The sequence below is a fragment of the Portibacter lacus genome (assembly GCF_021533215.1).
GTDB lineage: Bacteria > Bacteroidota > Bacteroidia > Chitinophagales > Saprospiraceae > Portibacter > Portibacter lacus.
The window spans coordinates 1-57671 of sequence record NZ_JAJNKA010000004.1 but is presented as its reverse complement, the minus strand read 5'-3'; the positions used below and the strand labels follow the sequence as shown (position 1 = coordinate 57671).

Annotated in this window: 42 protein-coding genes (1 of these 42 running past the window's edge); 24 read left to right on the top strand and 18 right to left on the bottom strand. The window is 36.4% G+C overall.

All coding sequences use genetic code 11. The features are described from left to right. Positions 1-621, bottom strand: partial view of an alpha/beta fold hydrolase gene (locus L2586_RS07875; protein ID WP_235292321.1) — the 5' portion only. Its footprint begins 201 nt before the window's first position; only the first 621 of its 822 coding nucleotides appear in the window; the start codon lies at positions 619-621; the stop codon falls past the left edge of the window. 789 nt (positions 622-1410) lie between these two features. On the opposite strand from L2586_RS07875, the gene L2586_RS07870 reads away from it, so the two are divergent. The 3 genes from L2586_RS07870 to L2586_RS07860 all read left to right on the top strand — a co-directional run bounded on the left by L2586_RS07870 (position 1411) and on the right by L2586_RS07860 (position 5026). Next, positions 1411-3222 (top strand): DEAD/DEAH box helicase, encoded by a 1812-nt coding sequence (locus tag L2586_RS07870; protein WP_235292320.1) that lies wholly within the window; start codon positions 1411-1413, stop codon positions 3220-3222. Between the two features lie 154 nt (positions 3223-3376). Continuing rightward, positions 3377-4228, top strand: a complete 852-nt coding sequence (locus tag L2586_RS07865) for a DMT family transporter (RefSeq protein ID WP_235292319.1) — start codon at positions 3377-3379, stop codon at positions 4226-4228. Between the two features lie 117 nt (positions 4229-4345). Then, complete coding sequence (locus L2586_RS07860; RefSeq protein WP_235292318.1) at positions 4346-5026, top strand: VOC family protein; 681 nt, start codon at positions 4346-4348, stop codon at positions 5024-5026. Positions 5027-5080: 54 nt separating this feature from the next. Here L2586_RS07860 and L2586_RS07855 read toward each other — a convergent pair whose 3' ends face one another. After that, positions 5081-6640, bottom strand: coding sequence for an L-serine ammonia-lyase, iron-sulfur-dependent, subunit alpha (locus L2586_RS07855; protein ID WP_235292317.1), 1560 nt, complete (start codon positions 6638-6640; stop codon positions 5081-5083). Positions 6641-6940: 300 nt separating this feature from the next. Here L2586_RS07855 and L2586_RS07850 point away from each other — a divergent pair, with 300 nt between their 5' ends. From L2586_RS07850 to L2586_RS07780, 15 genes are all read left to right on the top strand, one after another. Further along, positions 6941-8488 (top strand): SDR family NAD(P)-dependent oxidoreductase, encoded by a 1548-nt coding sequence (locus L2586_RS07850; protein WP_235292316.1) that lies wholly within the window; start codon positions 6941-6943, stop codon positions 8486-8488. 1346 nt (positions 8489-9834) lie between these two features. Continuing rightward, positions 9835-10707 carry a hypothetical protein gene (locus tag L2586_RS07845; protein WP_235292315.1) on the top strand — a complete coding sequence of 291 codons (873 nt, stop codon included), beginning with the start codon at positions 9835-9837 and terminating at the stop codon, positions 10705-10707. 2 nt (positions 10708-10709) lie between these two features. Continuing rightward, positions 10710-11726: a S66 peptidase family protein gene (locus tag L2586_RS07840; protein ID WP_235292314.1), complete on the top strand. Its 1017-nt coding sequence runs from the start codon at positions 10710-10712 to the stop codon at positions 11724-11726. Further along, a complete protein-coding gene (locus L2586_RS07835; RefSeq protein ID WP_235292313.1) occupies positions 11723-12604 on the top strand; it encodes a DUF2279 domain-containing protein in 882 nt (293 codons plus the stop codon). The genes L2586_RS07840 and L2586_RS07835 overlap by 4 nt, the downstream gene beginning before the upstream one ends. Before the next feature lie 42 nt (positions 12605-12646). Beyond that, positions 12647-13417 carry a universal stress protein gene (locus tag L2586_RS07830; RefSeq protein ID WP_235292312.1) on the top strand — a complete coding sequence of 257 codons (771 nt, stop codon included), beginning with the start codon at positions 12647-12649 and terminating at the stop codon, positions 13415-13417. Between the two features lie 32 nt (positions 13418-13449). Next, on the top strand, positions 13450-15030 hold the full coding sequence (locus L2586_RS07825) for a gliding motility-associated C-terminal domain-containing protein (protein WP_235292311.1): 1581 nt from the start codon (positions 13450-13452) through the stop codon (positions 15028-15030). Positions 15031-15180: 150 nt separating this feature from the next. Next, positions 15181-16782, top strand: coding sequence for a T9SS type B sorting domain-containing protein (locus tag L2586_RS07820; protein WP_235292310.1), 1602 nt, complete (start codon positions 15181-15183; stop codon positions 16780-16782). A gap of 305 nt (positions 16783-17087) precedes the next feature. Then, a complete protein-coding gene (locus tag L2586_RS07815; protein ID WP_235292309.1) occupies positions 17088-17798 on the top strand; it encodes a DUF2490 domain-containing protein in 711 nt (236 codons plus the stop codon). Continuing rightward, a complete protein-coding gene (locus tag L2586_RS07810; RefSeq protein WP_235292308.1) occupies positions 17798-19147 on the top strand; it encodes a CotH kinase family protein in 1350 nt (449 codons plus the stop codon). The genes L2586_RS07815 and L2586_RS07810 overlap by 1 nt, the downstream gene beginning before the upstream one ends. Before the next feature lie 127 nt (positions 19148-19274). Continuing rightward, complete coding sequence (locus L2586_RS07805; protein ID WP_235292307.1) at positions 19275-20033, top strand: polyphosphate polymerase domain-containing protein; 759 nt, start codon at positions 19275-19277, stop codon at positions 20031-20033. Between the two features lies 1 nt (position 20034). Beyond that, the gene (locus L2586_RS07800; protein WP_235292306.1) at positions 20035-20649 is read left to right on the top strand and encodes a DUF4956 domain-containing protein; all 615 of its coding nucleotides are present in this window, start codon (positions 20035-20037) and stop codon (positions 20647-20649) included. Between the two features lie 173 nt (positions 20650-20822). Continuing rightward, positions 20823-21260, top strand: a complete 438-nt coding sequence (locus L2586_RS07795) for a DUF1499 domain-containing protein (RefSeq protein ID WP_235292305.1) — start codon at positions 20823-20825, stop codon at positions 21258-21260. A gap of 171 nt (positions 21261-21431) precedes the next feature. Next, positions 21432-23087: an aryl-sulfate sulfotransferase gene (locus L2586_RS07790; protein ID WP_235292304.1), complete on the top strand. Its 1656-nt coding sequence runs from the start codon at positions 21432-21434 to the stop codon at positions 23085-23087. 326 nt (positions 23088-23413) lie between these two features. Beyond that, the gene (locus L2586_RS07785) at positions 23414-25060 is read left to right on the top strand and encodes a transcriptional regulator (protein WP_235292303.1); all 1647 of its coding nucleotides are present in this window, start codon (positions 23414-23416) and stop codon (positions 25058-25060) included. Between the two features lie 137 nt (positions 25061-25197). Continuing rightward, a complete protein-coding gene (locus tag L2586_RS07780) occupies positions 25198-28347 on the top strand; it encodes a tail fiber domain-containing protein (protein WP_235292302.1) in 3150 nt (1049 codons plus the stop codon). Between the two features lie 1713 nt (positions 28348-30060). Here L2586_RS07780 and L2586_RS07775 read toward each other — a convergent pair. The 4 genes from L2586_RS07775 to trxA form a co-directional block, all read right to left on the bottom strand. Then, entirely contained in the window at positions 30061-30450 is a 390-nt protein-coding gene (locus L2586_RS07775; protein ID WP_235292301.1) for an RNA-binding S4 domain-containing protein, read from the bottom strand. Then, positions 30437-31183 (bottom strand): PPK2 family polyphosphate kinase, encoded by a 747-nt coding sequence (locus tag L2586_RS07770; RefSeq protein WP_235292300.1) that lies wholly within the window; start codon positions 31181-31183, stop codon positions 30437-30439. Before L2586_RS07770 ends, L2586_RS07775 begins: the two co-directional genes overlap by 14 nt. Further along, on the bottom strand, positions 31183-32100 hold the full coding sequence (locus L2586_RS07765) for a DUF58 domain-containing protein (RefSeq protein WP_235292299.1): 918 nt from the start codon (positions 32098-32100) through the stop codon (positions 31183-31185). Before L2586_RS07765 ends, L2586_RS07770 begins: the two co-directional genes overlap by 1 nt. 91 nt (positions 32101-32191) lie before the next feature. Next, a complete protein-coding gene (gene trxA / locus L2586_RS07760; protein WP_235292298.1) occupies positions 32192-32509 on the bottom strand; it encodes a thioredoxin in 318 nt (105 codons plus the stop codon). A 160-nt stretch (positions 32510-32669) separates the two neighbouring features. Here trxA and L2586_RS07755 point away from each other — a divergent pair, with 160 nt between their 5' ends. Continuing rightward, positions 32670-33746 carry a DUF3810 family protein gene (locus tag L2586_RS07755; protein ID WP_235292297.1) on the top strand — a complete coding sequence of 359 codons (1077 nt, stop codon included), beginning with the start codon at positions 32670-32672 and terminating at the stop codon, positions 33744-33746. An 11-nt stretch (positions 33747-33757) separates the two neighbouring features. On the opposite strand, the gene L2586_RS07750 is transcribed toward L2586_RS07755, so the two are convergent. Together L2586_RS07750 and L2586_RS07745 are read right to left on the bottom strand one after the other, a co-directional pair. Next, entirely contained in the window at positions 33758-34453 is a 696-nt protein-coding gene (locus tag L2586_RS07750) for a nucleoside phosphorylase-I family protein (protein ID WP_235292296.1), read from the bottom strand. Beyond that, positions 34450-35262 carry a hypothetical protein gene (locus tag L2586_RS07745; RefSeq protein WP_235292295.1) on the bottom strand — a complete coding sequence of 271 codons (813 nt, stop codon included), beginning with the start codon at positions 35260-35262 and terminating at the stop codon, positions 34450-34452. The genes L2586_RS07750 and L2586_RS07745 overlap by 4 nt, the downstream gene beginning before the upstream one ends. A gap of 41 nt (positions 35263-35303) precedes the next feature. Between L2586_RS07745 and L2586_RS07740 the strand changes: the two genes are divergently transcribed. After that, the gene (locus tag L2586_RS07740) at positions 35304-36197 is read left to right on the top strand and encodes a DNA/RNA non-specific endonuclease (RefSeq protein WP_235292294.1); all 894 of its coding nucleotides are present in this window, start codon (positions 35304-35306) and stop codon (positions 36195-36197) included. 158 nt (positions 36198-36355) lie between these two features. Here L2586_RS07740 and L2586_RS07735 read toward each other — a convergent pair whose 3' ends face one another. From L2586_RS07735 to glmM, 4 genes are all read right to left on the bottom strand, one after another. Beyond that, positions 36356-36886 (bottom strand): thioredoxin family protein, encoded by a 531-nt coding sequence (locus L2586_RS07735; protein ID WP_235292293.1) that lies wholly within the window; start codon positions 36884-36886, stop codon positions 36356-36358. Between the two features lie 114 nt (positions 36887-37000). Continuing rightward, complete coding sequence (ribD, locus tag L2586_RS07730) at positions 37001-38032, bottom strand: bifunctional diaminohydroxyphosphoribosylaminopyrimidine deaminase/5-amino-6-(5-phosphoribosylamino)uracil reductase RibD (protein WP_284283271.1); 1032 nt, start codon at positions 38030-38032, stop codon at positions 37001-37003. Beyond that, entirely contained in the window at positions 38029-39159 is a 1131-nt protein-coding gene (locus L2586_RS07725) for a cysteine desulfurase family protein (protein WP_235292291.1), read from the bottom strand. Before L2586_RS07725 ends, ribD begins: the two co-directional genes overlap by 4 nt. Further along, positions 39156-40538: a phosphoglucosamine mutase gene (gene glmM, locus L2586_RS07720; protein WP_235292290.1), complete on the bottom strand. Its 1383-nt coding sequence runs from the start codon at positions 40536-40538 to the stop codon at positions 39156-39158. Before glmM ends, L2586_RS07725 begins: the two co-directional genes overlap by 4 nt. A gap of 82 nt (positions 40539-40620) precedes the next feature. Here glmM and L2586_RS24415 point away from each other — a divergent pair, with 82 nt between their 5' ends. Continuing rightward, positions 40621-41193, top strand: a complete 573-nt coding sequence (locus L2586_RS24415) for a phosphatase PAP2 family protein (protein WP_262914128.1) — start codon at positions 40621-40623, stop codon at positions 41191-41193. Continuing rightward, positions 41190-41936 carry a ZIP family metal transporter gene (locus L2586_RS07710; RefSeq protein ID WP_235292289.1) on the top strand — a complete coding sequence of 249 codons (747 nt, stop codon included), beginning with the start codon at positions 41190-41192 and terminating at the stop codon, positions 41934-41936. Before L2586_RS24415 ends, L2586_RS07710 begins: the two co-directional genes overlap by 4 nt. Before the next feature lie 10 nt (positions 41937-41946). Here L2586_RS07710 and L2586_RS07705 read toward each other — a convergent pair whose 3' ends face one another. From L2586_RS07705 to L2586_RS07680, 6 genes are all read right to left on the bottom strand, one after another. Beyond that, on the bottom strand, positions 41947-42783 hold the full coding sequence (locus tag L2586_RS07705; RefSeq protein ID WP_235292288.1) for an endonuclease/exonuclease/phosphatase family protein: 837 nt from the start codon (positions 42781-42783) through the stop codon (positions 41947-41949). A gap of 3 nt (positions 42784-42786) precedes the next feature. Next, positions 42787-44349: a family 16 glycosylhydrolase gene (locus tag L2586_RS07700; protein WP_235292287.1), complete on the bottom strand. Its 1563-nt coding sequence runs from the start codon at positions 44347-44349 to the stop codon at positions 42787-42789. 111 nt (positions 44350-44460) lie between these two features. Continuing rightward, positions 44461-46059, bottom strand: a complete 1599-nt coding sequence (locus L2586_RS07695) for a RagB/SusD family nutrient uptake outer membrane protein (protein ID WP_235292286.1) — start codon at positions 46057-46059, stop codon at positions 44461-44463. Between the two features lie 17 nt (positions 46060-46076). Continuing rightward, positions 46077-49142, bottom strand: a complete 3066-nt coding sequence (locus L2586_RS07690; protein ID WP_235292285.1) for a SusC/RagA family TonB-linked outer membrane protein — start codon at positions 49140-49142, stop codon at positions 46077-46079. Between the two features lie 376 nt (positions 49143-49518). Beyond that, on the bottom strand, positions 49519-52302 hold the full coding sequence (locus L2586_RS07685) for a helix-turn-helix and ligand-binding sensor domain-containing protein (RefSeq protein WP_235292284.1): 2784 nt from the start codon (positions 52300-52302) through the stop codon (positions 49519-49521). Between the two features lie 201 nt (positions 52303-52503). Further along, positions 52504-53904, bottom strand: coding sequence for a sulfatase family protein (locus L2586_RS07680; RefSeq protein ID WP_235292283.1), 1401 nt, complete (start codon positions 53902-53904; stop codon positions 52504-52506). Positions 53905-54196: 292 nt separating this feature from the next. On the opposite strand from L2586_RS07680, the gene L2586_RS07675 reads away from it, so the two are divergent. Both L2586_RS07675 and L2586_RS07670 read left to right on the top strand, forming a co-directional pair. Further along, a complete protein-coding gene (locus L2586_RS07675; RefSeq protein ID WP_235292282.1) occupies positions 54197-54655 on the top strand; it encodes a (2Fe-2S)-binding protein in 459 nt (152 codons plus the stop codon). A gap of 53 nt (positions 54656-54708) precedes the next feature. Then, on the top strand, positions 54709-56964 hold the full coding sequence (locus tag L2586_RS07670; RefSeq protein ID WP_235292281.1) for a xanthine dehydrogenase family protein molybdopterin-binding subunit: 2256 nt from the start codon (positions 54709-54711) through the stop codon (positions 56962-56964). Positions 56965-57671 lie beyond the last annotated feature (707 nt).

Here is a 57671-nt window from a genome sequence, read left to right as displayed (position 1 = left end):
GTAAGGATTTTCAATGGTGCAGTAAATTTTAGACTCCCAATACTTAGAAAAAGTAAGTCTGTAATCGCCATTTTCATCTTCTTCTAAGCCATATTCTACATATGCTTTCAATGTCTCATCATCCCATTGACTAAAAATATTCTTTTTCCTCAGCAGATCAAATGCTTCTTGCTTTGACGCCCATTTGTGTCTTCGTTTTAACGCAATTTTTGATGGAGGAACTAAGTTTTTTGCTAGGCTGTAAGGCATTACTGAAAGCAACGTGAAAAAGATCTGAGGAACACAAGGTGGTTCAATTATGACCAACTTGCTAAATAAATCAGGACGTTCTACGGCGGCCATCATGGTAACTGTAGACCCAAGTGAATGTCCAACTCCAATAATATTTTTCCAGCCTTTTTGATCAGCCAGTTGGATAAAATCATCTCTCAGTCCATCCCAATTGGAAATGTCATTCGGATCGGCATTTTCGTGAAATGGACGCAATAAAAAAGAATGGACTTCGAATTCTTTCTTCAGCTCTTCGATCAACAACTTATAAACTCCTGGATGAAAAGAATTCGCATGTGCTAAGTGCAGTACTGGCCCTTCACCTCCCCAATTTATTACCTTATCCTCCATTTTTCTTAGTATTTCTCATTCATGTTTCAAAACCGATTTTAATAAGAATTACAAAATCGATTTGTCAATTTGTGTTATAGATTACATTATAAAAACAAGAAATCTCTGTTTAAGTTTCGTTTGTTGAGCTATTAAATCTCAGAGTGATTTCACATTGTATTCTTGTCTTTCGATATAATGTTAAGCGAAATTAGACTCATAGCTATGACTTCATTATGGTTTCAAATATAGGATCATCATTTTGCTTGGCAATATATCCACTAGAGATTTAGAGGATGTGTTTATAATTTTTGATTTATGTCAATTTTAGAGCTGAGCAATTTGCATTGGAAAGAAACGAACAAAAATGAGTTATTCATGAGAATTTGCGTGTTTAAAACCAGGCTATCAGATATAGCATTCACATTTTACTAGTTAACTTAAGTGCTCCAGCGGTCTGAAAAGCATCAGGAAGTGTCATCTTACAGTAAAGACTTATTGATTTTGTCAATAAATAAAAATGGATCGCATTTCTGCATTTACACATCAAGTAGATACTTAAAAGTACTACAGTGAAATTAGAATTTATATGATACTCAGGAAGACTCATGTCCCAGCGCCTTTATGCTTCTGCAAGTTCAGAGAATCAAAATAAAAGAAGCCACCATCGGACTGACACCTAAAATTCAACCCACATATACCAAATTTATTACTCTTTTCTCGCTAATTAATTGTAATTCAGCCCTGAAACTCCATACTTAACGTAATGTTTAAAATATAAATGCTAACTTTGCGGCAAAATAAAGATATTTGAAAAATTTTGAAGAAATAGGGCTGATTCCAGCCCTAGAAAGAGTCCTCAAGGAAAGAGGATTCACCGAACCATCTGCGATTCAATCCGGTTCAATTCCAGTTTTATTAGAGAAAGATACAGATTTTATAGGTCTTGCTCAAACAGGTACTGGTAAAACAGCTGCTTTTGGCTTGCCACTTTTGCAAAAAATAGATGTTGCAAAAAGAGTGACACAAGGTATTATCCTTTGTCCAACTAGAGAACTTGCTATTCAAACATTTAAGGAGTTAAATACTTTTGGGAAGTACCTTAAAGGAATAGGCATGGAGAATGTATACGGAGGAACTCCTGTACACGCACAAGCGAAAAGAATCCAGAAGAATGCACCACATATTATTGTGGGTACACCTGGTAGAGTAATTGACTTACTAAAAAGAAAGTCAATCATTCTTGAAGATGTTAGATTTTTTATCCTCGATGAAGCGGATGAAATGCTGAACATGGGATTCGAGCAAGAGATTAAAAAGATTTTAGAATTTGCATCTGATGATGCGAATACTTGGCTTTTCTCTGCAACGATGCCTAAGTCCATCCGAGGGATGGTGAAGAAATACATGAACGACCCAGTGGAGGTCGCGGTTAACAAGGAAAATAAAGTCAACAAAAACATCAAACATTACTTCACTTTCGTGAATAGGGAGAATAAGTTTGATAAATTGACCTACATCATAGATAAGGCAGACGACTTATACGGTGTGATTTTCTGTCGTATGAAAAGTGAAACTGAACAACTCGCGAAAGACTTAAACAGAGCGGGCTACAGTGCAGAAGCCATTAACGGTGATCTTACGCAGTCAAAGCGGGAGCACGTTATTAAGAGGTTTAGAAGTAAAAAAGCGAATATACTTGTGGCATCAGATGTTGCGGCGAGAGGATTAGATATCAAGAATCTAACTCACGTAATACACTATGCGTTACCTGATACTTTCGAGTATTATACACACAGAAGTGGACGTACAGGACGTGCAGGTGAGGACGGAATCTCTATCGCTTTCATCGGAAAAGCTGAAGTTGGGAAAGTTCGACGTATGGAAAAAGCGTTGAAAATTTCTATCGAAGAATATAAAGTTGATTTGAAACCACCGACTCCAGAAGAAAAAGTAGAGAAGTGGTTTGCTGATAATGGAGAAAACAAAATTGCATCTAATCCACAAATATATGAGGCGCTTGCTGAAAAGTTAGAGGATTGGACGAAAGAAGAGCTAATGGCTTTAATCTCGAATACGCAATTAGGTCCTACGAAGCAAGAATTACGATATAAAGAGTTAGACGAAAGACGTCGTGATGGTCGATCGGATGATAGAGATAGAGGCGGACGAGGTCGTGATAGAGATAGAGGTGGTAGAGGAAGAGATAGAGACAGAGGACGTGACCGAGATGATAGAGGCGGACGAAGCCGTGATAAAGATCGTAGAAAAGATTCTCGTTTTGATAGAGATGGAAAGGGTAGAAGAGATGACGACAAGTCATACAGTAAGAAGGACAAGCGGAAAGTGAAGGAAACTAAAAAAGACAGAAAGAGTCATCCTGATTTCACTGATATATTTATCAATATTGGATATTCAGATGGTTTCGGAGATGTTGCATTAGAAGATTTTATTTCTAAAAACACAGGAATTTCTAAAGCTAAGATCGGATCTTTTGAGGTGAATAAACGATATAGTTTATTCGGTCTAGATAAGGGCGTGGCTAAGCAAGTCGATGCACTTTTCAAAGATGTAGATCTTAAAGGTAGAAGAATCGTAGCAAAAGTGGACAAGGATAATTAATTATCAAGTCTTTATGATAAAACATTCAATGAATCACTTCAAGTGGTCCGTTGAATGTTTTTCTCTTAGAGCAATAAATGAGGATGGTTTTGAGCTTTATTAGCAAAATTCATCTCACCCATATCAATAGAAGCACAAACACGAAATCGATTTTATGAATACGTGGAAGGCGTTACAATTCATGGTTATAAGTACCGCCTCATTTACTTGCATGAATTCGATTATCAAATACCTGGATTCTTTCCATGCATTTGAACTAGTTTTCTTTCGATGTATCGGATCACTTATCATCTGCATCACTTATCTTAAAGTGAAGAAGATTCCCATGTTAGGTAATCAGCGTAAATTGATGATTGGAAGAGGAATCGCTGGGGTACTTTCTATGGCATTGTTTTTCTCAGCTTTAAAATTGATTCCATTTGGAACGACGATTTCATTGCGATATCTAGCTCCAGTTTTTGCAGCTGTTTTTTCGATATTCCTGCTGAAGGAAAAAGTATTTCCTGTTCAATGGATATTTTTCGGACTTTCTTTTCTTGGAATTGTCTTTCTCAAAGGTTTTGACTTGAGAGTAAGTACTTTAGGTCTCGTTTTGGTCTTATCATCTGCTTTTTTTAGCGGACTCGTTTACATCTTTCTTCGGGCAATCGGCCCCAGAGACCATCCTGTTGTGGTCGTAAACTATTTCATGATTATAGCAACTTTTGTTGGTTTGATAGGAAGTATCAATGTTTGGATTCAGCCCACTGGTTACCAATGGCTACTGCTTGGTAGTCTAGGTTTTTTCGGATATCTAGGGCAGTTATACATGACGAAAGCCTTCCAAATAGCAGAGGCGAATAAGGTTGCACCGATGAAATATATCGAAGCAATCTTTGCGATTATTGTAGGGTGGATCTGGTTCCATGAAAGTTATACATGGCTAGGACTGTTAGGGATCGTCCTGATTATTACTGGAATGTTGCTGAATGTAATGGTGGGGAGGAAGAAAGCATCTAATCCTTAGATAGATGAAAACCAGCCGTAAGAATTTAAGACTGTTTTCTATTTCTTTCTGTAAATTAAATGATATAATGTGCTAGAATCCAGAATGTCAATAGAAATGGATCAATAATCATCGAGCATGAAGTTTAAAAAACTAAAACTCTATACGAATCAACTTGAATCAGAATTGAAATTCTATTCAGAAACGATGGGTTTCCCTGTACTACACAAGAGTATTAATACATTTACCGTTAAAGTAGGATGGAGTGAATTAACATTTGAAAAATCAGATGATTCTCATAAATATCACTATTGCTTCCTAATTCCTGCTAATCAATTAATTCAGGCTCTGCAGTGGATGGAAATGAGAACGGAAGTCATTGAAATCGAAAGTGGCAGAAAAACTCAACACTTTGAATCTTGGAATGCAGATTCTTTTTATTTCTATGATGGTAGTGGCAATGTAGCAGAATTCATCGTCCGGTATGATCTAAAAAATAATGCTGATTCACCTTTTGACATTTCTAAAGTTTTAAGTATCAATGAAATGGGAATGCCCTCCAATAAGGTGAGCAAAATTAATGAGCAGTTGGAAAATGAACTGCAAACAAAATTTTGGAAAGGAGACTTGGATCGATTTGCTACGAATGGCACTCAAGAAGGGATTTGGTTAATACCTAACTATGAATTAAAAGATATTTGGTTTCCTACTTCTTTAAAAATCACACCTGAGCCATTAGAGGCAATTATTGAGCATGACGGAAAGCAATACCAAGTTGAGTATAAGGATGAGCAGTTGTTAACGACAGAAATTGCTTAGGTGCTTAGGTTTTTTTGTTCCTACTTATTTACCAAATGATGAATTAGTATTGCTTTACTTCGCTTGATTCAATTTCTCCTTTAAAGCAATCGCCGCAGGCGTAATCGCTAATCCGCCCAATCCAGTACATTTCACACAAGTAGGCATATCTGCGCTCACTCGGACAACGGTTTCTAGTACTTGGTCCAATGGAATCAGATGAGCAAATCCTGCAACTGCCATGGTAGCTGAAGAAAGAGCATTGACCGCAGCACTCGTATTCTTTCCTAAGCACGGTGCTTCTACTCGGTCTGCAATCGGATCGCAAACCAGTCCGATCATATTCTGAATTGCCATCGATCCTGCTCCCAGTGCCTGTTCTGCTGTTCCACCAAAGAAATCAACAATCCCAGCTGCTGCCATGCCTGCGGACGCTCCACATTCCACTTGGCATCCATGTTCTTCCGCTGAAAAACCTGGACCCATGGCAAAATAAGCTCCGACCAATCCAGCTGCATAGTAAGCCATGATTTTATCTTCCATCGTTGCTCCGATATCATCAGCTACCGCTTTCATAGCAGCGCCTACCGTTCCGCATGATCCTGCTGTTGGATTCGCAACTATCACTTCGAGGGCACTCTTCGCCTCCATGATCGCCGCCACATTTTTGACAATGCTATTGATAATAGAGTTTTGTAAAATCTTTTTTGATTTTTCTGCTTTTTCAATCAAATGCGATTGCTGGGGTAGTATTCTGTCTTCGTGACTGGTACCGCGAAGCCCAATGGCAATGCTTCCTTCGATCAGTTCAATGATGTTTTGCATTTTATCTTTCAGTTCTTGCTCCGAAAGGCCACTTCGATGTTGCTCATACATCAAACCTAATTCCCCGAGAGAAAGATTTGAATTCTTACTATACTCAACTAAACTCTCTATTGTTGAGAAAGGAGGATTCGATTGGCGACCGGCTGTAATGGGCATGATTGGTTTAACATTGGCCACCTTTTCTACTTCTGATAATGAGTCAATATGCTGAATTAAAACATGATCAAAGGACTTGAAACTTTCATAGATATATAGGTATTTACCGCTTTTTTCATTGATCGAAAGGGTAGTGTGATCGGGCAAAATATCATTGATTTCTTTGCTGATATCTTGATTAGACCACATGAATAACTCATGGTAATCTCCTTTCATATTTACGGGGAAACCATCTACTTCTTGAAGCTCGAATGATCCACCACCAAGAGAAGCCGCAAGAATTTTAACCTTACCACCTTTCTTTCCGGTCAATGTGATCTGCATGCTATTCGCATGTGTATTAGGAAAAGTACTGATTTTGTAATCAATTATAATTCCACGTTGCTCAGCGATTTCGTCAGTCCGTTTCATACGATCATCTGCCATGTCAATTTCTAGTAAACCACCATCCATGCCAAGCACGGTTCCTTGATCCTTGTAATTCGTCACCCAAGCTCCATCTTTGTCAAACTCAATTAAAGCTTGAGTTAATTCATCGTTAAGAATTTGAATAGCCATTTTTCCAGCACGCCACGATGCTGCAGTATGTGAACTAGAAGGACCTCTCATGATGGGGCCAATGACATCGTTAAAAATACTAGGAAGAATTTTCATGATCGAGATTTATTGGTATTAGAGATTGAAGCAATTAAAATAGTCAATAAATATGGAAGTTGTAAGCTTAAGGAAGTTTCTTTTTGGGATGATTTCTATGAATAGCATTTGATTAATAAAATAGGTTGATTATATCACTTAAAGACTGATGGCTTAGGTTTTAATTGATATTCTAAACCATCTTAAATAAAAGTGGTGAGAAAAACATTAGCTTTGCAGAAATCTGAACGGCTAGCATCACAGCGGTAGAAATAGAGATATTTATTTCTGAATAGTAGGTTCTGAATACGAAGTAAATACATGGAAAGTAAGAAAGTGAATGAGCCATTAAGTAAGGAGCAAATTGATCAATGTATCCATTTGTTAGAAACGTTAAATGGCGATTCTAGCCAAATATTGGAGATTCCGGAAGAGCAAAGAATTAGACTTCTTATGCAAGCTGGAATGATTTCAAGACCACACCGGAATGAGCTGAAAAAGCGACGGAAGAATGCTAAGAAAGCTGCAAAAAGAAAAGCCGCTGAAAAGGATAAGCATGCTCGGAATGCAACAGGTATTAGGAGCGCGCGGGAGGCATCTGTTTTTATAGCACCTAAAATGATAGGGCCTGAATCAATAGAAGAATCAAATGAAGAGGTTTCTGTTGCTCCAAGGAATTGCTACGTATGTAAGGCCGTTTTCACAAAACTCCACCATTTTTATGATACGATGTGTGAGACATGTGGTGATTTTAACTATGCTAAGCGTTTCCAGACCGCGGATCTTACAGGTCAAGTTGCTTTAGTGACGGGTTCTCGTTTGAAAATAGGTTACCATATTACTGTGATGATGCTTCGAGCTGGCGCAACGGTGATAGCAACGACAAGATTTCCAGTAGATTCTGCATTGCGGTATGCAAAAGAAGAGGATTTTGAAGAATGGAGACATCGTTTGAAGATTCATGGTTTAGACCTTAGGCATATTCCGAGCGTAGAAATATTCTGTAATTTTATAGAACAGCAACACGATCGTTTAGACATATTGATCAATAATGCAGCTCAAACAGTTAGGCGACCTGCTGGATTCTATCAACATTTACTTACTACTGAGGAAACAGAATTTACAGATTTGGAGCCTAAAGTCCGAAACTTGTTATCTGATCATGAGACCTGTCTGAGAGCTTTAGGAGTTATTAGTTCGGAAGTAGAAGGCCAGAATAAAAACATGCCGGTAACTTGGCATGGAAAGCAAGTTGGAATTGGATTAAGTGCATCTGCTAAGTTGTCACAAATTGCATATTCAGCGGATCACTCGCTCTTGGCAGAAGAAGTTTTTCCATCTGGTAAAATGGATGCAGATTTGCAACAAGTTGATCTAAGAAAGACGAATAGTTGGAGATTGAAATTGGGCGAAATTCAAACGTATGAAATGCTTGAGGTGCAACTCGTTAATTCGGTGGCTCCCTTTGTGTTATGTAATCGATTGGTTCACTTGATGAAGAAGGAGAATACGGGAAAGAAGCACATCATTAATGTTTCTGCTATGGAAGGGAAGTTTCATAAGTTTCGTAAGGAGTCTAGGCATCCGCATACGAATATGGCGAAAGCTGCATTGAATATGATGACGCTCACTTCTTCTGCTGATTTTGCTAAATATGGAATCTACACGAATGCGGTAGATACGGGATGGGTTACGGATGAAGATCCTGTAGAATTGGCTAAACGAAAAGAGGAGGTGCATGATTTTCAGCCACCATTGGACATTGTAGATGGTGCAGCAAGAGTATTAGATCCGTTGTTTGATGGAATTAATACGGGAAAACATTGGTGTGGTAAATTTCTAAAGGACTATAGACCGATCAGCTGGTAAGGTATAATATGACATCTTTAATATTGCTTGTTACTTCAATATGACATCTTTAAGGATGCCTAGAGCGAGGACGAAAAATGTTATATTTAACTAAGATCAAACTTGCAAGGAAAATGGCTCAGCAGTCACAACCGCGAGTCACCGCTTTCTTCTCAAGAAATATTCTATCCTATTAAAAGTTTAAACTCGCCGACGATGCTTTTAGTTGTGCTTACTGGTCCAATAGCTCAGCATTTATATCTTCAATATGACATCTTTAAGGATGCCTAGAGCGAGGACGAAAGATGTTATATTTACTATAGTCAAAATTGCAAGAAAAAATGGCTCAGCAGTCACAACCGTGAGTCTACGTTTTCTTCTCAAGAAATATTCTATCCTATTAAAAGTTTAGACTAGTCGACGATGCATATAGTTGTGCTTACTGGTTCAATGGCTCAGTATTTATATCATCAATATGACATCTTTAGGGATGCCTAGTGCTTGGACGAAAGATGTTATATTTGTTGTTATGATCAAACTTGCAAGAAAAAATGGCTCAGCAGTCACAACTGGGAGTCACCGCTTTCTGCTCAAGAAAATATCTATCCTATTAATAGTTTATACTAGCCGCCGATGCTTATAGTTGTGCTTACTGGTCCAATAGCTCAGCATTTATATCATCAATATGACATCATTAAGGATGCCTGTCGCGAGGACGAAAGATGTTATATTTGCCATGATCAAACTTGCAAGAAAAATGGCTCAGCAGTCACAACCGCGAGTCACCGCTTTCTTCTCAAGAAATTTTCTATTCTATTAAAAGTTTAGACTAGCCGATGATGCATATAGTTGTGCTTACTGGTCCAATAGCTCAGCATTTAATTCATCAATATGACATCTTTAAGGATGCCTGTCGCGAGGACGAAAGATGTTATATTTACTATAGTCAAACTTGCAAGAAAAATGGCTCAGCAGTCACAACCGCGAGTCACCGCTTTCTGCTCAAGAAAATATCTATCCTATTAAAAACTTATACTAGCCGAAGATGCTTATAGTTGTGCTTACTGGTCCACTAGCTCAGCATTTAATTCATCAATATGACATCTTTAAGGATGCCAGTCGCGAGGACGAAAGATGTTATATTTGCTAAGATCAGACTTGCAAGGAAAATGGCTCAGCAGTCACAACCGCGAGTCACCGCTTTCTTCTCAAGAAATATGCTATCCTATTAAAAGTTCATTCTAGCCGTGCTTACTATTACATTTACACCCAAGAAACAATTGCTATTTTTACTCAAAAGAATACGTGTTTTACTCATAATCCTTAACACAATGCCTACATTGACAATTAACTAACATCGACTGCTAATGACAATACCCATCGAAATAAGAAATATTAGTTACCTATTCGGAATCTTACTGATTACTAGTTGTTTTAGAATTCCATCCTCAGCCCCTGAGGGAATGAATCTGTCTATTCAGAAATTTGCAAAGATGCCAACTGAATTAGGAGAATGCTCAGGATTGATTTATCTGAACGAAAAATTGATCATTAACAACGATGGTGGAGGAGGGCCATATTTGCATCTAATCGATCCTTCAACTAAAGATACACTTGGAAGAAAACTCATATCTGGAGCTATGAATAGAGATTGGGAAGCAATCACCTATTACAAGAAAAAGAATGAAATTCTGATCGGAGATATTGGTAATAATCTAGGACAGCGTAAGGATCTCAATATATACCACGTGGACGCTTCCACATTTCAGTTAAACAAAACCGTTTCCGTTGTATACCCAGATCAGACTAGTTTTGATGTCAAAAAGCATAATTTCGATTGCGAAGCCATGATTGTCAAAAATGACAACTACCTATTATTTACGAAAAATCGTGGCAATAAAAATACGAATATCTATACCGCTCCGATCTACACTTCTGAATTTGTATTCCTCGATTCGATCCCTTTAGAAGGCATGGTAACGGATGCATATTACCATGAAGAAAGTGATCAGGTTTTGCTTTTGTGCTATCAATTTGTTTTTGGAGGTTTTAAAAACTCACTTGTAATTCTGAAACCAACTTCGGAAGAAAACTTCAAAGTAAGAAGTATTTTTAATATCAAACCAGCAGAACAAATAGAATCCATCACCCACTTTAAGGATAATAAATTTTTAATTGGCTCTGAAACTGGATTTGGAAATGGGAGACATTTGTATATTGTGACCATAGAAGGCTTTTAGACATGAATAGACGAAATTTTAACGCATCGATTTTAGCAGCTGCGGCAGCTTACAAGTTTATAACCGTAGACGATTTTGGAAAGAAGAAGATTCTGCCTCCAAGATTGAATCCTGGAGATTTGATTGGAATAATTTCTCCAGCTGGCGTGCTTACCGAAGAGAAAATTCAAACCTCAATTGACAAGGCAATTAGCTATGGTTTTCGGGTAAAAGAAGGAAAGTATCTAAGAAAAAAATTTGGTTACTTAGCTGGGAAAGATGAACAACGCCTTGAAGATTTTCATTCGATGTATTCGGACCCAGAAGTGAAAGGTATATGGTGTGCTCGAGGTGGTTACGGCTGTACAAGGATCTTGGATAAGATTGACTTTCGGTTGATTAAAAAGAATCCGAAAGTTCTTATAGGTTATTCAGATATTACTGCGTTGTTGAATGCAATATATCAAAGAACGGGTATTGTTGGATTTCATGGTCCGCTAGGTGCTTCAGAAGATAATACTTTTTCAAGAACCATTCTGAGAGACCTAACGATGAATGTAGAAAAAAGAGTTACCATAGAACCTTTTTATCCTGTAGATACAAGCTATGACGATGTGAAATCTATTATTCCCGGTCAAGCAACAGGAATTGCAGTTGGAGGTAACTTATCGCTAATTGCAGCCATGGTCGGCACGCCATACGAAATCAAATTCAAGGACAAGATCGTGTTTATAGAAGATGTAGGAGAAGAGCCTTATCGAATAGATCGGATGCTAACTCAAGTGGTGGAATCTTCTGACATCGCTAGGGCAAGAGGAATTGTTTTAGGTCAATTTAGCGGATGCAATCCAGATAATCCAGAGCGATCTTTATCCTTAATGCAGGTACTCGAGGATAGACTGAAGTCGTTAAATATTCCATGTGTCTATGGCCTTAACTTCGGACACGTAGCTCATAATTTCACCATTCCTATCGGTGCCAATGTTAATGTCGATTTCAGAACAGGAAAGATTCTGGTCCCAGACCAAACCGTCAGATGAAGACAAGCATAGTCATATTGCTTTTGATGATATTCAACTTGAATGCACCTGCACAAGATGACAGCCTTACGATTAACAAAACGACATTAACAACTGCTATCATTACAGAAAGTGTGTTATATGCTGGCATGATTTCAGGCTTAAGATACGCTTGGTATAAGGATGTTTCTAGAGTTCCATTTCATTTTTATAACGATAATAAAGGTTATTTGCAGATTGATAAATTCGGGCATGCATATGGTTCCTTTTTAGAGAGTAAAATATGCTATGAGTGGCTGCGTAAAGCTGGGGTTTCTAAAAAGAAGGCTTTATTATATGGTGGCACGATGGGTATCGTTTTACAAACGCCGATTGAAGTTTTCGATGGTCTATATGAAGGCTGGGGATTTTCATGGGGCGATATGATTGCGAATGGAGCAGGTTCCTTATTTCTAATGTCTCAAGAAGCTTTATTTGATGATCAGTTAATTGATTTTAAGTTTAGTTTTCGTAGATCTTCCTACGCAGATGCGTCTAATGGCTTGCTGGGAGATAACCAATTAGAAAGTTTATTTTATGACTACAACGGACATTCTTATTGGCTTTCATTTTCTCCGAGCAATCGAATTCCTAGGTGGGTTAATGTGTCTATCGGTTACAGTGCGAATGGGATGTACGGCGAATTTAGAAATTTTACAAGTTATAAAAAAGTGCCGCTCCCCTTAGTAGAAAGACATCGTCAGTTTTTGTTGTCAATGGATATAGACTGGACTAAGATTCCAGCGGATCGTCCTTTCCTTCGTAAATTATTTTTTGCTTTAAATCATATTAAACTCCCTTTTCCAGCTTTGGAATATAATTCTTTAAAGCAATGGAAATTTCATTCTTTTTACTTCTAGATAAATTGTATTTTGTCTTTATATTTTTAAAAAATTACGAATATGGCGAGACATTTGAAGATTTTGATTCCACACGGAATGCAGTATAGTTACTTGAACCTAATCCCTCTGTTAAATAAGTTTGAAAACAATTCGCAGTTTAGTGAAATATGCCTTTATCATGCATACGAGCCTCCCAAGATTAGAGGTAAAGCCATGCCTCAGACATTGAAGGACTTAATGGATGATGATGAAAAAACAATTAAGAATTTTCTCAATAATCAAGCTGAGATCATGTCTAAGTTGTTAAAATCAGACACTAAAATAAAGACGTCTGTTAGGAAAAACAGACCTGTTCAGGGTATAAAGGTGAAGATTAAAAAGTATAAACCAGACATTCTCATGATGACTACTCAGAATCACATGGGAATCTCGAAATTTATAAATAGTTCGAATGCACTAAAATTACTGAACCAGATAGATATTCCGATCTTGATCCTTCCTCAGGATTACAAGTTTAAGAAAGATATTAGATTGAATTTTCTGATCCAGCATTTCGAGAACTATGAATTAGCCAAAGAATTATCGAAAGGCTTCAAGGATATTTTTGATGATATTCGATTTATTCACAGAGATCCAGATAAAAAGAAAAAAACAACAAAAGATATTAAGGTTGTTAGTTCCATAGAAGACTACATTAAAAAATCAAAGAACGACGAAGTATTTATGCTTATTCGAAAAAAGAAAGGAAAACTTCAGAGTGCCTTAAGCAAAGGTTTCGTAGATCGTTTATTGGGATTGAATCAGGCTCCAGTAATTATTGTAAATCAATAGAAATGTAAATAATGCGTAGTCTAATGTTTTGCATGGTGTTTGTCTTATCCATAGCGATAGCATTTGGGCTGAATGAAAATTTACACTTAGAACTACAGGTCGAGATTTGTGATAATGCGATTGATGACGATGGTAATGGATTAATAGATCTTAATGATCCAGGTTGCGATTGTGCAAAGCCAGAACCTCAGTCTTTAATTCCGAACCCGTCTTTCGAAGAACAAAATTGTTGTCCACAAGGTCGAAGCCAACTGGATTGTGCAAAGAATTGGATTCAAGCTTCTGAACCAACTACAGATTATATTCATGAATGTGGATGGGAAGGATGGGAAAATATTCCAGCACCCGTACCATTTCCTGACGGAGAAGGAATCATGGGTTTTCGCGATGGAAGAAATATCAATGGAAGTGCTGAACGAAACTGGAAAGAATATGCTGGAGCATGTCTGATGTCTCCTTTGCTAGCTGGAAATGAATATACATTTGAGTTTTACTTAGGATTCGTAAATACTACAATTTCCCCTGCTATAGAAATAGCTTTTTTTGGGACGACAAGTTGCGATCACCTCCCATTTGGAATTGGGAATCAAGGATTAGGATGTCCGACTAATGGTCCTAACTGGCAATACCTTAATTCAAAAAGAGTCAATGGATCTGGATGGGTGCTTACCACTATTACCATTGTTCCTAAAGAAGATATATATGCCATTGCAATTGGTCCGCCTTGTGCACCGAATAGCAGTACTGAAAACCTCTACTATTATTTTGATAATCTAATTTTAGCAGAAAGTAAATTCTTCAGCAAAAATATTGATGAAAATGAAAGTGTATGTGTTGATGATTTTGAATTGAGTGTGACACACGATGAAAATGCAACTTACCAATGGTATAAAGATGGTATTGCCATCATCGGCGAAACCGATTCAAGTTATAAGCCACACTTGGCCGATGGGAACTATGCTGTTATGGAATACCTGGAGGGGCAATGTAATCTCTCGAAAGTCTATGCTTACGAAGTCCCTGAATATAGAACTGAAATTACCCAAACTATATGTGATGATGAAAAGTATGATTTCAATGAATCCCAACTGGTAGAGCCTGGAATTTATCTTGATACAATATTGACTGATATTGGTTGCGACAGTATTATAATCCTTGACTTAAGTGTTCTAGGAAAACAGCAAGATATGGTTTCTGCTAAGATTTTCGAAGGTGACGTTTTTAGGATGGAAAATTTTAGTTTTTCAGACGTTGGAACTTATGAGTTGAACTTGCAATCAGCTCAAGGTTGCGATAGTTTAGTTGTACTTGACTTAGCTTTCTATAAAATTTACATACCTAATATTTTTTCACCGAATGGAGATGGTGTGAATGATGAATTTGAAGTGTTTTTAAAGGAGCCAAACTTATTTTTAAATTCCGTATCTATCTTTAATAGATGGGGTAGTAGAGTTTATTATTCATCTGACTTGCTTCAGGAAACCGACTACACTTGGGATGGAAACATTGCTAATGAAAATGCCAGTCCCGGCGTTTATACCTATGTGATAGAAATCAACTTGGAAAATGATAGAACCAAGGTAATCACTGGAGATATTACGATCATTCAATAAAACCATCCTTTCTTAAATTTTTCAATCAATCGTTCAGAGGTCTATTTGAATTGGAGTTCATATTTTTTTGTTGTCAATTTTTATTCCTTGTCGCGAAGGATTTCTCACTTTTTAAAGTCTAACCATTAGAAATCATAAAAAGTGTAAAAAATGCGCAGCCTTCAGTTTTGCTTGGGATTTATATTCCTTACCGTTCTATCACCAAGACTTCAGGCGAACACAGGTATGATCGATCAAATTGAAATTTGTGATAATGGAATAGATGATGACGGAAATGGACTGATAGATCTGAACGATCCAGGATGTGAATGTGCTCAGCCAGAACCAGTGTCTCTAATACCTAATCCATCTTTCGAAGAACGGAGTTGTTGCCCTCAAGAACGGGCTCAGTTAGACTGTGCAGTAGATTGGATACAAGCATCAGAGCCCACTACAGATTATATCAACAGCTGTGGGTATACTGGGTCCGATGATCTCCCACCACCGTATCCTTTTCCAGATGGGCTAGGTGTACTGGGCTTTCGAGATGGCAGAATAAGAAATGGAAGTACCCAGAGAAATTGGAAAGAATACGCAGGTGCATGTCTAATCTCGCCATTACTTGCAGGACAGGAATATACCTTTGAATTTTATATAGGATTTGTCAATGCCACAAACTCTCCTGCAATAGATGTGTCATTCTTCGGTACTACAAGTTGTGATTATTTACCTTTTGGAGTTGGGAATGAGACTTTAGGTTGTCCGACGAATGGACCGAATTGGCAGTTTTTGAATTCAAAAAAAGTAAGTGGTACGGGTTGGGTGAAGACTACAATTACCATTGTCCCAAATGAGGATATTTATGCAATTGCTATCGGGCCACCGTGTGCATTGAATACTAGTTCCGTAAATCTGTATTACTATTTTGATAACTTAATTCTAGCTGAAAGCAAATTTTTCAGTAAGAATATTCAGGAAAAAGAAAGCGTATGTGTAGATGATTTCGAAATAAGTGTCACGCCTAATGAAAATGCAACTTACCAGTGGTATAAAGATGGAATTGCCATTATAGGTGAAACAAATTCAAGCTATAATCCACACTTGATAGAAGGTGATTATTCCGTAATGGAATACCTGGATGGACAGTGTAATCTGTCAAAAATTTACCCTTATGAGGTTCCTGAATTTGTTACTGAAGTAAACCTAACCATCTGTGAAGATGAGCCGTATGATTTTAATAGCAATCTATTATTAGAACCCGGCATATACATCGATACGGTGTTGACCGAAATGGGTTGTGATAGTATAGTGATCCTTGATTTAAGAGTTAAAGGAAAGCAAGAATCATATATCTCTGCTAAGATTTTCGAAGGAGATGTTTATAAAATAGAAAATTTTAGCTTCTCTGAAGATGGTGCATATGAATTAAATCTTCAGACTGCAGAAGGCTGCGATAGCTTAGTTAATTTAGACTTGGCATTCTATAAGGTCTATATTCCTAATATTTTTTCGCCTAACGGAGATGGTGTGAATGATGAGTTTGAAATATTTATAGAAGAACCTGACTTGTTTATACATGCAGTGTCCATCTTTAATCGATGGGGAAATAGAGTGTACCATGCTTCTGATCTTATGAATGAATCAGCCTATTCTTGGGATGGTACCATTGCTAACCAATTCTCTGATCCTGCAGTTTTCACTTATCTGATTGAATTTGATTTAGAAAATGATAAGAAGAAAGTAATAGTAGGAGATATTACACTCGTACACTAAAAAAAATAGCCTACCAAACTTGTAAAATAAGCTTGGTAAACTAAATGGAGATATGCAGAGTATAAAGTACACATTACATGTACCCTTGGTCTCCAAATCTTAATTATCATTTTATATAAATATAAAATGGAGGTCTACATACTATTAAGACGTAAATAGAAGCCGATTGTCACATGACTTATAAATTATAGTACAGTTCTATAAACTAAGGATAATCCTACTGAATATTAAGTTTATCATATTTTTTTTCATGTCACCGAAGGATTTTCAAATTCGCGCTGTCTAATGACTACAAATCAATAAATATGAGTCTTAAAATATCAATAAAAGTTTTATTTATGTGCTCCTTGTTGTCAGTTTGTACGACAGGAATGTTTGCACAAGACAGCTATTCTAAGGTAACTAGTGACTTTGAATCTTGGCATTCAGTACGGTTGAAAGCAAAGTTTAATAAGAAATTTACAGCCAGTCTCGAACAAGGGATGAGGTTAAGTGAAAATTCAACAACCTTAGATCAAGCATTGACAGAAATCGGCATCTCCTACAAACTGACGAAAGGTTTAGAAGTGGGAATGGGCACAAGGTATATCTACGATAGAACCAAAAATGATAATTACGAGAATAAGTTCCGATATAATCTAGACGCATCTTACAAGCAAGAAGTTAATCGACTTGATCTCCAATTAAGATTGAGATTTCAGAATAAGAAGGAATTGGATTGGGAGAATGTCGACTTAGATGATCCAAGTTCATATTTCCGAATCAAATTTCAGACGAACTACAATATCAAAAACTGGAAATTGGATCCAGAAATTTCAGCAGAAATATTTAGGAATCTGGAGTCAAATGGAGGATTTGATAAGATCAGATATACCATTGCTACCAAATATAGCTTTAAAAATGCGGGTGATATAGGAGTGTTCTATAGGATGGAGAATGAATTAAATACAAGTTTACCAAAGACCACTTATATCGCTGGGCTTAAATATACATACACTATAAAACCTTATAAATAATGATAAACGGTAAATATTTATTCTTATCCATGGTCATATCATTCATATGTTCTTCTTGTTATGACGAAACAACATTCACAGCTGGCGAAGGATTAGACGATTGGAGTGAGACTACACACAGTGCGAATGCTGACCCAGATTATGATGTTGTGTTTCCTGATAATAAAGTCAATAAATTTACAATCACCATAGCTAATGATGAGTGGGAATCCATGCAGGATAATCTGACTGATATCTACGGATTCAGCACAAGACCAGGAGGAGATTTCTCTGATGAAACGCCTGAATATTTTCCTTGTGAGTTGGAGTTCAATGGGATAAAGTGGTATAATGTAGGAATCAGATATAAAGGAAATTCTAGTTTGCAAGCTTCTGCGCAAGGTGAACAGAAACTCCCTTTTAGACTTGATTTTGATGAATTCGAAGATGATTATCCAGAGATCACTAACCAAACTTTTTATGGGTTTCCTGCACTCTCGATGAGCAGTAATTACAATGACAAATCATTAATGAGAGAGCACACGGCTAATTATTTGTTTGCTGAGAGTGGTATACCTGCACCGTCAGCAGCATACTATGAATTGTATGTTGACTATGGCCAGGGGCCTGTATACTTCGGATTGTATACCGCAGTGGAAGTAGTTTTCGAAACCATGCTCAAGAAGTCTTTCGGGAGTGATTACGGAAATTGCTATAAGCCTGAAGATGATGGTGCCCAATTTTCAACCTATGGATTCAATTTGTCAGACTTCGAGAATAAAACAACTGGAGGAACCGGCGAGGAAGATATAGAAGAATTATATAACATACTTCACAGTGCGGAAAGAACTTCAGATGTGGAAGCTTGGAAAGATAAGCTGGAGTCAGTTTTTGATGTTGATGGATTTCTGAAATGGCTAGCAGTTAATACGACGATTCAAAACTGGGATACTTACGGTAGAATGGCGCATAACTACTACTTGTATCATGATCCTGCGGATGGTTTGATAAAATGGATTCCCTGGGATAATAATGAAGCTTTCGATGAAGGCAAACAAGGTGGCGCGCTCGCATTTAATTTCAGTGGTCTGAATGGTACGAGTTGGCCATTAATCGGTTATTTAATGAATGTTAGTGAATATGAAGAAATCTATAAAGGACATATAGTCGATTTTATAGAAGGTCCATTCGAGCAGTCTAATATGGAAAACTATTATTCCATAACAGAACTGTTAATAAAAAAATCAATGCAAGGGGAAACGACGGACTACAGTTATTTGAATTCATACAATGAATTTGAATCAGCAGTAAATGTCCTGAAATCGCATAATGCCAATAGAATTGCTGCTGCGAATGCATATGCAAAATAGAATGAAAGGAGCTTCTAACTAATAATTTTCAATGGGTAAAACTTTTGCCCTGCCAGTTTTCTGAGTAATAGTGGTCGTAAAAAGTAACTATTGCCGGAATGACCAGTTTTATGATTAATAAGAATATATGAAAACATGCATAAATAGTATAGCTGAGGAGTTTGATTCTATTTCTTTAGAGGAGATGGATTCGGTTTCATTATTGAAGAGAACGGATACGAAGTTCATTATTCCTGAAAACAAACTTGAGGAAATACTCAGCGCAGTTCAAAGTGAATACAAATTACTAGAAATAGGAGGACGAAGAGTGATGAATTATAATTCGCTCTACTTCGATACTCCAGAGAAGAAATTTTATTTGGATCACCATAATGGAAAAGTTAGAAGGACAAAAATACGGATTAGAGAATATGTTGATTATAAGAAATTCTTTTTTGAAATTAAAATGAAAGATGGAAAGGGGAATACGAATAAATCTAGACTGACCATTCCACATTTTGAACTAGAACTTCCAAAACTTCTGCAACAATTTATAATAGAAACGACAGGCGTAGATTATGATCTAAGGCCTGTGTTATGGAACAAGTTCAAAAGAATGACACTAGTGAATATCGAGCACAAGGAAAGAGCTACCATTGATCTAGATTTAGCCTTTTCTCATAATGGAATAGGAGAACGCATTCCTAATTTAGCGATCATAGAATTAAAGCAAGAAAGATATGATCGAAGCTCAGCTTTAGTCAAAGCTTTGAAAAAACACAGTATAAACCCATTGGGATTTAGTAAATATTGCACCGGAATGACCAAGTTATATGCAGATCTTAAGTATAACGTCTTTAAACCAAAATTATTAAGATTAAATAAACTAACTAAAATAACAGCTTAACATGGAATTATTCGGCATCCCAGTATTCGATGATGATTTTTATAAAATGCTTTTCAGATTTGTTCTCAATATTACTTTAATCACTATCATTATCCGATCTTTTTATTACAAAACTTCTGGGAATAAGACTTACTTGTTCACTTATTATATGATAGCCATTATCGTATTCTTTTTGTGCTTCACGTTGAAGAAATTTGAACTAGACTTGGGTATGGCATTAGGGCTATTTGCGATTTTCGGCATTATAAGATATCGGACAGACCCTATGGAAATAAATGATATGACCTATCTATTCATAGTCATCGGTATTTCGGTTATTAATTCATTGGCTAATCAAAAAATGAGTTATGCAGAAATTCTAGGTGCTAATGTGATCGTTATCGCTTGTATCTGGATACTTAGTATATACAAATTTGGTGCAAATGAAAGTTACAAGAAAGTTGTGTACGAAAATATAGAGAATATAAAAGCTGAAAACCAAAATGCTTTGAAATTAGATTTAGAAAGCAGGACAGGATTGAAAATTAATAGAATCGAAGTTGGAAATATAGATTTCTTAAGAGATCTGGCGGATATTAAGATCTACTATAATAATGAGCAAATAAGTGAATCATAATATTGAAGAAACAATGATTGAATCCCTTGAATACTTTGTTATGATAATAAACAGACCGAGCTTCTAGAATAATCGAAGCTTCATGTTTAAAGCAAGTTCAATATAAACTTTTTGCTATCTATCTAGTTGTAAAATAGCACGTAGAAGTTTTACGATGCGTTAAAAATTATCGCATGAAGTTCATCATTGCCATTTCCTTTTTAGTTTCATCAAGTTTTATCTTCGATGCGGAATCGTTCCAGACTGTTGAAACCAAACTTGCTCCATGTCCTAATTCGCCTAATTGTCTAAGTACGCAAGAAACAAGGCGAAGCAAAAAGATGCAAGCTATTCCGTTTTCTGGTTCATCAATTGCTATCATTAATGAACTAGAGGAAATGCTAGGAAGTTATGAGAATACTACGCTGATTGAGAAAGATGGAAACTACATGCACTTTGAATTCCTCACTCGAATTGGAAATTTTATCGATGATGTAGAATTCCTAATTGACGATAAAGATAAAGTAATTCATTTTCGCTCGGCTTCGAGAGAAGGCTATGGAGATTTTAACAAAAACAAGCGAAGAATGAAGATGATAGTTAAAGATTGGGAGAAGAGAGTAGGCAATTAATCACGCCTAGTTGCCTTTTTGGATCGAAGGCATTCAAATTATATTTAGAGACTGAATCTCCGCCTACCATTCCATTAGTATCCTTTTCCAAAATTCTTTTACCAATTTTCCTGAAATAAGCTATACTTTTAGATCGAATACTTAATTAATACACCACTTTAAGAAATTTGGATGAAGAGGAAAGCTTTAATATTAATCATCATTTGTTTCAACTTTTCACTGTTCGCCCAAGAGCAGACAGTTGGACTTTTAAGTTATAAAGAAAATCAGATATTCGATGGCTATACATTGTTTTTTCCAAGAGCACAGTCTTCTGTTTATTTGATTAATAATTGCGGAGAAGTTGTACATTCTTGGGAAGACAATGACATTTATATTCCTAACAATTCCGTATATCTTCTCGAAAATGGCAACTTGGTAAAATGTAAAAAGAGACCCTTAGGTGATTCCATAGGTAAAGGAGGCGGAGGTGTATTTGTGGAGATATTATCCTGGGATAATGAATTGCTCTGGTCCTATGAGTTAAATACGGAACAAGAACGTTTGCATCACGATGTCAGCATTATGCCGAATGGCAATATCTTAATGATTTCGTGGGAGAAGAAGACGAAGGAGGAAGCAATAGAAAATGGGAGAGATCCAGAATCAATGGGTTATGGTGAATTACACCCAGATTATATATTCGAAATTAGTCCAGAAAGTAATGAAGTAGTGTGGGAATGGCACGCATGGGATCACCTTATCCAAGATTTTGATTCAACTAAACTGAATTACGGAAATGTAGCCAATCATCCAGAGTTAATCGATCTGAATTATATTGAGAATCAAGGAGCGAATGATTGGGACTGGTTACATGTGAATTCTATAGATTATAATGCTGATTTAGACCAAATCATTCTGAGCGTTCCCTATTTTAACGAGTTATGGATTATAGATCATTCCACTTCTGCTGAGGAAGCTGCAAGTCATTCTGGTGGAAATTCAGGAATGGGAGGGGACCTGCTTTATAGAGTTGGTAATCCACAAGCCTACAGGCGTGGAGATTCATCAGATCAAACATTGTTTTTTCCTCATGATGCACATTGGATTAATGAATTCGTAGATACGGGAGATAGTATTTCCACTGAAATATTAGCCTTTAACAATCAGGTTCCAGCAGGATATTCGAAGATGGAAAAATTCGAAACGCCATGGAATTCTATCACACAATCTTATGATCTTGTGGATAGCATTTATGAACCGAGGCAGTTTGCGAATTCTATTACTCATCCAGATACTTTTTCTTTTTATTCTTCAGGTCAATCTAGCGTTCAACTGCTGCCCAATGAGAACATCTTAACGTGTAGCGGCACGCATGGATACATCGTTGAATTGTCTCCAGAAAACGAAATAGTCTGGGAGTATGAAATTCCATTTAAAGCTGGAAATAGGGTAGACCAGGGCACAATACTAGAAGCACGGGAAAATGTGATTTTTCGAGCGTTTAAGTATCCAGCAGACTATGTGGGATTTGAGAATAGGGATTTATCTCCAAAAGGATTTATAGAATTAAATCCAAATGAAGATTACTGCGAACGCTTGGTAAATGTTGAGCATGTAGAAGTGATAGAGTTCAAAGTTTTTCCTAACCCTACGGCCAATGTTATAACGGTAGAGTGGTCTGGTCGTTCAGAAGCAGCAATTAAGGTTTTTGATATTTACGGAAGACTATTAGTTTCAAAAGCAGGAAAGGGAAATTCAGAAAAGCTAGATTTGTCTGGATTTAATCAGGGTATTTACGTGGTCAATGTTAATAATGAATCTAGCGTTATGCTTTCTTTGAATTGATAAAACTTGTGAACAAAAAAAAGATTGGAGTATTTTAACCCTCCAATCTTAGCTTAATTAAAGCTTTAAACATTACTTGCTCTATTAAGTCGTATAAATTTTAAAAGGTCACATATATAAGAATTAATTTATATTTAAAATTAAATGAAGTGAGATGGCTGCAAAGGTTTAAGTGCTGAATATGAGCAGTTTAGGTCGCAGTAGATCAAGTGATTTTTTTTATATCTATCTTGTGAATCAATGCCTTAAAAAAAGCTAGAATATTGGTCCTAAGTTTTATCCGTATAGTATTCATATTGTTGTTTTGCATAACTACTCACTTAGCTTTGCATGCACAGGAAGACATCTCACCTAGAGAAGCTACGATAGCAGCAGAAAAAGTGATCAATTCGATCAGAAGTAATAAATACACAACACTTGCTGAATTATTAGTTTTAAGGATTCAATATTTGGATTTAGTTGGCAAATCAGATTTGAAGCCAGATGAAAAGATTAAGATCTTCAATACTTTAGGATTTAGTTTCCACGCTGAAGGTATACCATCCGAATCTATACGTTGCTATAAAATGTTACTTGCTGAATATCAAGCATGGAAATCAGAACATCCATCAGCCGATTCTAATGAATTCTTACCGGACAGAACATTTGCTTACGCGATTATTTCTCGGTCTTTTGCAAAATTCAATCAGTTAGACAGCGCAAACATTTACCTACAAAAAGCTATTTCTATTTCTGAAGCAAGCGAAACCATTTACTACCCATCTGCTCTAAATAATTACGGCCTGCTTCTAAGTTCATACGAAGAAGAAATGGATTCAGCTTTGTATTATTTTCGAAAGGCATTTGAAATCACTCAAAATAATTTCCCTGATCATTCATTGTTGGGGAGCATTAGAGATAACCTTGCTGATAATTATCTTGAGAAAGGTGATCTGAATCAAGCGAGAGCCCTTTACCTAGAAAATTTCGATTATTTTAGAAGTCAACGATCAGACAGCGGTGAAATAGAAGATCTTACCCGAATGGTGAGTGCAGGAATCCAACTTATTAATACTGATTTATCCTTAAATGCTCCTGCGAGAGCTAGAAATAACCTTGAAATTCTAGAGGCTTCGATCGTTAATCAAAAGTTATCTGCAGAATCGGAAATCGATTTTTTTAACTTAAAGCATCGGATGTTTGAATTAGATAAGCAATTGGATTCTGCATATATTTTTGCACAGAAGGTTTTGTTTTTGAAGGATAGTGTTAATCGAGTTAATACTGAAAAAACTAAAGCGAATTCTTTTGCGCTAAACGATATCGTCATGGAGCGTGTCAATTTGTCCCATCAGATGGAACAGAATCAAAAGGCCAACCAACTGAAAACTCAGCGATTCATTACAGGGATCGTTATTTTATCTGCCATTGTGATCATTACTTTGATTTATTTTTTATACCAAAGACGGAATCAGCACTTGAAAAATTTAGAAAATGAACGACTCATTACTGATCAAGCCTGGCATTTAGAAAAATTAAAAAGTGCTCAGTTAAAATCTGAAATAGATTCTAAGCAGCGCGACCTTTCAGATTTTGCAATTAACCTTTCGCATAATTATCAATGGGCGCGTGAATTATACGAGAAATTCCAAAAGATCAATTTGACGAAGGGGCGAGGCCGAGCAAAGTTATTACTTGAACTAGAAGAGGACATTCGAAAGAAAATTGACTTCAATTCTGATACAGAAGACTTTTTTAATCGATTAGATTTATTGAATGATGCGTTCTATAAAAAATTGAATGATAACTTTCCTAACCTTTCTAAGACAGAAAAAAGGCTTTGCTCGTTAATTAGGTTAAAGTTAGAAAGTCAGCAAATAGCTAATTTTCAAAACATCACTTTGGCCTCCGTAAATACCGCGCGATATCGATTAAGGAAGAAATTAGGATTAGATGAAAGTGTTAATTTGGATGATTTTATTCTGCACTTATAATAAATTTCAACTATTTGATATTCAAGTGTATATGATTGGTGTTCGTGGTTTTGTCTATTATTTGTCTATCGCCTATATTTGACATGAAACCTACCAGTATATAGATTGCGGAAAATTATAATCTTAATCAACATTTAATGACTAAATTTTCCTGGTTTTCGTTGCTTTCATTAACCGTATTTTCATTTCTACTTTCTTCTTTGATCAATTATTGGGAAGAAATAGCAAATGCTTTTACTCGGAAATGTTTGCTAATCTTATTTCTTGCTTTCTCCACTTTCAGTATGACATATGGGCAAAATATTAGTGTGAACAACACAGGAGCATCTCCGGATGCTTCCGCAATTTTGGATATTCAATCTGCTGAAAAAGGGCTCCTCATTCCGCGGATGAGTTCCATCGAACGGCTCGACATTGCGAGTCCTGCTGATGGGCTATTGGTTTATGACAATACTACAGAGAGCTTTTGGTATTTTAAAAGTGGAAGTTGGGAAGAGATTGGATCTGGAAATGAATTGCAAGATTTGGATGCAGATACGAAAATATTGACGGAGCAAACTCCAGATGATGACAACATCCGATTTTATAATAAAGGAGTAGAATTTGCGAAAATGGATGGGAAGACCTTGCATCTTGAAGCACTTGGACAAAGCATTTTTATAGGGAAAGAAGCTGGAATAGCAGATGATGGTACGAGTAACAAGAACACGGCAATTGGATATCAAGTATTAAGTACAAATTCGACAGGATATAATAATACGGGGAGTGGTTATAATGCGCTTAGGTTCAACTCAACAGGATCTTCGAATACAGCATATGGATACGAGTCAATGAGAGCGAACACGACAGGATCCGAAAATACTGCTTATGGATCTAATACGCTGAGATTTAATACAACAGGTCAGGTGAATACGGCTAACGGAACGAATACCCTTAGGTACAACACCACTGGATCGGCGAATACAGCCAATGGTTACTCAGCACTTAGATCGAATACATCTGGTTCCAATAACACGGCTAGTGGTGGATTTGCTTTGTATGCTAACACTGTCGGACGGAACAATACAGCAACTGGTTACGAAGCATTAGAGGCGAATATATCTGGTTTTGATAATACCGCAATAGGATATGGGGCACTGAAGTTAAATACTTTAGGAGATAACAATACAGCAACCGGTCATTCTGCGCTAAATGATAATACAATTGGGGATAATAATACAGCGACTGGTTTTGCGTCCCTATCTTCGAACTCTATTGGGAGCAGCAACACTGCTAATGGTTATGCCGCACTGAAATCTAACACCTCCGGATCAGAGAACACCGCTAATGGATACGAAGCACTTACTACTAATACAACGGGTGAGTTCAACAATGCCAATGGTGCTTATGCATTGAAATTAAACACCACAGGTTCTCATAATTCTGCGAGTGGTTATGCGGCTCTTTATTCGAATACTACTGGTAATAACAATGTCGCTATTGGAAAAGAAGCGCTTTATCTAAATACGCAAGGTAGTTTTAATACTGCGATAGGATATCAATCTCAATATAACAGCATTACTGCCACTCAGAATACATCTAATGGTTTTCAAACCCTATATAGGAATACCACTGGATTCCGAAATACGGCAACTGGTTATCGAGCTTTATTTAATAATACGGAGGGCAATTGGAATACGGCGTTTGGATTTGAAGCGCTATTGTCTAATGTAGGTGGAGATCTAAATATGGCTGCTGGGTATCACGCTTTGTATAACAATACTCAAGGAAGTTGGAACGTCGCAGTAGGTCGAGAAGCGCTCTATAATAATACAACAGGAAATTCTAATACGTCGATTGGTTATCAATCAGGAGTAGGCTCAGGAGACTTGGAGAATGCTACTGCCATTGGTGCTAATGCGGTCGTTAATCAAAGCAATAGCTTAGTACTTGGAAATAATGTGAATGTAGGTATGGGAACATCTAGTCCATCTTCTTCCGCTAAATTGGAAATTTCAAGTAATTCGAAAGGACTATTAATTCCGCGAATGACTGCAACTCAAAGAGATAATATAACAAGTCCAGCAACCGGGCTTCTAGTTTATGTGACCACTGATAATATGTTTTATGCGTATAGCGGGAGTGCTTGGTGGGCGCTGAATGCTCGTACGAGTTTACTTCGGGATACCGATAATGATACCCAAATTCATGTGGAACAAGCTCCCGATGAAGATAAGATTATATTCAGAGTGGCAGGTGCTGAAAGATGGAAAATGACGGATGCTCGATTAGAGCCAGCAGCTTTTAATTTTGGGCTTTTTATTGGGATAAATGCAGGATTGGGAAATGCTACATTGGAAGATAATTTAGCCATAGGTAATTACGCGTTAAGTAATAGTGTAAGTGGTTCTTCAAATAATGCGGTTGGTTTTCAGGCATTAAAGAATACAACTACAGGAAGTGAAAACACAGCCAATGGTTCTGAAACGCTATTTACAAATACGACTGGAAATAAAAATACAGCGAATGGCTATAGAGCAATGTATAATAATACAGAAGGGTATAGTAATGTAGCAAATGGATATAAGGCGTTATCTAATAATACCACAGGTGCTGGAAATGTAGCACTGGGTCATCAAGCAGGTTACCTGAATAATACAGGTAATAGAAATACGGCTATTGGGTTTAATGCACTTGATAATAATACCACAGGAAATGATAATACAGTCATTGGTTTTGGGGCAAATGTGGGTTCAGGGGCATTAGGAAATGCTACTGCGATTGGAGCCAATGCAACCGTTAATCAGAGCAATAGTTTAGTTTTAGGTTACAATGCTAATGTAGGTATAGGCACTTCTTCACCTTCACAGAAATTAGATGTGGTCGGGAATATTGTAGCTACAGGTACGATTACAACTAGCTCAGATATCAGGTTCAAGCAAGGATTCGAAGGTTTTACCAATACCCTTGAAAAAATTAAAAATATAGAAGGGCAATATTACTTCTGGAACCAACAAGACTTTCCTGAGAAGGACTTTTCGAACGAACGTCAGATCGGCGTAATGGCGCAAGAAGTTGAAGAGGTGTTTCCTGAGCTGGTGGTGACGGATAGGGAAGGATATAAGTCGGTAGACTATTCCCGATTGACGCCTATATTATTAGAAGCGATTAAGGAACAACAAGAAATGATAGAAGAATTGCAATTGGAAAATAAGAAGATGAAAGAATCAGTGGTGAACATGAATAAAACTATTCAGAAAGATATCAAAATGTTGAAAGAAGCGCTAAAATTGAAGGAAGGAAAATAGGGATTGAGTTTGATATCAGGACGAAAATTTACTGAAGAATTATTTCAGAAGTACTATAAATAAAAAAAGATTGGAGTTCCTAATTCTCCAATCTTAAATCTTAATTAAACCTTTTAAACATTACTTGCACCCTTAAGACGAGAAGTTTTCAAAAGAGTCACATTTTTTATAAAACTTTTTTCGATTTGTCATTTTTTCTTAGAAATAGTCATAGAAAAATAATGGTATCACATAGAGTGATGCTATGAGTTTTTCGGTTCGCAAGAGTTGCAGTTGTTAGTTGTAAGCTGTAAGCTATTAGCTGTAAGCTGTGAGCAGTGAAGTACGAGGTCCATTTAGAGTTCATAATCAGTCATAGAAAAATCATGGTATCACATAGAGTGATGCTATGAGTTTTTCGGTTTGCAAGAGTTACAGTTGTTAGTTGTTAGCTGTAAGCTGTGAGCAGTGAGCTGTGAGCGAAGAGCTATTTTCGTAAAGTATAGTCCTTGTTATAAAGATTGTATAGAGAGTATTGTACTGAAGTACAAGGTCCATTTAAAGTTCATAATCAGTCGTAGAAAAATCATGGTATCACATAGAGTGATGCTATGAGTTTTTCGGTTCGCAAGAGTTGCAGATGGTAGCTATGAGCTATGAGCTATGAGCTGTAAGCTGTAAGCAGTGAAGTACAAGGTCCATTTAAAGTTCATAATCAGTCATAGAAAAATAATGGTATCACATAGAGTGATGCTATGCGTTTTTCGGTTCGCAAGAGTTGCAGTTGTTAGCTGTAAGCTACAAGCTACAAGCTACAAGCTGTAAGCTGTGAAGTACAAGGTCCATTTAAAGTTCATAATCAGTCATAGGAAAATCATGGTATCACATGAAGTGATGCTATGAGTTTTTCGGTTCGCAAGAGTTACAGTTGTTAGATGTAAGCTGTGAGCTGTAAGCTGTAAGCTGTGAGCAGTGAAGTACAAGGTCCATTAAAAGTTCATAATCAGTCATAGGAAAATCATGGTATCACATGAAGTGATGCTATGAGTTTTTCGGTTCGCAAGAGTTGCAGATGGTAGCTATGAGCTATGAGCTATGAGCTGTAAGCTGTAAGCAGTGAAGTACAAGGTCCATTTAAAGTTCATAATCAGTCATAGAAAAATAATGGTATCACATAGAGTGATGCTATGAGTTTTTCGGTTCGCAAGAGTTGCAGATGGTAGCTATGAGCCATGAGCTGTAAGCTGTAAGCAGTGAAGTACGAGGTCCATTTAGAGTTCATAATCAGTCGTATAAAAATCATGGTATCACATAGAGTGATGCTATGAGTTTTTCGGTTCGCAAGAGTTGCAGATGGTAGCTATGAGCTATGAGCTATGAGCTGTAAGCTGTAAGCAGTGAAGTACAAGGTCCATTTAAAGTTCATAATCAGTCATAGAAAAATAATGGTATCACATAGAGTGATGCTATGAGTTTTTCGGTTTGCAAGAGTTGCAGCTGTTAGCTGTTAGCTGTGAGCTATGAGCTGTAAGCTGTGAGCTATGAGCTGTGAGCTATTTTCGTAAAGTATAGTCCTTGTTATAATGATTGTATAGAAAGTATTGTACTGAAGTACAAGGTCCATTTAAAGTTCATAATCAGTCATAGAAAAATCATGGTATCACATGGAGTGATGCTATGAGTTTTTCGGTTCGCAAGAGCTGCAGTTGTAAGCTGTAAGCAGTGAGGTCCTTCTCAATCTATAAACCCATCCTTGAAATCTTCCAAGGTCCTTCGTTCTTTTTTGGTCGGTCTTCCAGCTCCTTTTTCCCTGATTTCAGGCCTCGCTTTTCCAATAAACCAATCATTAAATTTGTTGAGTTCCTCCTCAGAAGTGTGATCTTCATAACATTCTACAGCAAGCGGAGCACCAACTCTTTTTGCTATTAATTTTTGAACCTTGAATACTAGGTTGAATCCATTTTTATGAACACCTATCTCATCACCTACAGAAATATTCGCTGAAGCTTTGGCTTTTTCGCCATTAATCTTAATATTTCCCTTTTTGCAGTTATTCGTAGCTAGTGTTCTGGTTTTAAAGATTCTAACTGACCACAGCCATTTATCTACTCTAAGCTTGTCCATCTTTCAATATCGGAAATTCTAAATCCATGTTCTCCATGGTCTCTAATACTTTAGAAGCAATAAAATAATTACGATACCATCGCTGATCTACAGGAGCAATAATCCATGGCACGACAGAACGATTGATTGCATCTTCGTATACCCTCATGTATTCATCCCAAAATTTTCTTTCTTCCCAATCGCCAGGGTTGTGTTTCCAATTTTTCTCTGGAATATCTATTCGCTCTTGTAATTTTTCCTCTTGTCTTTCTTTTGATAAGTGGAGGTAGAACTTGAGAATAGTGGTATTATTATCTTCTATCAATAGGGTCTCCCACGCATTAATAGCGTTAATTCTTTGCGTCACTCGTTCTTCTGTTACCCATTTATGAACTCGTTGCACTAAGATGTCTTCGTAATGTGATCTAACAAATATTTTGATCATCCCTTTTGCAGGAGCTTCTTTCGTTACCCTCCATAAAAAATCATGAGCGAATTCTTCTTCTGTTGGTTTTTTAAATCCCTTAACAGATACATGTGAAGGACTTGTAGCTCCGAACACATGCTCGGTAGAACCATCTTTTCCCGATGAATCCATGCCTTGAAAAACAATTAACAATGAGTGCTTTTTTTGAGCTTTCATTATTTCTGCTAGCTCACCTATTCTTTTGGCTATTTTTTCTGTTTTTTTCTTTGTTTTATCTTTGTCCAGGCCTTCTGGAGCTCTCGTTGATATTTTACTCAAATCTATCATTAGGCATTCATTTTTGTTCGTTTCACTAAGTAATTCTGTAGAATTGGATGGAATCCTTTTCTAATATCTGCTTCTACTAAGTCAATTTTGTATTGTAAGCACTTCGCTTTTAGGTCATCGGTGAAAGCTTTCAGTTTAGTCTGATAATACTCCTTCACTTGATTCGACTGCAGTTTAACTTTTTCGCCACTTTCCATGTCTATAAATTCATAAGGTCTATTTTCGAACTCGAAATCTAGCTCTAAAGATTTATCGACCGTGTGGAAAAGCACAACTTCATGCTTATTATGCTTTAAGTGTTGCAGTGCTGCGAAGAGCTTATCAGAATTTTCACTGGTATCAAACATGTCACTGAAAACCATAATGAGCGATCTTCTATGAACACTGTCAGCAATTTGATGAAGCGCATCCGTAGCAAATGTCTTTTTCTGAGGTGTAGTATCGTGAATCAACTGATCAAGATAGGTCAATAATAATCTATAATGAGACGTACTAGACCTGCACTGTGTATGGATGTTGACAGCGGAATCAAATAAACTTAGACCAAATGCATCTCTTTGTTTCTTTAGCAGATTCATGAGCGATGCAGCAGCTAAAGAGGAAAACACGAGTTTGTTCATGCGATTTTTATCCTCCGGGAAATACATTGACGAAGAACAATCGACTACAATCTGACATCTAAGATTCGTTTCTTCCTCGAAACGCTTAGTGAAAAGCTTGTCTGTTCGAGCATAAACTTTCCAGTCAATGTTCTTAGTAGATTCTCCTGGATTATAAAGTCGATGCTCCGCAAATTCAACTGAAAACCCATGGAATGGACTTTTATGTAATCCAATAATAAATCCCTCAACTACCTGCTTTGCTAACAAATCCAGATTGTCTAAAGACTTTAGGTCGTAATTCTCGAAAAATTCCATTTGCTGAATTAAAATTAATAGTTGGCCTTAAATAAAAAGGTCCCATATTGAATGTCAATATAGGACCTTTTATTATTTATCGGCGTATTTTTTACAAATGCGCTTGGATTTTACTTTCAAGATTTGCTTTTGAAGTTGCTCCAACTTGCTTGTCAACAATTTCTCCGTTCTTAATGAAAAGAATAGTAGGGATACTTCTAACTCCGTATTTCATAGAGATTTCAGGATTGTTATCAACGTTAACTTTTCCTATTAGTGCTTTACCTTCATAATCTGTAGATAATTCCTCTATGATTGGAGTAACCATTCTACATGGTCCACACCATTCTGCCCAAAAATCAACAACTGCAAGAGTGTCTTCTGCTAAAGCTGTTTCTTGAAAATTGCTGTCTGTGAATTCAAATGCCATTTTATATTAATATTTTATTGTTCAATAATCTTAACCTCATTTTTATGATAATGGTTGCAAATATAATAGTAATATTCTATATCTTTTCACCTTTTTATAGCTAAGACGCTATGAATATTAGCTTTCAGCATTTGTCGCCTACTGACAATTCAAATCATTTATGAAATTGACCAAAAAATATATCGGATTGCTTGCAGGGATATTCACTATTATCCTCTTCCAATTCTTTAAAGCTTTTCCCGCTGTACTAGAGTCAGTATACACGAATGGCGTTTATAGACTCATTAGATTTATTTATTATTATACATTTGCCTACTTCCCTTTTCCTTTATTATATGTATTCATTGGTGGACTAATTACTTATGCGCTCTATCTCTTAATGAGAAAGAAAAAGGCTAAAATAATACCGCTCGTTCTTAATTTTCTAGGATGGATAATTGTTGTCTTTTATTGGTCATGGGGATTTAACTATGCAAGGACAAGTTTTGCTGACAGGTCGGCGTTAACCGTATCGGAGCCAGATGAGCACTTTCTCTATAAAGAATTATTAGAGGTAGATACAATTCTAATAAATCTTAGGAAGTCGATCTTAGAAAATGATACCATTCCTTTAAGCGAAATACACTTACCTAATGATTATCAAGAAATTATTAATCATAGTCAAGTTGATTTATTAACCTTTCTAAACCAACCTATATATAAGCAACCGAGGATTCGATCATTAAAACCGAAAGGAAGTCTCTTAAGGATCAAGACAGCTGGCGTTTACTTTCCATTTGTTTTCGAAGGACACATAGATGATGGATTGCACCCCATCGAAAAGTCTTATGTGCTAGCGCATGAAATGGCCCATGCATATGCCTTTACGGATGAAGGCGTATGCAATTTTATTGGATTTATGACCTGTGTTAATACAGATAACGAATTTATCCAGTATGCAGGATGGTTAGAATACCAAGGATACTTATATAGGGCATTAAGAAGAAACTTCCCAGAATTATTAAAGGATAACAATTATGAATTACCCATGGTTGTGAAAACTGATCTGAAAGATATTCGGAAGAGGTTAGACTTATATCCAAGTATTGCTCCCCAGCTCAGAGATTTGTTTTATAACAACTACCTGAAAGTGCAAGGTGTCCATGCTGGAATGAAGAGTTATGCTCAGATCACTAAGCTAGCTTATAGTTTTAAGCAAAAGTATGGAGATTACGACTTCAAGCAGTTCACTAAATGAGGTCTCGAAAATTATGAGATTCCGCGACTTAGGTAGTTAAGTTCCTCTATTAATTTCATCAATTCCTTATTCAGGTTTCTAATTGCAAATTCTTTTTCTCGATTGATGATCGTCGTAGGTTCTAGATATCTGTAAATGGTTCTCAATTGTAAGTACTTTACATCAAGCATTCTACAGGAATAAGCGAAAGCCGCACCATTCGTGGTTACAATTTCAGCATGGTACCTTTTATTGATTTCTTCGATGGTTTCGAATGTACCAGGAATCGTATTAACACTAATGTTTTTAACCACTCTAAGCTTCAGTGGATTGATGATGTCTTCATTAAATATTTCACCTTTGAAGAAAGGAAACCTCGTAGGTTCATGAAATTTTAGTTTAAATAGATCTTTGAAAGTTCCATCACTTTCTTCTATCCCAACATCACCTAGTATATCTCGTCCCACATTCACCGTCTGACCTATTTCAACAATTCTCGTTGTTCCGGCTGCTAGTCCAGCAAATATGGCATAGTCTATATCTTCGATACCATGGAACTTGGCCAATGCATACGGCATAAATATAGAAGCATATCCTGTGACAAGGGGAAATACAGTTAAATTACCTTTTTTATATTCTGAAAAACTGATCTTCTCCCAATTTTCATCCATATATTCAAGTGTTGGATTAATTTCTTCTCCTGAACTTGAAACAATTAATATTCTCATGATTTTGCGCTGTAAATAATGCCTATTCCAGTTGAATTTCCTAATACTGGATGATAACCGTTACCTAGATTTATTGCAATTTTAGTTAATTTAACCTTACATCCAAAATAAAAGCTTCCAGGAAATGTGTTCATTCCAACACGGATACTGAAACTAGAATGTAGGTCGTAATCGATGCCTACTTTTATGTTTTCCCGCTGACGTATATTTTTTTCAATGTCTGCGTATAACCGAACGACTTTACTTACTTTATAAAGTATACCAGCACTAAAAACAGTAGGGAAATCTGTATTTTCTGAAATCTGAAGCGGAAAAGGATTAGAAACATGAACACCTAATGAAACTTTATCACTGAGGTCGGTTAATACGCCAATTTCCATATTAGGTTCGAAAGAATTTCCGTAATTCTCAATTTGGAACTGATAGGCATTAAAAGTTGCCGCTAATTTGAAACTTTTAAACAACGCTCTAGAATAAGTTAAAGCATAGTTTTGGTAATTAAAACCTTCTAAACCGTATCGCTGGATTTTTAAACCAAATGTTCCTAACTTTTTAGTAGGGATCACTGCAGCTGCATGTAAGTGGAGTAGCCCTGAATCATTAAATAGCCTGGCTCCATCAACACTAAAACTCAACTCTTCAGCATCTGCAATTCCGGCTTGATTATACAATAGGGCATAATGACCAGAATATCCAGTACCTGCATTTCCTATACCCAATAATTCAGCTCCTTTCTCGAAAGGACTTTCCAATTGTGCCTGTATCTGCAATGTTAAAAAACAAAGACTAAAAAAAACAATTAGTTTCATGGTGGGAAGATAATAAGGATTAATATTATTATTGCATTAAGATGGCAAAGTTTAGAAGAAATCATACGAAAAGCGGAAATTTTTTTTCAAGTACATTCATAAGAGTTATCGCTTTTTTATTCATGGGCGGATTTGCAATATTTTATATTTTTCGCAATGTCGATGAAAAAGACTTAGGAGGATATGAAATTCCAACTGCGGATCATCCGGAGAATCGGTTCTATTTACCGACAGGAAGTAATGGTGAATTGATTCATCATACCTACTATTCCCTTGCGTATAATGAAAAAATGGAGCAGGCAGACTGGGTTGCTTATGAGCTAACCAAGGCCCAGTTGTTAAAACCGAATGTGAAAAGGGAAAGACAGTTTCGACCAGATTATGATGTTTCCACCCAATCTGCATTCCACAGAGACTACACAAGATCTGGTTATACAAGAGGACACTTAGCGCCTGCTGGAGATATGGCTTTTAACGTGGAAGCGATGAAGGAGTCTTTCTTTATGAGTAATATGAGTCCTCAGTTAGAATCATTCAATGGCGGAATATGGCGGGAATTAGAAGAAAATATAAGAGATTGGGCTTTTGATAATGATAGATTATACATTGTCACAGGTCCTGTATTAAAGAAAGGAATCATCAAGAAAATTGGTGATAATAAGGTAGCAGTTCCTAAATATTTCTTTAAAGTTGTTCTTGATATCGTGGGAAATGAAAAGAAAGGAATAGGTTTTATTATGGAAAACGAAATGAGTGAAGTTCCTCTTCAGGAATATGCCATTACTATAGATAGCGTCGAGCAATTTACTGGATTTGACTTCTTTTCTGACTTAATAACAGAAGATGTAGAAGAAGAAATCGAGTCGAAGGTAAATGTTAAAGATTGGCGCTTTGATAAAAGAAAGTTTGAAGATCGGAATACGCGATATCGATAGCAGAAAAAAAAATACATAAAATATAATAATTGCAAATAAGGAGAAACTTCTAGAAAACCAAAACAGGAAAGACAGAAGTTATTGAGTTAGTTGTTAAGGCCACTACAAGAAGTATATGTCTACTTGTTCTTGGTTTTAAATTTTAAGATCTAGCTTAATTAATGTGAGCCGCCAATAAGAGCACTATAGTTTCTGGAATAAGTTTTCCATGGAACTGAAGTGTGAAAATCCTCTCCGAAGTATTTCATAATCATAGTAAATGATTTAATATCTCTGTATCCAGGAATGGATTGAATCAGACTCAATTCTTCATCCAGAAAAACGACAGTAGGATAGGAGAGACGCCCTCTAGTTATCTCTGCAGCTAGCTGATGATATCCTCTTTTACCGCTTTTATTAAATTTGTAGACTTTTCCATTTAGAGAGATATCGTCTTTTTGCTCAGCATCGAACTTGATGGCATAGTAATATTTATTAACGTATTTTACGATTTCAGGATCTTGAAAAGTACTTGCATCCATCTTCTTGCACCATCCACACCATTCAGTATAGACATCGACAACAAACTTTCTCTTTTCCTCCTTTGAAGCGATAACAGCTTCTTCCCAAGACATCCAGTTGATCCCTTGCGTATAACCATTAAAATAAAAAGTAGTCATTAATATTAATCCTACTAAAAATTTTTTCATTCTTATATTTTTATCAATATCAAATACTGATTGGTCCTCATTCCGTTCTTATAACTATCCAAATAACAATATTTTTCCCAGAATTCTTTCAAGAGTTAACGTTTTAAAGAAAGTTTAACAAAGATTATTCGAGATGGTCAATATTTTGTCACTTTCTAAATTCAGTTCTCCTTCTAGTTTACCTATGATGTTAGGAGATTTAATTCCTGAACCCAGCACTCTCTCTGTGTTAATTATCATTGCCTGATCCCATAATTTGTTATCCAGAAACTTCCCGATAGTGTATGCTCCTCCTTCTACAATTAACCTGCCGATCTGCTTTTCCTTGTAGAGTCGGCTTAATAAAATAGATAAGTCTAGATCAAATGTCCATTGATCTTTGTGCTCTTTTAAATTTTTTCGTGGTGTCTCATTGATCATTAAGGTAGGGAGGGAATCTGTAAGTAGTGTGGATTCATCTGGGACGCTATTTTTTCGGTCAATGCAAATTCTTAAAGGTGAATCACCTGAGTACAGTCTATTTGTCAATGCTGGGTTATCGATAACGGCTGTGTTCGAACCTATTAAAATGCCATGATTTTCAGACCTAAGTTGATGACTCCATATCTTGGAAAATCGATTGCTTAACCATGTTTGCTCTCCCTCCTTCGACATAAAAAAGTCTTTGGACTGAGCAAATTTAATGGTGATAAAAGGCCTGTTATTGAGTATGTTAACCTTGAATGGCTGAATTAGTTTTTCACATTCAGATTGCTTGATATTTGTAGTAATATGCACTCCCTTACTTGCTAAGAAAGAAAGACTAGAACCAGCCATTCTTGGATTCGGATCTTCACATCCTACGACCAGTTTTTTAATGTTATTCTTCAGGATTAACATGGCACATGGAGGTGTTTTTCCATGAATATTGCAAGGTTCTAAGCTTACATATAATGTGCTATCTGCAATCAAATGTTTATTTTCTGGAGCAACGCTATTGATTGCATTGACTTCAGCATGAGGACCGCCATACCTTTCGTGGTAGCCTTCGCCGATTACTTGATCGTTATGAACCAATACTGCCCCTACATTTGGATTTAATCGTACCCGTCCGCCTGCTTTCTGAGCAAGGTCGATGCATCGTAACATGTAGAGCTCATGGTTCATGAAAAGATTTTCTTGATTTTATCTACACAATCATCTACTTCTTCTTCTGTATTAAAATAGGAAAACGAAAAGCGTACAGCTCTTCGATCTTCGGGAAACTTTATCGATTCTAATACATGTGACGCTTGCTCTACACCCGAAGCGCAAGCACTTCCAGCGGAAGCTGAAATCCCTGCAATATCTAGATTAAATGTGATCAATTCTGTTCTTGCATTCTCTGGAAAACTTACAGATAGAATAGTAGGAATGAAGCGTTCAGGATTTTCATCTTCTAAAAATAGAATCTCGGGAAGTGCGGCCTTTAACTTTAACTTAAATCTATATTTTAATGCTCTTATAACATTAACTTTCTCTGTTCTTTCAGCTGCATAGATTTTTAATGCTTCTGCAAGTCCAGCAATACCAGGAACATTTTCGGTTCCACTTCTGAGTTCCCTTTCTTGACCGCCACCGGTAATGAAAGGCAGCAGCGTGTAATCGTTACTTAAGATCATAAAGCCAACTCCCTTAGGACCGTGGAATTTATGAGAAGTGCCGCTGAGGTAGTCAATTTTTACTTTCTGTAGGTCAATGGGCATTTTGGCTATCGATTGTACCGCATCGCAGTGAAAAAGTGCATTGTTTTCTTGACATATCTTCGAAATACTTTCAATGTCTTGAATGACTCCTATTTCATTATTAACATGCATTACAGAAACCAAAGTCTTCACCTCGCTCTTTGCTAAAATCGTCTTTAATTCACTTAAGTCAATTAATCCTAAGTTGTTGACATTCAGTATTTCTAGGTCGATTAAGTTAAGCTTTTCTAATTCCTTTACGGTATTGAGCACACATGGATGTTCTATGCTGCTGATAATCATTCTTTTCACTCCAAGATCTTGGACAGAACGTCTTAAGATCATGTTGTTAGCTTCCGTCGCGCTTGACGTAAAAAACACTTCTCCTATCGAACAGTTTAATTCTTTAGCAACTGATTTTCTTGCATCTTCTATGATAATTCTAGCTTTTCGACCTGCCTGATGAATGGAAGAAGGATTTCCATATACCTCACCCATTAATTGACTCATATGAGCAATTACATCGGGATGCATTGGTGTCGTGGCAGCATTGTCAAAATAGATTCTCATGAATTTAGAATTTCATTTGCTTTGTTTTGAACTTGACCAATAAAGTCAGCAGCAATTTCTTCCGTCTTTGCTTCAGCGTATACTCTGATAATAGGTTCTGTATTTGATTTTCTTAAGTGAACCCAAGCTCCATCAAAATGTATTTTCAGTCCATCCACAGTATTTAACTCATTGGCAGCATATTCTTTCTCTAATTTGCTCAATAAGCCATCAACATCAATTTCAGGAGTAAGTTGAATTTTATTCTTAATGATGGTATAAGTAGGGTAGGTTGCCTTCAGTTCACTCAATGGCATTTCACGTTCTGCTAATAAATTGAGCATAAAAGCTATACCTACTAGGGCATCACGACCGTAGTGTAATTCAGGAAAGATAACTCCTCCGTTTCCTTCTCCACCGATCACTGCATTGGTTTCTTTCATTTTATTCACCACATTCACTTCTCCTACAGCAGCAGCTTCATAAGTCCCACCATTTTTTATGGTTACATCTTTCAGCGCTGCTGTCGACGAAAGGTTAGAAACCGTATTTCCTGGCTTCTTGCCAAGGATAAAATCAGCAACAGCGACAAGAGTATATTCTTCGCCGAACATGTCTCCGTTTTCAGAAACAAATGCTAATCGATCTACATCTGGATCAACACTAATCCCAAGATGGGCTCCTGTTTTTACTACTGTTTCTGACAACTCCTTAAGGTGAGCTGGCAGTGGTTCTGGGTTGTGAGCGAAATCGCCGGTAACATCTGCATTGATTAAGGTGTATTCGCAACCTAGTTTTTCTAACAAAGGTGGAATTGCAATTGCACCAGTAGAATTGATACAATCTACGACAACATTAAAGCCAGCGTTCTTGATTTTTTGAACATCGATGAGATCAAGGTCTAATATCTGTTGGATATGTTTATTAATGTATGATTTATCAAAATCATATCCACCAATATGGTCTACATCCGCATATTCAATTTCTCCGCTACTGATAAAAGCTAATATTTCTTCACCGTCTGCTTTAGAAATAAACTCACCTTTTGCGTTTAGGAATTTTAGTGCATTCCATTGCTTAGGGTTATGACTGGCTGTAAGTATAATACCAGCTGCTGCATTTTCTGCAGGTACGGCTATTTCTACGGTAGGTGTCGTAGATAATCCAAGATCGACCACATCAAAACCCATCATCTGCAAAGTGCTGCAGACAAGATCAGAGACAATCTTTCCAGTAATTCTTCCATCTCTTCCGACGACCACTTTTTTAAGATCACTATTCTTAGAAATCCAAGTTGCAAATCCAGCCGTACACTCGACAAGATCTTGTGCTGTTAGGTTATTTCCTTTACTGCCACCAATGGTTCCACGTATTCCTGATATAGATTTTATTAATGTCATATGTATAATTTTGATGCAAATCTAAAAATATTACTACTTTGCTGAGCATTATGAGATCAGCATTATTAATTTTTCCTTCAGAATGACCTTATTAAGTATTATTGATATAGATAAAAGCATTTTCACGCTGATCAATAGAGAATTGACAAACTCTTTTTTGGATTCGCTGTTGTTCTACTGGAGAAATCAGTATACATGGATACCTGTGTATATTTTTATTATATCATATGTTGGCTATAATTTAAAAAGGAAGGCGTATTGGTTTTTATTTTTTTTAGTTTTAAACTTTGGGATGACTGATTTTGTGAGTAGTAAGATTGTTAAACCCTTAATAGAACGGCCTAGACCATGTCACGTGGAGAATGAAACTTTACAGCCAAGGTTATTGATTACTTGTGGATCTGGATATAGTTTCACCTCCTCTCATGCTGCGAATCATTTCGGTATCGCATTTTTTCTGATATTTGCATTGAGAAAAAGGAACAAAGTGGTTAGCATTCTGTTGTTTTTGTGGGCCTTTCTCGTGGGATATGCGCAGATTTATGTAGGCGTTCATTTCCCCCTTGATATAATAGGTGGCGCATTGTTGGGTGTTGGAATTGCACTGATTTCGTGGGAAATGTATAATTGGAGTATGAAAAAAATGGCCTTATGAGTTTAATGCCTTACATAGCATTGTTTGCTTCTGCAATGATAGGCGGAGCAATAGGCGTATATCTCGATCAGCAAAAGTCGAAACAGTATCTTCAATTTATCCTTCCTTTTAGTGGTGCCTTTTTACTAGGTATCGTGGTTCTTCATATGCTTCCAGAAGTGTTTTACGAAAATGAAGGAGCACATTTAATGGGTGTATTTATTCTTGGTGGGTTTTTACTTCAGAACTTACTGGAGTTTCTATCACGAGGAGTAGAACATGGTCATATTCACGCGAAAAAAGACCATAATAAGTTGTACATCTTATCCATAATGGTAGGATTATGTGCACACGCATTTATAGAAGGATTGCCTGTAGCTCAGGCTGCAATGGTTCATGCAGGTCATGGTCATACAGAGAGTTTTATTGGGCGGCCCTATCTTTGGGGAATAGTTGCGCACAAACTTCCAGCAGCAATTGCTTTAAGTATTTTGTTATTAGCGTCTGAGGTTAAGAAAAGTGCCATGTTTCTTCTGATCTTGATTTTTGCATTAATGTCACCGCTTGGTACTTTTGTTTCTGAATTGACAGCCATAACAGCGGAAACTCAGAGAGCAATTTTAGCTATCTCTATCGGATTTATTCTTCATATTGCTACAACCATCATTTTCGAAACGGATACCAATATGCATCACTCCATTTCTTATAGAAAATTACTAGGAGTCATATTAGGATTTGGTTTGGCGTTTTTGAGTTTAATCTAAGCCAAGAACCTTAAATTCTAATTTCTACGAAAATTGGGAAGTGATCAGAAGGAAATTTAGAATCTATAGCACTAGAAAGCACACCGTATTTTTTAATCTGCGTCTCAGGTGATTTAGAAATAAAAATATAATCAATTCTTCTTGCTGCAGGTTTTTCATAATTGAATGAGTTAAATGTACCATCAGGTCCAAACTTTACTTCAGCATGTTTCTTTGCATCCTGCAAATCTAAACTGATTTCTGAAATGATCTCAGTATCAGGTGTAACATTGAAATCGCCCATCAGGACAACTGGAAGGTTCTCATTGTTAAGCTCTTTAATTTTTTTTACAATAAGCCTTAAACTTTCATTCCTTGCTTCTACTCCTACGTGATCTAAATGGGTGTTGAATACCCAGAACTTTTTCTTTTGGTCAATGCTTGTAAATAATGCATAAGTGCAGACTCTCGGTAAAGCTGCATCCCATCCTTTCGAAACCTCATTAGGTGTTTTTGATAACCAAAAGGTATGCGATTGCTCGACAGTTAATCGTTCGGTATTATAATAAATGTTAGAATGCTCTCCTTTGTTTCCGCCATCTCTCCCTATCCCTATGGTCGCATAATTGCTCAATACAGAATCTAGGTAAGTTACTTGGTGAGGAGTTGCTTCTTGAACACCTAAGATGTCTGGTGCAAGAAAGAGCACTTGAGATGTTAAGAATTCTTTTCGATTCGGCCATGCGTTTTCTCCATCTGAAGGAGTGTCTAATCTGATATTGTAGGTCATTACTTTAATGTCTTGTTGCGAGATACAAGTGTTGTATAAGAATACAAGCATTAAAACGTAGAAAGTCTTTTTGAACATGTGTTAATTCTTTTTGAAGACTCTAACGTAATCAATTATCATTTGATTTGGAAAAATATTTTCATCGATTCCCTTAACTCCTCCCCACATTCCTCCAACTGCAACATTGACCTTAAGATGGAAGTGCTGATCAAATGGCCATTCATCCGTCGTCTTGTGTTCGTTTTCGATGTGATTATAGACTTTACCATTAACAAGGAAATCAATAGACTCAGCCGTCCAGATAACGGAATAATCATGAAAGGTATCGTATGGGTTTTCGATAAAAATACTTTTGCCCTTTTGTGTATTCTTTAAGTGATTGTAAGCCTTGGTGTGAATCGTCCCGAAAATGGAATCTGGATTATAACCTACATGTTCCATAATGTCAATTTCTCCACATGCTGGCCAACCGACTTCAGGGCAGTTTTTACCTAACATCCAGAATGCTGGCCACATTCCTCTTCCTTTTGGCAACTTGGCTCTAATGTCGATTCTTCCATACTGCCATTCAGCTAAATCCTTTGTCGTGAGACTTGCAGACGAATAGTCTGAGTGAGGCCTATTCTTTTTCCAACTCTTATCACTTTCACTTATAAAGGCCTCATTTTTAATAATTTCCTTATGTGCTTCTATGATTAGTGTCCCATCTTCAACCCTTGAGTTTTCAGGTTGATTGGTATAATATTGTAATTCCTTGTTTCTTTTGAAACCTATTTCATGCTTCCACTTAGTAGAATCTGGTTTTCCTTTGTAATTAAATTCATCTGCCCATATTAATTTCCAATTTGCGCTGGTTGGGCTTTCTTGTCTTCTTTCGAAAACTAATTCAGGTTCATCTGTAGTGATATAGTCAAAATCATTAGCGAGTAACCAATCGATATCTTCTATTTTATTGACAGTCCATGCATTCAGGTCCAGATTTTTAAGCCTAGCATTGGTAATCCATTCTGGTTTTTGTTTAAACTTAGAATAATGATAGTCCAGACCATTAATACCATCATTGCTCAAAGATTCAGGAGACTTGGAACCATCTAAGTACATCGTCTTAGCTGATGGATTTATTTCTTCTATTCTTTGGACAACTTCGTAACTGAAACTGATATAACTGGAGATGTACTTTTCAGCTTTTACCTCTTCTACTAATTCTAAAACTTTATCTGTAATATAACTATTTCGACCTTTAATTCCGGAGGGTTTGATTTCACAAACTAAACCTGTGGCTGGATTATTGGACATACCAGCTTTAAGATAATCCTCTAGTGTGGGTAGCATTTCCCCATTCGGAAGCTTATGCTTGGCAAGTTCCTCGTAAGTTGATTCTTCTACTACTAATTCATTGTAATCGTGGTCGTGTGTAACGATCAGCACATCATCCGCTGTCATTCGGACATCGAACTCTGATCCTGTACACCGAAGCTCAATTGCGTGCTTTAAAGACGCAATTGAGTTCTGTGGTAGACCCTTATCTTTCCAAGCTCCTCTATGGGCGACGACTTCGTTATTGGCAAATTCAAATTCTTGTGATGAAGGAGAAAATGAACAGTATTTTATCAATACCAATGCCAGTAAAATAAGATATCGCATGCTTGTCTAAATTTAATTAATTCATAAGGATCAAAAGTGTGTGTAATAGGTGTATCGAAGATAAAATACAAGAACGACTTGAGCCATTCTTGTATTTTATAGTAGAATCAATCAATATCCAATATTCTGCGGATAACTATCTCCAAGTAGGTCTAAATCACGCTGTGGTATAGGGAAGTTTATATAGTGATCTTGCCAGTTTGTTCTAGGGTCTTTCGCTCCTAAGTTAGCTGGGAAATATTCTCCATCACCTGCATAATTCCTAATTTGATTATTGATAACCACTTGTCCCATTCTTTTCAAGGTAAACCATCTGTGTCCTTCAAAAGCTAACTCTCTCGCACGTTCATCTAAGATTGCTTGCTCATCTAAAGTGGAAATAGGAGCGGCCCCTGCTCGCTCTCTTACTGCATTAATATATGAAAGGCCATCACCTCCTAATCTCATATTCGCTTCAGCTGCGATTAAGTAAGTTTCCGCTAATCTGTAAATCATCACATTGCTGATCTGAAAATAGGTTGTTGGGTCATTGTCTTCTTGAGCGAATTTCAAGCAAGCTGGATGAGTTCTTTCATAGTACTGCTTATAAGTATCACTTGGATTATCTAAGTCAGTAATCGGTTGGTAAAGATCTATTTCTTGGCCAATGTTAGGTCCAGAACTATAGTAGTATTTTGTGATAAAATAAGTATTATTATCTCGATCATCATCTGGATCTTCGGCTAGCAAATCTAATAAGTAATTATTAGGCAAGAGTCTAGAATAACCTCTTCCGCCATATTCAGCCCTTGATTCAGAATCAGGTGCTAACCAATATTTTACGCCCATATTGGCATTTAAGAAATTTCGACTTCCTCCACCGAGAACATTTTCTTCAAACTGAATTACAAATAATTGTTCAGAATGATCCATGTTACCCTTGAATACATCAGATGTTTTAGAAACTAAACTGTAAGGGCCTTCATTGATCAAGCTTTCTGCTTGATTTTTTGCCTCAGCCCAATTTCCTTCCCACATTGCTACTTTTGCTTTAACGTGTTTCGCAGTTCCTTTAGTTACTCGACCGAATGTTCCAGTGTATTCTAGATGATCGATTGCAAATTGTAAGTCACTATTGATCAGTGATAAGATCTCTTCTGGACTTGAGTTTGAATTGATAATATCAAATGCATTATCAACGGTAACCGATTCTGTATTAACATAAATATTATTAAACATTCTGTATAACCAAAAGTAAGCTTCTGCTCTAAAGAATTTTGCTTCTGCGATAATGGTATTTCTTACGTCGTCTTCTATATCATCCAGATCTTCAGCTGCATTGATAATTTCTGTAGACTTGGTAGAAAGTCTGTAGTAGTGTCTCCAGAAACTATCTGACAGTAAGGTAGCTGAATACTCGATAGGAGAAACTCCTCTCTCATAACGTCCCATTAATCCTAAGTATCCAGATCTATTAAAAGCTAGATCACTCCTAGATGCCATCATATGAGCAGCAAGAAAATCTTCTTGGCTTTTATCATATCGATCTCTATTGTATTTATATAAGCTTACAACACCAGATTTTAATCCGTCCTCCGTGTTGTATACGTAATTAGCGTCAATTGATGTGCTAGGTTGTTCATCTAAAAACTTCGAACAAGAAGTAATAAAAGTGAATGCTAGTAGGACGAGTAAGCATTTACCTAATGATTTATATGTGTATTTTATCATGATAAAAGTTTTTAATATTAGAGTTGAATTTTTAAACCAAATGTCCACACTTTAGAATCTGGATAACCAGAATCAGCGCTAGAGAATGTATCTCTGATATTAACTTCTGGGCTATATCCAAGATATTCCGTTTGAGTAAATAAATTAGTTGCTGTTACATAAAGATTAATCATCTCTGTGTTCAACTTTTCGTTCACAGCTGCTGGTAGCGTATACCCTAATTTAACAGTTCTTAACCGAACATAGGAGGCATCTTTGACAGCTAATGCACCTAGATACTTAGGAGCTGAATCAAAATTTGGTCTTGGATAAGTTGTCGATGGATTCTCAGGCGTATAGTATGGTACTTTCACACCATTCGCTTTTCCTTGTAATGTTCCACCGTTGTTAAAGACTGATAAAAACGGATTCACTTTAGTAGCACCTTGAACGGCATAAAAGTCAACCAATAAATCAAAGCCTTTGTAGGATAAATTAGAAGAAAGTGATCCGAACCATTTTGGGTTAGGATTAATGAAAACCCGATCTTCTTGCGTTATTTTTCCGTCAGGTGTGTTGGTTACATTTCCATCTTCATCGACACCATTGACATCAGAAATACGAATATCTCCTGGTCTTAGATTTTCCTGTGGATCTGTTGATTCTGGGTTGGCTTGTGGTGCGTTTTCGAAATCATCTCCTTCCTGCCAGATACCATCGAATTGGTAAGTTCGAATAACGCCTATTGGCTGGCCTACATAGTATCTATAGGTATCATCTTCTGTTATCGGATTGCCTTCCGCATCGTCGTAAAGGTCTAAAATTTTATTTTTATTATTAGACCAATTTGTTGAAATAGACCATCTGAAATCAGGTGTATTGATAACGTTTGCTTTTAATCCTAATTCGATACCAGTATTTTGAACTTCACCTGCATTAAAGTAAGTGAAAGTATATCCAGATGTAGAAGGAACTCCTCTTCTTAATAATAAGTCAGTCGTTCTAGAATCATAGTATTCTATGCTTCCTTGTAAGAATCTCTTAACGATAGAGAAGTCTAGACCTACATTGAAAGTAGTAATCGTTTCATGCTTCAAGTTCACATTTGGTAGTGCAGACGATGGAGAATAACCTGAAGCAGATTGGCCATCGAAAACATAATTTTGTCCATCAGCTGTGAAAAGGGAAGCATATGGTCGGCTTAATGCATTAGCAAGTGAACCATAACTTACTCTAAGTTTCAATTCATCGATAGCTTCGACATTCTCAAGGAAAGCTTCATTGTGGATTTTCCAAGCAAATGCTGCTGCTGGATTATAAGTCCACTTGAATCCTGCGGCATTTACAGAAGCACCATCAGCTCTCATTGTTGCTGCAAACATATACTTGTTAAGTAAGTTATACCTAGCTCTTCCCATATAAGAAGAGGTTCTAAATTGAGTCTTATTTCTATTCACAGAAACACTTCCGATGGCATTTGTAATACCATCGTAACCTAAACTTTCATTTGTGAATCCACGACCTTCCGTAAAGGTACTTGAGTATTTATTCTCATCTACAGCTTGTACTAGGGTCACATTGAACTTGTGGTTCAAATTGATCTGATTATCATAGGTAAGAATATTTTCAATCAGATAATTCTCTCTTAATTGGTTTTCTATACGAGCAATTCCGAAGTCACTGTCTCCACTTGAATGAAGTGAAGAAAGATATTGACCTCTTTCTGAATTCCTTCTGGTCATTGATCCTTTGAACTGGTATTGTAAGTGATCAGTGATGTCCCATTTAGGGATAACGGTAATCACGAAATCATTACCCTTATCATCGTGGTCCGATTCTCTCAAATTCCATAAAGGATTTGTTCCTGTTAATTCTTCACCACTTGGAAACTGAACTAATTCACCGTTGTCATCGTAAGCACGTCCAAGAGGGGAGAACGTGATCACATTCACATTAGATGCTCGCTCTGCAAAATCATTCAACAAGTTAAGGTCAAAAGTAGTTGAAATCCTATCTGTTATTTTCTGATCTACGTTCAGTCTTAAGTTATTTCTCCTGTAACTAGAAGTAGGAATAATTCCGTCTTCCTTGAAATAATTCAAACTTGCGTACACTTTAGTAAAGTCAGTGCCACCACTAATACCAATAGATTGACTATTAACGAATCCTTTTCTTAGCAATTCTTCTTCCCAGTCTACATATTCTTTATTTGCAATAGATTCTAATTCCGTCTCAGAAAAAATATCTTCATCGCTAGGGTAGGCGTCATCTGCATCATTTGCTCGGGTCGCTTCTCTTTTCAGCTGCGCAAATTCTTCACCACTATATACGTTAAAGTTTCTTTCTATAGACTTAGAACTTAAATAACCGTGATAAGAAACACTTATCTTGTCAGTTCTTCCTCTTTTCGTTGTAATCAGCACAACACCATTTACAGCTCGTGAACCATAAATTGCCTGTGCAGAGGCATCTTTAAGAAATTCTACAGATTCTATATCATCTGGATTGATATCTTCTATTCCTCCAGTTCTAACAACACCATCTACTACATAGATACCGCTGATGTTTCCTTCTATCGAACCTCGACCTCTAAACAGAATTTCAGATGAACCTCCTGGCCTTAATGTTCCTCCTCCCACTTCTACTTGCAAACCCGAAATCCTTCCTCTTAGCATTTCTGTCACATCTGATGTGGGTGTAGCCACTGCTTTTGATAAATCAGTTTTTGTTACTGCACTGACTAAGTCACTTTTCTTTTGTGTTCCATAACCGACGACAACAACTTCATCTAAAGTGGTTGCATCATCATCTAAAAGAATCATCATGTCTTCTCCTATGACATTTACTTCTTTAGATTTATACCCAAGGTAAGAAACAATCAGTGAGGCAGATTCACTAACTTCTAATGAAAATTTTCCATCTATATCTGTTGAGGTTCCATTATTGGTTCCTTTTTCAACAACTGTTGCGCCTATAAGCGGTAAGTTGTCTGTTGATGACTGTACTGTTCCATTCACAACGCTTTGCGCAAACATGGAAAAGGAACTACATACTAATAGTATAATTGTAATCCCAAGTTTGTAATTAAGTAATTTTAATGTCATAGAGCTTGATTTAATAAACTAGTTAATGAACGAGTAGCTTTCTACATGTTATAAAATTACCAGCATAAAAACCTAATACTGTAATTTCCGCCTCCATAAAAAACGAACATGGTAATTCTTTACCTTTTCTTAATATAGTGTTAATGTTAACCTACCATTTTTAAGGTGACATCATTCCTGGCTTTATGTCACCTTATATATGCCTATCCTTCATGTATACAGCGGTTTACGAGATTATTTCTGGTGAGCTATCTTTCCATTTTTACGGCTTAAACATTTTTTTTCAAATAAAATTTCATTTTAAAAATAAAAGCAAGTGATAATGCACCGTGTTGTGGTAATGTTGTGGTGAAAAATAGGCTTGTAGGGGTGAATGTTAGAATTTTATGATATAGTCTACGAGCCCATCTTCATGATTTAGACCTAATCGTTTTCTTAATCGGTATCTTTTTGTTTCGACACTCTTAGTCGAAATGTTAAGAAGCGGCGCGATTTCTTTCGAAGATAAATTCAATCTTAAATAAGCACAAAATCGTAAATCATTCGGAGTCAGTTCTGGGTGCTTTTCTTTAATCTTATCCAGAAAATCTTTATCTGCATTGTTAAATGCTTTCTTAAATAACTTCCAATCGTTGTTATTGCTCAGATTATTATCAATGAGCTTAATCGTGCTTTGGATATTATTTTGCTGGAGATCCTTTTTGATCTTGTTCAATAATTCATTCTTCCTGATAATACTCATTGTAGAAATGGCTAGCTCACTGTTCTTATTCTCAATTTCCTGATTCAATTTTTCGTTTTGAATCTGAATGATGGTTTTCTCATTTTTAATCTGTTCATGCTTAAGAATCCTTTCGTAATAAAACTTATAAGCTTCATGGATAAGAAATCCAATGAAACCGAGCAAGATTAGATAAAAGACCAGAGCGACATTAGAAATATACCAAGGCCTCTTCACGGTGAATGCGTATGTCTCGATATTCGTAGTTAATTGATTCCCCACCTTCCCTCTAACCTCGAAAGTAAAGTCTCCAAAAGTGAGGTTTTCAAACTGGATTACTGAACTTGTTGACCAATTGCTCCATCTATCCAGATGACCTGCTAACTTATATTGGTACTTTACTTCTAGAAATTTATCAAAGTCAGGAACAGAATAGTCAAAAGATAAGATTCCATTTTTGTGATCGAAGATACCGTGTTCATGCCTGTCCAAAAAGGTAACATCTTCGTCTAAGTCTTTTATCGAAATTTCGTTCAGAAAGATAACATAGTCCTTTTTAGGCTTCTTCTTAGAAAGATCGATCGTAAGATATCCAGTTGTTGTTCCAAGAACGTACTTTTCTTTCTCTATCAGTTGTATGTTTTCAAAACTGAGAATGCCTTTTCTCAAATTAGAAGGAATGGGAATATTAGTGATTTCTAGTTGATTAGTGACATCATTATTATCGATGTAATTAATATTGTTCAAGGAGAAAGTCCATAGTCGGTCATTCTTATCTACGACCATTTTTCCGGAAGTGTTTTCTGAAGTAGATAATAAGTTATTGAGAATAGTATCGATAGTGAATTGTTCAGATGAAGGCTGATATGAATAGAAACCTTCCTTAGCAGCAAATAGGATATTATCTTGATGCTTGACGAGGCTTGAGTTTTCTCTATTGGTCAGTTCGGAATGAATATGAACATTAACTGCCTTCTGAAGTGCATCATCTAAGGTTAATCTAAATACACCTTTGTATTCATGATTTACCCAAATTTGGTTTTCATCATCAATTTCGAAAAATCGTGAGGAAATATTAAAATCTAAGACCTTATTTCTTTCTTTCCATTCATTATTGACCTTTTCTAATATGTGTAAGCCACTATAATTCCCTTGTAATAGTAAATTATCATGGTTAGGAAGCTTCCTGAAATTCCAAGCTCCAAGAACAGAACTGATGCTTTTCGACTGATCACCATCTATAATAAATGTTCCTAGGTGGTGACCGCATAGTAGATGTTCATTATTGTCATTGTAGAGACTCCAGACCTGCCCAGCTGTTCCTTTTACAAAAGTGAATGGGGCATCTGGTGTTGATAGAGATCTGAAGAAAAGCCCTTGATTCGTTCCGACATAAAGGCTGTTTTGAAAGGTGTTTATCGTGTATACCGTACCCAATACGCCATCATAATCTATAAAGGATTTGATTGGTGAAACAACATTAATACATGTAATTCCATTGTCTAACCCAACCCATACATTATTATCAGCATCTTCGAATAAGGCGAGGACCGTATTGTTACCCAGTCCTTTCTTTTGGTTCACATCGTATTCTATTTCTCCTAGCGCATTCATAATGAATAGGCCATTAGAAATCGTACCTAATACAAGATCTCCATTTTCTAATTTTATGCTGCTGAAAATATTCAGTTCTCTTAGAAGTTTTTCAGAAGGAGAGGTCCATTTTTTGAGTGATTGATCTTTATGAGCATAGAATCCGGAGTTTCTGGTTAAGATGAAGAGCTCTTTCTCTCTTTCGTAAATATTAATCACTCTATCATTAATAACAACAGGAACATCAATGAACATTTTGGGTTCACCGTTTTCAATTTTATATATCCCTTCATTCGCGACGTGATAATATATTTGATCGTTGACTTTGAAGACTTTATAAATGATATTTGTTGATGAGATGATTTTGAACTCCTCAGTATCCTCGTTGTAGAAAAACAAGTCTCGTCCAGACTGGAAAAGTATCCAGTTTTCATAAGCTAAAATGTTCCATATTTGATTGTCTGAGAATTTGAAGTCTACTAATTTGGGTATTAATGATTGGTATTCGAGACTTCCCAGATCATTTTTCACCCAGTAACCAAATTCAGCATAACATCCAGTGTAAATTCTATCGCGAACTACTTTCACGGCTCTCAATACGGAATTATTGGGGGAAGGATACAGATTCCACTTGGAACCATTGTATTCCATTAGGCCCATGTTGTTCGCAACGTAGATAAACTTATCTCCGCCTTGAGAGATCATCCAGTTTTGATTGTCACCGCCATATTCCGTAGGGCTATAATTTACGATAGGCGGAAGTTCTTGAGCATTGACTAAATGGCACAAAAACAGAAATAGGACGATGTGTAATGTTTTATTAAAAGACATTTTATGTACTTCCATTTGCTTATTGCAAAGATATTTTAAGTAATTAATATGTAGACATCTATCTATCATAATCTACCCAGATAGTGTATTTATAATGGGCATAAGGCATTACTTGGGACAAGAATCATCTACATTAATTTTAATGCTGATAACACTATTCTTGATGACGTTTAATGTGGAACTGAATAAGAACGAATGTGCCACAACTTATATAGCTTACTCTGCTTTGATTTTTGCTATTAATTGATCTTCTCTTGCGTTTGCAGTTGTTGCAACATGCTTTGTAATCATATCGTTTAATTCTTCCACGATTTCAGGGTATTTATCGGCCACATTATATCGTTCTCCTATATCACTTTCTAGTTGGAATAATTCTAAGCTTTTCATTTCTAGCGCTTCACCGTAATTGACTTCCTTTCTTTGCTTAATATGCAGTTTCCATGGACCTTTCCTGACTGCATAAATTTCGCCTCTGGTCCAGTAGAAAAACTCATCTCTAGGACTTGCTTGCTTATTTTTAAGTACTTCTGAAAGATCATAACTGTCTATGGTCAGGTCTTCGGAAAGTGGAATATCCGTAATACTTGCAAATGTCGTCAAGATATCTAATGTACTCCCTAGTTCTGTTATCATTCCGGGTTCTACATTTCCAGGTCCCCAGAAGATAGTTGGTACCCGTTGTCCACCTTCGAATGTCGTTCCTTTTCCAGCTCTAAGCGGTCCAGCAGAACCGCCATGTGATTTATAAGAAAGCCATGGTCCATTATCGGATGTAAATAAAACGATTGTGTTTTCTTCTAAATCCAAATCGCGAATGGTTTGCAACAATCGTCCTACATTATAATCGATTTCTTCTATTACATCTCCATAAGTTCCTCTTTTACTCACGCCTTTGAAATCTTTAGAGACGAAGAGTGGAATATGAGGCATCGAATGAGCTAAATACAGAAAGAATGGTTTATCCGCATTTTCCTTTATAAATTCTATAGACTTATCAGTGTACCTTTTCGTGATGGTCGTCTGATCTACTGGCCTTTCTATTACTTTCTCATTTTCAATTAGAGGAACATCATAATCTGTAACTTCCCATTCTGCATAAGGATCTTTAATTAATTCGCCATATTTTCTCCATGTATCTTTCTTCGCATCCATATCGTTAGAATATGGAATTCCATAGAAATAGTCAAAACCTTGACGAGTAGGTAAATATTGGGGCAAATGACCTAGATGCCATTTTCCTATCGCTGCGGTTGTATAATTTTTAGTTTTCAAGGTCTCCGCAATGGTCACTTCATCGGAATGCAATCCAAGTGCAGAATCGGGAAAGAATACCGCTCTTTTCTTAGAAGTCATTCCAGAGCGAATAGGATATCGGCCAGTTAGTAATCCAGCTCTACTAGGTGTACAGACTGGATCCGCCACATAAAACTGTGTCCATTTTTGACCTTCTGCGGCCATTCGATCTAAGTTTGGTGTGGAAATCGTTGGATTACCGAAAGAAGAAAGGTCTCCATAACCCAAATCATCACAGAAAATGATAATGAAATTCGGAGTTGTTTGTGCAAAAGCTTGTACAAAACAGATTGCCCATATAAAAGCCGATAAGAAAAATTTCATAGCGTTATAGTGTTACTTAGCCATGAATGTAAGGTTTTTAAAGAAAAGAGTTAAAAGTCATTAATGATTTTAAAAATATAAGACCAAGAAAATGCAAGAAGAATTTGATTTAAGCATAGTTGGAAATTACAATTTCTTATACATGGACATTTTTCAACACCATAAAGTAAATGTTTTTTTCAGGACGTTGAGCATTATGTTTTTGCTATTTTATTTGATTTATATAATAACCTGTTTGATTTTAGTTATTTTTAGAAGACACTTAAAATGAATTTTACACAAACTATAAATTATGTCAATTTTTACTCTTCATATCAATGGAAAAAAACAAGAAGTTAATGCAGCTCCAGAAACTCCTTTACTTTGGGTATTGAGAGATCATTTAGATCTTGTGGGTACCAAATTTGGGTGCGGAATAGCACAATGCGGTGCGTGCACTATTCATATGGAAGGTGTAGCAATGCGATCTTGTATATTACCAATTTCTGCTTTAGCTGATAAGAAAATTACCACAATAGAGGGGCTATCCCAAAATGGTGATCATCCAGTTCAGAAAGCTTGGCTAGAGCACGATGTTCCACAATGTGGATATTGCCAAGCAGGGCAAATTATGAGTGCTTCAGCATTGCTATTAGATAATCCTGATCCGAATGATAATGAAATAGATGCCGCAATGAATGGAAATATATGTAGATGCGGCACATATACTAGGATAAAAGCAGCAATAAAAACCGCTGCGAAATCATCTTAATCAGGAATTTATTGATTAATTATCCTATTTAATCTTTATTAAAAAAAATGAAAATGGCAATAATAAAAACAACTTTTGGTAGAAGAACTTTTCTGAAATCCTCTGCATTAGCAGGCGGTGGAATGGTCTTAGGTTTTTCTTGGTTAATATCCTGCCAGTCTAAATCAGAAGAAGAAGTGATGGCAATGCCTGATGAATGGTTTGAATTGAATTCATATTTAAAGATCGGAGATAATGGATTGGTAACTATTTATGCTCCAAATCCTGAATTTGGGCAAAATGTTAGGACTTCGATGCCAATGATTATTGCAGAAGAGTTGGATATAGATTGGAATAAAGTAATAGTTGAACAAGCTCCTTATCATGCAGAAAAGTATGGCTTTCAATTTACAGGAGGAAGCAGGGGCATTATGTCGAGGTATGAGCCACTTAGAATGGTAGGTGCTACTGCAAGGCAAATGTTAAGAGAAGCAGCAGCAAATGCATGGGAAGTTCCAGTTAAAGAAATAACCACAGAAAATGGGGTATTATTTCATAATGCAAGTGAGCGATCGGGAGGTTATGAAATATTTGCGTCCGCAGCAGCAGATATTCCTATTCCTACTGAAGTGAATCTAAAAAGTATTAAGGATTTTAAAACCATTGGTCATTCAAGAAAAAATATTGATGGGAAGGACATTGTAACCGGAAAACCCATGTTTGGAATGGATTATTCTAAACAAGGAATGTTAATCGCAATGATTGAACATCCGCCTGCATTTGGGATGACTTTGAAATCTGTCAATAGTGCAAAAGCAAAGGCAATGCCTGGAATAGTAGATGTTGTTACTATACAAAGTTTTCAAGATGGATATGAAAAAAGTGGTTTCGATACCAATGCGTTTCCTGAAATTATTGCGGTTGTCGGTAAATCTACTTGGGAAGTAATCCAGGCAAAAAAGAAATTAATAATAGAATGGCAACCTATCGAATCTTCCACTGAAATGATCAAAGGATTTGGAGGAAGAAAACAAAAACGAAATATTCCAAGTGGACTGGAATCTAGTGAAGACCATAAATTAGGTATAGAAGCAATAGCTTCTATACCAGGCAAAATTGTAAGAAAAGATGGTAATCCTGAAGAGGCATTTAGAACGGCGGCTAAAGTCATTGAAAGAACTTATTCTGCTCCTTTTCTTGCACACAATTGCATGGAACCATTAAATGCATTTGCTCATTTTGAAGGTGATAGAGTGAAAATTGCTGCACCTATCCAGATTCCTTCTTTGATTATACCTACACTTTCTGCTAGTCTGGGAATACCAGCGGAGAATATAGAGATGGAACTAACTAGGATGGGTGGAGGTTTCGGTAGAAAAGCCTATGCTCATTATGTAGTTGAGGTAGCTTTAATCTCACAAAAAGTACAAGCTCCTGTTAAATTAGTTTATACACGTGAGGATGATATGACAAATGGTATTTATAGACCGGCCTATCAAGCCACCTATAAAGCAGCACTAGATGAAAATAATAATCTGATAGCTCTACATATAAAAACAGGTGGAATTCCTGAAAGTCCTTTATTTGCAAATCGTTTTCCAGCGGGAGCAGTTGACAACTATATAGCCGAAGAGTGGTCTATAGATTCTAATATTACGATTGGTGCTTTTAGAGCACCTAGATCAAACTTTATGGCTGGGGCTGAACAAGCTTTTATCGATGAAGTTGCAGAAGCTGCTGGTAAAGACCCTATTCAGTTTAGATTAGATCTCTTAAAAAGGGCAAAAGAAAACCCTGTGGGTGAGAACAATGAGTATGATGCTGAGCGCTACGCGGGTGTTTTAGAGTTGGTACGTGAAAAATCAGCTTGGTCACAAAGTCGTCCAAATGTTCATCGTGGAGTTTCTGCTTATTTTTGCCATAATACTTATGCAGCACACGTTTTAGACTTAACTATAGAAAATGGGACTCCTATTGTTCAAAAAGTATCATGTGCAATAGATTGTGGTGTCGTCATTAATCCTGATGCCGCAATTAATATGGCAGAAGGTGCTATAACTGATGGAATCGGAAATGCTTTTTTTGGAGAGATGACATTTAAAGATGGTGCTCCTACCAAAAACAATTTTCATCAGTACAGGATGATTAGAATGAAGGAAGCACCAAAAGAAATTAGTGTCCATTTTGTTCAGAATGAAATAAATCCAACAGGGATGGGAGAACCACCATTTCCTCCAATTTTTGGAGCTGTAGCTAATGCTATGTATAAAGCAATAGGCAAAAGACAATATGAACAGCCTTTTATAAGTGAAAAGAATGTAATGGGATAGAGACATTTTAAAATGAAAATTAAAGAAACAATTCATTGGTTTTATAATAGGAAAATTGGTTGGCAACCGGATGAATTCAATGCTAACTTAGGTCATTGTAAAAAAGGAGTATTTTGTATTTTTAATGCAAATTTTTTTCAGCAATTTGGAAATATTAATCAATATTCAATCCTCAGGGAAAGAATTTATTCGAATTATCAGATCATCAAACTGGGGAAGTCCTCAAGATATTTGACAAAATGAGTGAGGAAATATCTTCAGATTTTGTTTACAAATATGAAGTGCTTAGAAATTAAACATTTGCACTCATTCATTTTGCATTGAAAATTACGCCTATAGATCATGTGAAAAAGAAAAAAATAGAATGCTTCTGAACTTATTTGTTATATGTTTTTCGAATTATTAGAAAGGCAATTCCCCATAGATTATAATCATTAAAAAAATAAAATTCGCTCAGCTTCTGAATTCGCTAAACAATTAAATTTTCATGTAAATCACTTAAATAGGGCGCTGAAAGAAACTTCTAACAAAACTACATCTCAAACTATATCAAATAGAATATTACAAGAAGCAAATATATTGCATATTCCTGCACCTTTGACCCCTCGATTCCTATCGGTTTGACCCCTCTGATTCTTGAGGTTTGACCCCTCAAAAGTAGAAGAATGTTAATAACATTCTTACGGTTTGACCCCCTAAGAATGTGG

Bases quoted from the DNA above. Each gene is read 5' to 3' on its own strand.
- L2586_RS07775 (WP_235292301.1), bottom strand. From the start codon at position 30,450: ATGGACAAGCTTAGAGTAGATAAATGGCTGTGGTCAGTTAGAATCTTT.
- L2586_RS07790 (WP_235292304.1), top strand. From the start codon at position 21,432: ATGAAGAGGAAAGCTTTAATATTAATCATCATTTGTTTCAACTTTTCA.
- glmM (WP_235292290.1), bottom strand. From the start codon at position 40,538: ATGACATTAATAAAATCTATATCAGGAATACGTGGAACCATTGGTGGC.
- L2586_RS07860 (WP_235292318.1), top strand. From the start codon at position 4,346: ATGAAGTTTAAAAAACTAAAACTCTATACGAATCAACTTGAATCAGAA.
- L2586_RS07835 (WP_235292313.1), top strand. From the start codon at position 11,723: ATGAAGACAAGCATAGTCATATTGCTTTTGATGATATTCAACTTGAAT.
- L2586_RS07750 (WP_235292296.1), bottom strand. From the start codon at position 34,453: ATGAGAATATTAATTGTTTCAAGTTCAGGAGAAGAAATTAATCCAACA.
- L2586_RS07695 (WP_235292286.1), bottom strand. From the start codon at position 46,059: ATGATAAAATACACATATAAATCATTAGGTAAATGCTTACTCGTCCTA.
- L2586_RS07765 (WP_235292299.1), bottom strand. From the start codon at position 32,100: ATGGAATTTTTCGAGAATTACGACCTAAAGTCTTTAGACAATCTGGAT.
- L2586_RS07800 (WP_235292306.1), top strand. From the start codon at position 20,035: ATGGAATTATTCGGCATCCCAGTATTCGATGATGATTTTTATAAAATG.
- L2586_RS07690 (WP_235292285.1), bottom strand. From the start codon at position 49,142: ATGACATTAAAATTACTTAATTACAAACTTGGGATTACAATTATACTA.
- L2586_RS07770 (WP_235292300.1), bottom strand. From the start codon at position 31,183: ATGATAGATTTGAGTAAAATATCAACGAGAGCTCCAGAAGGCCTGGAC.
- L2586_RS07670 (WP_235292281.1), top strand. From the start codon at position 54,709: ATGGCAATAATAAAAACAACTTTTGGTAGAAGAACTTTTCTGAAATCC.
- L2586_RS07810 (WP_235292308.1), top strand. From the start codon at position 17,798: ATGATAAACGGTAAATATTTATTCTTATCCATGGTCATATCATTCATA.
- L2586_RS07685 (WP_235292284.1), bottom strand. From the start codon at position 52,302: ATGGAAGTACATAAAATGTCTTTTAATAAAACATTACACATCGTCCTA.
- L2586_RS07815 (WP_235292309.1), top strand. From the start codon at position 17,088: ATGAGTCTTAAAATATCAATAAAAGTTTTATTTATGTGCTCCTTGTTG.
- L2586_RS07845 (WP_235292315.1), top strand. From the start codon at position 9,835: ATGACAATACCCATCGAAATAAGAAATATTAGTTACCTATTCGGAATC.
- ribD (WP_284283271.1), bottom strand. From the start codon at position 38,032: ATGAACCATGAGCTCTACATGTTACGATGCATCGACCTTGCTCAGAAA.
- L2586_RS07740 (WP_235292294.1), top strand. From the start codon at position 35,304: ATGGCAAAGTTTAGAAGAAATCATACGAAAAGCGGAAATTTTTTTTCA.
- L2586_RS07855 (WP_235292317.1), bottom strand. From the start codon at position 6,640: ATGAAAATTCTTCCTAGTATTTTTAACGATGTCATTGGCCCCATCATG.
- L2586_RS07745 (WP_235292295.1), bottom strand. From the start codon at position 35,262: ATGAAACTAATTGTTTTTTTTAGTCTTTGTTTTTTAACATTGCAGATA.
- L2586_RS24415 (WP_262914128.1), top strand. From the start codon at position 40,621: ATGACCTTATTAAGTATTATTGATATAGATAAAAGCATTTTCACGCTG.
- L2586_RS07700 (WP_235292287.1), bottom strand. From the start codon at position 44,349: ATGCGATATCTTATTTTACTGGCATTGGTATTGATAAAATACTGTTCA.
- L2586_RS07820 (WP_235292310.1), top strand. From the start codon at position 15,181: ATGCGCAGCCTTCAGTTTTGCTTGGGATTTATATTCCTTACCGTTCTA.
- L2586_RS07755 (WP_235292297.1), top strand. From the start codon at position 32,670: ATGAAATTGACCAAAAAATATATCGGATTGCTTGCAGGGATATTCACT.
- trxA (WP_235292298.1), bottom strand. From the start codon at position 32,509: ATGGCATTTGAATTCACAGACAGCAATTTTCAAGAAACAGCTTTAGCA.
- L2586_RS07840 (WP_235292314.1), top strand. From the start codon at position 10,710: ATGAATAGACGAAATTTTAACGCATCGATTTTAGCAGCTGCGGCAGCT.
- L2586_RS07865 (WP_235292319.1), top strand. From the start codon at position 3,377: ATGAATACGTGGAAGGCGTTACAATTCATGGTTATAAGTACCGCCTCA.
- L2586_RS07710 (WP_235292289.1), top strand. From the start codon at position 41,190: ATGAGTTTAATGCCTTACATAGCATTGTTTGCTTCTGCAATGATAGGC.
- L2586_RS07780 (WP_235292302.1), top strand. From the start codon at position 25,198: ATGACTAAATTTTCCTGGTTTTCGTTGCTTTCATTAACCGTATTTTCA.
- L2586_RS07680 (WP_235292283.1), bottom strand. From the start codon at position 53,904: ATGAAATTTTTCTTATCGGCTTTTATATGGGCAATCTGTTTTGTACAA.
- L2586_RS07805 (WP_235292307.1), top strand. From the start codon at position 19,275: ATGAAAACATGCATAAATAGTATAGCTGAGGAGTTTGATTCTATTTCT.
- L2586_RS07830 (WP_235292312.1), top strand. From the start codon at position 12,647: ATGGCGAGACATTTGAAGATTTTGATTCCACACGGAATGCAGTATAGT.
- L2586_RS07825 (WP_235292311.1), top strand. From the start codon at position 13,450: ATGGTGTTTGTCTTATCCATAGCGATAGCATTTGGGCTGAATGAAAAT.
- L2586_RS07850 (WP_235292316.1), top strand. From the start codon at position 6,941: ATGGAAAGTAAGAAAGTGAATGAGCCATTAAGTAAGGAGCAAATTGAT.
- L2586_RS07725 (WP_235292291.1), bottom strand. From the start codon at position 39,159: ATGAGAATCTATTTTGACAATGCTGCCACGACACCAATGCATCCCGAT.
- L2586_RS07675 (WP_235292282.1), top strand. From the start codon at position 54,197: ATGTCAATTTTTACTCTTCATATCAATGGAAAAAAACAAGAAGTTAAT.
- L2586_RS07795 (WP_235292305.1), top strand. From the start codon at position 20,823: ATGAAGTTCATCATTGCCATTTCCTTTTTAGTTTCATCAAGTTTTATC.
- L2586_RS07735 (WP_235292293.1), bottom strand. From the start codon at position 36,886: ATGAAAAAATTTTTAGTAGGATTAATATTAATGACTACTTTTTATTTT.
- L2586_RS07705 (WP_235292288.1), bottom strand. From the start codon at position 42,783: ATGTTCAAAAAGACTTTCTACGTTTTAATGCTTGTATTCTTATACAAC.